Below are 57021 nucleotides of genomic sequence, written 5' to 3' on the forward strand. Positions count from 1 at the left end.
ACGGTGCATGTACCAGGCGAGCCGGCCCTTCACCTTGATCTTCATCTTGCCCATGACGATCATCGCGACGCCCTTGTGCACGCCGAGACCGGCGACCGCACCCTTGTTGGCGTGGCTGTAGTCCGCCTGCGGGAAGCCGCGCATCCCGGAGATCACGTTGTCGCCGAGGACCTTCGCCTGCCGCAGCGCGTGCTGGGCGTTGGGCGGGCACCAGGCGTTCGGGTTGCCGGCCTTGCGGCCGACGACGTCCGGGACCTGGGCGTTGTCGCCGGCGGCCCAGATGTAGTCGGTGCCCTGCACCTGGAGCTTCTCGCTGGTGTCCACGTGGCCGCGCGGGCCGAGCGGGAGACCGTAGCGGGCGAGCGCCGGGTTCGGCTTGACGCCGGCGGTCCACACGATGGTGTTGGAGTCGACCTCCAGACCGTTGTTGAGCACCACGTGGCCGTCCACGCAGGAGTCCATGCCGGCCTTGAGATAGATCTCGATGCCGCGGCTCTCCAGGTGCTCCTTGCCCCAGGCGCCCAGCTTCGGACCGACCTCGGGAAGGATCTTGTCGGCGACGTCCACGAGGACGAAGCGCATGTCCTCGCGCTTCACGTTCGTGTAGTACTTGGCGGCGTCCCGCGCCAGGTCCTCGACCTCACCGATGGTCTCCGCGCCGGCGAAGCCACCACCCACGAAGACGAAGGTCAGCGCCTTGCGGCGGACTTCCTCGTCGGTCGTGGAGTCGGCCTTGTCCAGCTGCTCCAGTACGTGGTTGCGCAGCCCGATGGCCTCCTCGATGCCCTTCATGCCGATGCCCTGCTCGGCGAGGCCGGGGATCGGGAAGGTGCGGGAGACCGCGCCGAGCGCGACGACCAGGTAGTCGAAGGGCAGCTCGTAGGCCTCGCCGACGAGCGGCGCGACCGTGGCGACCTTGCGGTCCTGGTCGATGGTCGTGACCCGACCGGTGAGCACCTCAGCCTTGGGCAGCACGCGTCGCAGCGGTACGACGACATGCCGAGGCGAAATGCTGCCGGCGGCGGCTTCGGGGAGGAAGGGCTGGTACGTCATGTACGAGCGGGGGTCGACAACCGTGACGGTCGCCTCCCCGTAGCGCATCTTCTTCAGAATGCGACGAGCTGCGTACAGGCCTACGTACCCACCGCCTACAACGAGGATCCTGGGACGCTCCGTGGTGCTCATGCCATCGAGTATCCACCTCCCCCCGAGGGGGTGCTCGTGAGCCCCTTCACAAGAAGTGGACGCCCTCGTGCTACACTCCGCCGCCCACGTGATCGAGATCGCACCCCTGAAGGGGAACCGGACCGGGTGTTTGGACGTTGTCCACCCCTTGTGAGCTGCCCATCCGTGGTTCGCGCCGGGAACGGCCGACCGCCCCGTTCATCTCGCCGCAACGCGCCCGGAACCGCCCGGTATAAGGGCGTCGGCGGCCCGCACTCCTGACAGAAGGCGCCGGACGGCGGCAGGAACACCCAGGAGTGCCGAATTCCTTGTGAAGAACTTCACGAAGTTTCTCGCGGGACCGGCTCCGCACCGGGTGATTCGCCGGGATCGCCCCCGCGGACCGCCCGGTGCGGACGGCGGTGGACAGCCGCGTACGGCAGCCCTCAGCCGGCCACCGACCAGGCGATCCCGTCCAGGATGTCGTGCTCGCTGACGACGACCTCCCGCGCCCCGGTGCGCTCCATGACGCCGAGCAGGATGAGGCAGCCCGCACCGATGACGTCCACCCGGCCGGGGTGCAGGACGGGGATCGCGGCGCGCTCGTCGTGGGTGGCGGCCAGCAGCCGGCCGGTGACCGCCTCGACCTGCTCGTAGGAGATCCGGGAGCGGTGGATCGCGGTGGAGTCGTACCTCTCCAGGCCGAGCGCGATCGCGGCGACCGTGGTGACGGAACCGGCCAGGCCGACCAGGGTGCGGGGCTCGCGGAGCGGGACCGTCTCCTCCGCCACGTCGAGGGCGGCCTCGACATCGGCGCGTATGGCGGCGACCTGCTCGGGCGTGGGCGGATCGCCGGCCGTCCCGTCGTCCCGCCCGAGGTGGCGCTCCGTCAGCCGGACGCAGCCGATGTCCACCGACCGCGCGGCGCGCACCTCGTCGTCGCCGACGACGAATTCGGTGGAGCCGCCGCCGATGTCCACGACCAGGCGGCTGTCGCCTCCCGGCAGTTCCTTGGTGGCGCCGGTGAAGGAGAAGGCCGCCTCCTGGTCACCGGTGATCACCTCCGGCTCCACGCCCAGGATGTCCACGACACCGCGCACGAAGTCGTCGCGGTTCTCGGCGTCGCGCGAGGCGGAGGTGGCCACGAAGCGGAGCCGCTCGGCGCCGTGCTCCTCGATGACGGCGGCGTACTCGCGGCAGGCGGCGAAGGTGCGCTCCAGCGCCTCCGGGGCCAGCCGGCCCGTCCGGTCGACGCCCTGGCCCAGCCGGACGATCGTCATCCGCCGGTCCAGGTCGGTCAGTTCGCCCGTCCGCGGGTCGGCGTCGGCGACCAGCAGCCGGATCGAGTTCGTACCGCAGTCGATGGCGGCGACCCTGGTCATGCCGTACCCCCGTCCGTGGCCCCGGCGGCGCACGGGGTGACGCAGGGGCCCTTGGCCCACCACTCGGGCAGCATCGCGAGCGCCTCGTCCCCCAGCGGGTTCACCCCGGGTCCGGCCGCCAGCGAGTGGCCGACCAGGACGTGCAGGCACTTGACCCGGTCCGGCATACCGCCGGCGCTGGGGAAGCCCTCCAGCACCTCGATGGCGTCGCGCCGGGCGAGGTAGTCCTCGTGCGCCGCGCGGTAGGCGACGGCCAGCTCCGGGTCGGTGGCCAGACGTTCCGTCATCTCCCGCATGACGCCGTTGGCCTCCAGCGTGCCGATGGCCGAGGCCGCGCGCGGGCAGGTGAGGTAGTACGTGGTCGGGAAGGGCGTGCCGTCGGGGAGCCGGGGGGCGGTCTCCACCACGTCCGGCTGTCCGCACGGGCAGCGGTGCGCGATGGCGCGCAGTCCGCGCGGGGGACGGCCGAGCTGTTCCTTGAAGGCCGCGACGTCCGCGTCGGTGGGCTCGGTGCGTTCGGTCTGCGGAGGGGGCGTGTCCATGCCTGCCTTGTTCTGAAAGTTCTGCGGTTGAGGTGGGCGAAGGGCCGCGGCCGCGCGCTACTTGTCCGGCCGGTCCGCGTTGTCCACGCCGTCCATGACGTTCGAGTACCAGGGCCGGTCGGCCGCGCCCCGGTCCTCGCGCCGCTCCTTGGCGGTCTCCGGGTCGATCACGGTGTAGCCCGTCTCACCCGGCATCAGATAGTGGAGATGCTCGCGGGCCAGCCGCTGGATGTAGGCGTCGTCCCTGAGCCGCGCCTTCTCGTCGCGCAGCTCCTCGACCCGGAGCTTCGCCTCACGGGCCACCCGCTCCTGGTCGGCGATCTCGTTGCGCTGCGACACGTACTGCCGCATCGGATACGCGAGCGCCACCACGAGCGTGCAGACCACGAGGGCGAGGAAGGCGGCGCGCCCGGTGAGCCGGGAGCGGCGGTCCTGCCTGCGGTTCTGCGAGCGGTAGACACGGGCGGCGGTCTGCTCACCGAGCAGCCGCAGCCTGGTAGCGGTGGAGAACCGGTCCCGGTTCCCGGCCATCGCTCGCCTCCCCTGTCACGTGCGTACGTCCCCGGACACGGTACGGGACCGTGGCCGGGGACGTACGCACGACGGGCGGTGGGCCACCGCCCTCGTACGGGTCGTTCCGTTCCCCGCGGGGAACGGCCGACTACTGCTCGTTCGCCGGGCGGAAACGCGGGAACGCGCTGCGGCCCGCGTACACCGCGGCGTCGTCGAGGATCTCCTCGATGCGCAGCAGCTGGTTGTACTTGGCGACGCGGTCCGAGCGGGCCGGGGCGCCGGTCTTGATCTGGCCGCAGTTCACGGCGACGGCGAGGTCGGCGATGGTGACGTCCTCGGTCTCGCCCGAGCGGTGGGACATCATGCACTTGAAGCCGTTGCGCTGGGCCAGCTCGACGGCGTCCAGGGTCTCGGTCAGCGAGCCGATCTGGTTGACCTTGACGAGCAGGGCGTTGGCGGAGCCCTCCTCGATGCCGCGCGCGAGGCGCTCCGGGTTGGTGACGAACAGGTCGTCGCCGACGATCTGGACCTTGGAGCCCAGCTTGTCGGTGATGACCTTCCAGCCGTCCCAGTCGTCCTCGAAGAGCGGGTCCTCGATGGAGACGAGCGGGTAGGCGTCGACCAGCTCCTCGTAGTACTCGGTCATCTCGGCGGCCGAGCGCGACTTGCCCTCGAACTCGTAGACGCCGTCCTTGTAGAACTCGGACGCGGCGACGTCGAGCGCGAGCGCGATGTCGCGGCCGGGGACGTAGCCGGCCTCCTTGACGGCTTCCAGGATGAGGTCGAGCGCGGCGCGGTTGGACTCCAGGTTCGGCGCGAAGCCGCCCTCGTCGCCGAGGCCGGTGGACAGGCCCTTCTGCTTCAGGACCTTCTTGAGGGTGTGGTAGACCTCGGCGCCCCAGCGCAGCGCCTCGGAGAAGGACTCCGCGCCGATCGGGGCGATCATGAACTCCTGGATGTCCACGTTGGAGTCGGCGTGCGAGCCGCCGTTCAGGATGTTCATCATCGGAACGGGCAGCAGGTGCGCGTTCGGGCCGCCGAGGTAGCGGAAGAGGGGGAGGTCCGAGGCTTCGGAGGCGGCGTGCGCGACGGCGAGCGAGACACCGAGGATGGCGTTCGCGCCGAGCGAGCCCTTGTTCTCGGTGGCGTCCAGGTCGATCATCGCCTGGTCGATCAGGCGCTGCTCGGTGGCGTCGTACCCGACCAGCTCCGGGCCGAGCTGCTCGATGACGGCGAGGACGGCCTTCTCGACGCCCTTGCCCAGGTAGCGGCTGGCGTCTCCGTCGCGGAGTTCGACGGCCTCGAACGCACCGGTGGAGGCACCGGAGGGGACAGCAGCACGACCGGTGCTGCCGTCGTCGAGGCCGACCTCGACCTCGACCGTGGGGTTGCCTCGGGAGTCGAGGATTTCCCGGGCTACGACGACGTCGATGGACGGCACGAGCATCTCCTTCTGGGATGTGACGCGTGGGTGCAGGGTCTCATTGGCCTTGCGCCATGAGCCTAACCGGCCCGGGATGATCGGTCGGCGCGAGGCCGCCCCCTATCACCCTCTACTGACCGGTAACACCGGAGAACCGGGGCCGCACGGCCGAAACCCCGGCCCGGCGCGTACGGGGGTGAACGCGCCGGACCGGGGAGATCGGGGGTGCGCCCGGGCCGCGCGGGGCGGCCCGGGAGGGGAGCGTCAGCTCAGGTGGAGCTGCTGGCCCGGGTAGATCACGTCGGCGTTCTCGACGATGTCCTTGTTGAGGTCGAAGACCTTCTTCCAGCCGCCCTCGACCTTCTGGGCGGTGGCGATCCTGGAGAGGGTGTCGCCGGACTTGACCTTGTACTCGCCGTCGCCCTTCTTGATCGTGGCGGGACGGCTCTGGCCGCGCGAGGCGGGCTGCGCCTCGGCGCGGCTCGACTTCGGCTGGGCCTGCTGCTGAGGAGCGGACTGCTGCTCGGGGGCGGACTGCTGCTTCGGGGCGGACTGGGTACCGGAGCCGGAGCCGGAGCCGGTGGAGCCGGAGCCGGTGGAGCCGGAGCCGGTGGAGCCGGAGCCGGTGTCAGCGGAGCCACCGCTGTACGAGGCGCCGGAGAGGTTCACGCCACAGCTCGGCCAGGCACCCTTGCCCTGGCCGGCCAGGACCTTCTCGGCGACGGCTATCTGCTGGGACTTGGACGCCTGGTCGGCGCGGGGGGCGTAGGCGGTGCCGCCGTACGCGGCCCAGGTGGAGCTGGTGAACTGCAGGCCGCCGTAGAAGCTGTTGCCGGTGTTGATGGCCCAGTTGCCGCCGGACTCGCACTGGGCGACCTGGTCCCACTCGGAGGCGGTCGCGGCGGACGCGGAGGTGGCGCCGATCAGCGGGGCGGCGACGGCGGCACCGGTGATGCCGGCGAGTGTGGCGTAGCGGACCGCCTTGGACGGACGACGGTGCTTGGCCTTGCTGGAAAACAGCAGCATGGAGCATCTCCTCACCGACGCCTGCGAGGTCAGCTGTCGGGTTCGGGCCAAGTGAGTTGCCCGGCCGCGTGCTCTCGCACGCGGCTTCACCCCAAGCCGTCCCCTGACCGTCTCTCGACGGCCGGGACCGGCGCGAACCTTTGGGTCCCCCGCTCCTGCCTTCGGCGCTTGACGCGACGACTACTCCCCCCGACCGACGGCAGGATTCGGCGTTTCCGGTCGACGAGGCCCGCGGTGCGAGCGGTTCAGACCGTAATCACAGGCCCACCGGTTGTTCAAAGAAGGACATCCGGGAGGAATCACCCTTCCACCCTCGGGGGGCCACCGTGTTTCCGCAGGTGGGAGCGGATCGGGTCAACCGGCGGAGCAAAAGACCCCAGTTGCGGCGAAGAGACCCTTGTCTCATTTGCGCAGAAGTGGACATAAGGCTGCGAACTGCCCCTCGATCGGGGCCGTTTTGGGTTCGTGGCCGCGCCTCTGGCCAGCACGGACCGGGGCGCCGATGACGTCAACGGCGCCCCGTCCGGTCAGACCCAGCCGCCGGCGACCTTCTGGGAGCCGATCACGACGGAGAGGGACTCGCCGCCCACGGTGACGGATTCCCCCTGACCGGTTTCCTCACCACCCGTCACACCGGCGAGGCCGGCGCCGGTACGGGTCGATCCGCCACCGCGCGAGGCGCGGTCGTTCGGCTCGCGCTCCTTGACCGAATGGCCCGATGTGCCGTCTTCGTCGGCGGCGGCGCCCCGGTGCTTGCCCTTGGCGGGCGCGGTGGTGCCGGAGTCTGAGGGGCTCTCGGAACCGGTGGCTCCGGGCGTCGGGGCGGAGGAGGAGGACCCCGAGGGCGTGGGCTCGCCGGTCGCCTTGTCCTCACCGCCGCCGTCCGGGGCGGTCGAGCCGCCGGGGGAGGCGGCGGAACCGTCCGCGCCGTCCGCGCCCTTGTCGTCCTGTCCCGAGCCGGTCACCCCGTCGAGCACACCGCCGACGACATCGGTGACGCCCTTGGTGAGGCCGGAGACCGTCGCACAGCTCGCCCACGCCTCGGTGCCCTGCGCTTCGAGCACCTTCTCGGCCACCGCTATCTGCTGGGAGCGGCTCGCCAGGTCGGGGCTGGCCGCGTACTCCGCGCCGCCGAAGCTGTCCCATGTCTCCTGGGTCAGCTGAAGCCCGCCGAGGTAGCCGTTGCCGAGATCGGCGCTCCAGTGGCCACCGCTCTCGCACTCGGCGACGCGGTCCCATGTGGAGGCGTCCGCCGCGCTGGCGCCGCTGGCGGCGAACAGCGGAATGGCGATCGCCGACCCGGTCACCCCCGCGGCGACGAGAAGGGCAGGGGCCTGGCGAGGCCGACGATGTTTCCCGGAGCGCATGCGATTGCCTTCCGTCCGACTGTCAGTTCGACCCGGCATGGAACCGCTGAGTCGTCGTGAACGTAGCGGTACTCGAACGCTTGTCACAAGTCGATGCAGCGGAGATCACGCGCACATCACATTCTTGATGACCCGTCAGTTATGCGCGCGGAATTGCCTCTTTCCCGGCCGCCGCGCTATCAGTCGGACAATGGCGTGAACTGCACCGGAAGTGTGCGCAATCCACGCATGATGAGCCCGCCGCGCCATCGCAAATCGGCAGGATCTTCCGCAAGCCGCACATCGGGAAGGCGGGTCAGAAGGGTCGCGAGCGCGGTCTGCCCCTCCACTCTCGCCAGCGGCGCCCCGAGGCAGTAGTGGATGCCGTGCCCGTACCCGAGGTGCTGATTGTCACGCCGGGCGAGATCCAGCACATCGGGATCGGCGAAGCGCTCCGGGTCCCGGTCGGCGGCGGCGAGCACCACCAGCACGGGGTCGCCTGCCTCGATCCGCTGACCGCCCAGGGTGAGCGGTTCGGTGGCGTAGCGCCAGGTCGCCAGCTCCACGGGGCCGTCGTACCGCAGCAGCTCCTCGACCCCGGTGGCCAGCAGCCCGGTCTCCCCCGCCGCCAGCGACTCCTGGAGGCGGGCGCGCTGCCCGGGATTCCGCATAAGCGTGTACATGCCATTGCCGATAAGATTGACCGTCGTCTCAAAACCGGCAAACAGGATGATGAAAGCCATCGCGGCGGCCTCGTTCTCCGTGAGGTGTTCGCCGTGGTCGCTCGCCCGGATCAGATCGGAAATCAGATCGTCGCCGGGATTCGCCCTTTTACGGTGGATCAGCTCGGCCAGATAACCGCGCATCCGCTTTACGGAACGCGCCACCCCGCCGCGCGGTCCACCGCCGTGGCGAATCATCATGCCGGCCCAGTCGCGAAAGTCGTCCTGGTCCTCCGACGGGACCCCGAGGAGATCGCAGATCGCGTAGATGGGGAGCGGAAAGGCGAAATCATGGATCAGGTCCGCCTCGCCCCGCGCGGCGAACCCGTCGATCAGTCGGTCCGTCAGTTCCTGTACGCGCGGGGCGAATACGGCGACCCGGCGGGGTGTGAACGCCTTCGACACCAGCCGGCGCAGCCGGGTGTGGTCGGGCGGGTCGATGTTCAGCAGATGCGTCATCAGCTCCGCCTTGCGCTCGCCCGGGATTCCCGTCTTCCCCTTGGCGTGGGCGGGCCCCGCGTGGTGCGCGGAGTTCTTGGAGAGCCGCGCGTCGGCGAGCGCCTGCCGGGCGTCCCCGTACCGCGTCACGAGCCATGCCTCGACCCCGCTGGGCAGCTCGGTCCTGCGCACCGGCGCGTGCTCGCGCAGCCAGGCGTACGCAGGGTAGGGATCGGTGGCGAACTCCCAGCTGAAGAGGGCGGGAGCGGGCTGGTCATCGGGCTGGTCCCCGGGCACGTCAAGCACCCTCAGACCGTAGACCCTCGGGCCGCGGGCCCTCCGCCCGCGCCCTCCCGCGCCCTCCCGGACCCGCCCGCGCCCCCGTCCCCTATTCCTGTTCCTTATTCCTCGCGGCGCGCTCCGCCGCGAGGATCGCGTCCCGGTACGTACGCGCGGCGGCGCGCAGCGCGGTCTCCGGATCGGCCCCCGCCGCCTCGGCGCGTACGGCCAGCGCGAGCAGTTCGTAGCCGATCCCCTCGCCCGCGGGCGGCGCGACGTCCAGCCCGGCCGTACGGACCCGGCTCGCGAGCTTGGCGGCGAGCGCCAGCCCCGGCTGCCCGAGCGGAACGCCGTCGGTGACCGAGTCGCGCCGCTTCTCGTCCGCCTTCTTACGGAGCCAGTGCGCCTTGACGTCCTCGGGGGTCTCGGCCGGCTCGTCCCCGAAGACATGGGGGTGGCGGTGGATCAGCTTCTCCACGATGGTGCCCGCGACATCGTCGACGGAGAACGGTTCGTCCGCGTCCTCCTCGGCGATCCTGGCGTGGAAGACGACCTGGAGGAGCACGTCGCCCAGCTCCTCGCGGAGTTCGGCGCGCTCCCCGTCCTCGATCGCCTCGACCAGCTCGTACGCCTCCTCGATGGCGTACTTGGCGAGCCCCCGGTGCGTCTGGACCGACGACCACGGGCACTGGGCCCTGATCCGGTCCATGACCTGGACGAGGTCGAGCAGCCTGGCCCCCGGCAGATCGTAGGAGCCGGGGAGCAGCTCCAGATCGGGCATCCTGACCCGGCCCGACCCGGCCAGCCTGGCCAGTCCGTCGGTGAGCCGCGCGTCGGTGCCCTCGCCCTCGGCGGCGGGCAGGACCACGACCGTACGGCCGCCGGCGCAGGCGTCGACCAGTTCCCCGGCGCCGGGTGCGGCGTGTTCGACGGCGATGCCGGCCTCGCGCAGATACGGCAGCTGCGGATGGCGGGCGTCGGCGCACAGCACCCGGTCCGCCTCGTGCAGCGTCTGCCAGGCGGGCCAGGACAGCAGTCCGGGCGCGACCCGGTGGCTGGCGGTCAGCAGGACGATACGGCCGGGGTCCCCGGGAGCTTCATCAGTCACCTCTCGAACCTACCGCCGGCGGGAAGCCCCTGGTCGCCGGGGCCACCGGGACCGCCGGCACCCGGTCCGGGGGCCGGCGGTCCGGGGGTCGGCGGTTCGGGGGTCGGCGGTCCCGGTGGCCCCGGCGGTCCGGGGCCCGGCACCGGGGCCGCGCGCCCGCCTCACGCGCCCGCCGGCTGCTCCTCCGTCGCCTCACGGGTGACCTGGGTGATCCAGGAGTGCTTGGCCTCCGTCAGCCTGACCTCCTTCTCGTCCCAGCTGCCGTAGCGCGGATTGACGTCGACCCCGAGCTTCTTCGACGTCGCGGCCAGCTCGTCGAGCGCGGTCTGCACACCCTGCGGCGTGGACGTGTCCGCGCCGAGGGCCCGCGCCAGCTTGTCGAACAGCACCTCGCGGCGGATCGCCGCGTCGATCTGGTCCGAGGTGAGCGCGCGCTGCTGGAGCTGGGTCTCGGCGAACTGCCGCTCCCCGCCGGAGCCGGCGACGGCCTGCTCCCGGACGGACTGGACCTCCTTGCGGCTGACCTTCACCCCGGCGTCGTCGGCGGACCGCTGGAGGATCCGGTCGAAGATCATGTTGTTCAGTTTGGCCTGGCCGAGCTGTCCGGTGTTCTTGATGAGCTGGTCGGCGTAGGGCGCGGACCGCTGCGCCGACCGTACGTCCTGTACCTCGGCCTGGAGCGCGGACATCTCGATCCGCTGTCCGCCCACGACCGCCGCCGCTCCGGGGTGGGAGTCGTTGCCGCAGGCGGTGAGCAGCGGGGCCGCGGCGAGAAGCGCGACGGAGAAGGAGATCGCGGTGCGACGACGGCGGTGCAAAGGGGGCCTCCCGGCGTGATTGTGCGGCGATGCACAAGACCTTGCGGTGATCGATGTTAGGCAGTCGGCGTGGCCTGGGCCACTGGTTCGACAACGATTCACCGGGAGATTGGGGTGCGCGGCGGCCGGCGGCCCCCGCCCGGAGCAGGACCGGACGGCCCGGAGCCGGGGCGTTCACCCGCAAGTCACCTGCCCGGAAGCCCTGTTCACCCGGCGGACGGCGCCCCGTTCACCGAGCGCCGCCTAGGGTCCTTCCGCATGACGCACGCGACACTGGCCCGGGTCCAGGACCCCGACCCGGGCCCCGGCCCCGGCTCCGGCGACCGCCGGGACCCGGCGGCGCTCCCGGCCGCCGCCGCCCCGAAGTCCGACCGGATGCGCGCCCTGGACGGGCTGCGCATCCTGGCGGCGCTCATGGTCTGCCTCTACCACTACGCGGGCAGGGGCGGGCAGATCACCGAGGTCTGGGGGCAGTCGCCCAAGGAGCTGTTCCCCGGCCTGTCGGCCCTGGCCGTGTACGGCTGCCTGGGCGTGCAGGTCTTCTTCGTCATCAGCGGCTTCGTCATCTGCATGAGCAGCTGGGGGCGTTCCCTCGGCGACTTCTTCCGCTCGCGCGTCTCGCGGCTCTATCCCGCGTACTGGGCGGCCATCGTCCTCGTCACCGCCGCGTGTGTGGTGCTCCCCTCGGTCAGCGAGCCGCTGCGGCTCCACGAGATCCTGGTGAACCTGACGATGCTCCAGCAGCCGGTGGGCGTGGACCGGGTGCTGGGGGTGTGCTGGACGCTGTGGGTCGAGGCGCGTTTCTATCTGCTCTTCGCGCTGTTCGTGGTGTGGAAAGGCGTCACCTACCGCCGGGTGGTGATCTTCTGCGTTCTGTGGACGGTGGCGACGGCGCTGTCCGCCGTGACCGACGCGCCGCTCGTGGACGAGATCGTGATGCGGGAGTACGCGCCGTTCTTCATCGGCGGGCTGGCGCTCCATCTGATCCACCGGTACGGGAGCGATCTGCTGCTCTGGGGCATCGTCGCGACCAGTTGGCTGCTCGGCCAGCACTTCGCGACCGTCTCCCTGTGGAGCCCGGGGGCCACCCAGGTCTTCCAGCCGCGTTCGCCGTACGTGATCCTGCTGATCGTCACCTTCGCCTTCGCGTCGGTCGCGGCGGTGGCGCTGGGGTGGCTGCGCTGGGCGAACTGGCGCTGGCTGACCTTCGCCGGCGCGCTCACGTACCCCTTCTACCTGGTCCACGAACACCTCGGGTGGTTCGCGATCAGCGTTCTCCACCGGCACTTCGGCGTTCCGGCGGGCGTGACGCTCGGGGCGGCGATCGTGGGCATGCTCGTGCTCGCCTGGCTGATCCACCGGCTGGTGGAGAAGCCGATCGGGCCGCGCCTCAAGCGGACGATGACGCTACAGGCGGGTCGGATGCGGGCGGCGTAGCTCCTGGCCGGGGTCGGGACCCCGGCCCTCCTCGGTGGGGCCGTGCTCCGGGCGGAGCAGGATGAGGCGGGAGACCACGAAGGTGATGGGGACGGCCAGCGCCGCCGTGATCAGCGGCGAGTAGCGGCTGCTGTAGTGCGCCACGTCCACCAGCAGATAGACCCCGGCCGTGGTGATCACGAAGTTCGCGGCGTTGGTGAGCGGGAAGAGCAGGAACTTCCGCCAGGTCGGCCGGGTCCGGTAGGTGAAGCGGCTGTTGAGGAAGAAGGAGCCCGTCATGCTCACCCCGAACGCCATGACGTGCGAGACGACGTACGGCAGCCGGTGCAGGAGCAGCAGATAGCAGCCGTAGTACGTGCCGGTGTTGACCACCCCGACCAACGCGAATCTGACCAGCTGGGTCCGGACCGTCATCTGCGTACGCGCTCTCCCTCGACTCCGGCGCCACGGGGATGACGGCGGCCACGAGGAGTGTGGCACAGCGAGGGGTGTCCGTCTTGTCCGCACCGCCCCCCGGCCGTTGTCCGCCCGCCCCCGGTCCTGCCCGCACCGCGCCCCGGCCGTTGTCCGCCCGCCCCCGGTCCTGCCCGCACCGCGCCCCGGCCTTCGCCGCGCCCCCGGTCCGCTCCGCCCGTCAGCCCCCGAACTGCTGCTGCCGGTCGAGCGCGCGCCGGATCTCGCCCGGCAGCGGGTGGTAGGGGCCGTAGACCCGCTCGGTGTCCCAGAGCAGATTCCGCAACTGCTCCCGCGCGCCCGTGTGGTCGCCGGTCGAGAGCAGCAGCTGGCCGATGCGCCGGCGGATCTCGAAGGCGCGCCCGGGGTCACCACCCGGCGACGGCCGCGCCTGCCCGGTCTCGTCATACGTCTCGTAGTACGGGAGGAGCGCGCGGTACTCCGCCAGCGCGGCGGACGCCTCGCCGAGCTGTTCCAGGCAGAGCGCGGCGTCGTGGCGGAACCCCAGCGCCTGCGGGTCGGCCGGCCCCGCCTCCGCGCTCCGGTCCTCGGCGAGCCGGCGCAGCTCGGGGAGCGCGCGGCGGTACTGGCCGTCGTCCAGCAGGGTCGACGCGTACTGCTTGCGCAGGATGCGGACCACCGGGGAGTGCTCGCCGTGCTCGGCGGCGGCGGCCGGGAGGATCGAACCGAGGATGTCCACGGCGCGGGTGATGCTGCCCTCCCCGAGCAGCCGCTTCACCTCGTCGACGGCCGCCGCGACATCGGGCCGCCGCGCCGGGGCCGGGGCGGGCGGCGCGGCGGTGGCGCGGTCGGGCCAGGGGGCGTGCGGGCGGGTGAAGGGGCGGCTGGGATCGAGCGGCCCCGCCGGAGGGCCGCCCGGCAGGGGGCCGGGGCGCGGCAGCATCGGGCTGAGCTGCTCGTACACCTCCTGCGCCCCGGCCGGGCGGTGCCGGGGGTCCTTGGCGAGCAGCCGCAGTACGAGCGCTTCGAGCCGCTCGGGCGTCTCGGGTCTGATCCGGCGGACCGGCAGGGGCGGTTCGTGGAGATGGCGGTGCAGCACCCCGAGCGCGGTGGAACCCGCGAACGGGACGTTGCCGCTGAGCAGTTCGTGGAGGAGCACGCCGAGGGCGTAGAGATCGGTGTACGGGCCGACGGCGCCGCCCATCGCCTGTTCGGGGGCCATGTAGGCGGGGCTGCCGATGGGCGAGCCGGTGTGGGTGAGGCGGGTGGTGTCCCGGTCGATGACGGAGGCGACGCCGAGGTCGAGGACCGTGACCCTGCCGTCGGGTCCGACCATCACATTGCGCGGTTTGAGGTCGCGGTGGACGATCGGCACGGCGTGCACGGCGGCGAGGACGGCGCACAGCTGAGCGGCTATCGAGACGGCCCACGGCCAGGGGTACGGGTCGTGCTCGGCAAGATGGTCGGCGAGGTCGGCGCCCTCCACGTACTGCATGACGAGGTAGAGGTCCTCGCCGTCACTGCCCGCGTCGTGGACGGTGACCAGCCCGGGGTGGTCGACCTGTGCGGTGACGCGGCACTCACGGACGAACCGGCGGCGCATCTCGTCGGCGCCGGTGGCGGCGGCCATCCGGTCGGGGCGCAGCAGCTTGACGGCGACCCGCCGGTCCAGGCGCTGGTCGTACGCCGTCCAGACCTGGCCCATGCCGCCTTGGCCGATGACGGTGGACAGCTCGTAACGGCCGCCGACGACACGTCCGTTCACCGGCCTTCCCGCTGGTTTCTCAGGATGTCGCTGAGGTCGTCGAGCTCGGCGCGGACCTGCTGGATGCGGGGCTGTTCGGCGCGCGGGCGGGGCTGGGGCGCCGGGGGCCGGACGGCGGGAGGCAGGACAGGGGGCGGGGGCTGGACGGCAGGGGGCTGAACGGCAGGGGACTGGACGGCAGGGGGCTGGGGGTACTGCGGCCGCGTCGGACCGACATGGCCGAACGGCGCGTGCGGCGGCGTGGGCGCGTAATACCCGCCCAGCGGCCCGCCGGGCGGCATCGGCACGCTCGGTGTGTTCGGCCCGCTCGGCGCGCCGAAATGATTGATCTCGGCGTACAGGTAGTAGCTGAGCACGGCGACGGCCGTCAGCAGCGACATGATCAGGCTGACGTTCGTGGCGACGGTGGGAGGGGCGTCGGGCTCCGGCGTGGGCTGCGACGTGAGCAGGGCGAAGCTCACGGCGAAGATCGCCAGCGTCCCCCCGAACAGCTTCCAGTGCAGCGGCCTGCGCGTGACCAGCGCGAGCCGCAGCATGGTGGCCCAGGCGAGGAAGCCGCAGCTGAGCAGGGGGAGCGCCGTGAAGATCACGCGCAGCGGGATCACCCACCCGCGGTCGCGCGGCGGGGGCGGCGGCGGCGGATAGCCGTAGCCGTGCATTGCTGCTCCTGAAGGGCCCGGGGACGAGGCTGAGGACAGTGCTGGAACGGGTGCGGTGAACGGGTGCGGTGAACGGGTTTCGCAGGGTTGAGCGTATACATCGACTACGACAACCCGCCCCTGGTTGTGCGGAACCGGTGTTCGATGGATCACCAGGGCGTCACACCGCTCTCACCCGGGCGGGACGCTGCCGTCCGTCAGGCCGTCGTACAGCCCCTGCACCAGCTGCTCGCCGAGCCGGCCCGCCAGCCGCAGCGCGTCCTCGAACACGGCCAGCGCGCGGAAGTGCTCCCCGTACCGCCGCTGGTCGGCGAGGGGCAGCCGGGGCAGCTGGAGCCGGCGCACGTCGAGCCGGGTCGCGGTGGAGGCGTAGCTGCTGGCCCGCCGGTTGTTGGCGGTGCCGCGCAGGAAGCCGGCCAGGAACCACGGGTCGAGGGCGGACGGGTCGGGCCGCAGCAGTTGGAGGTGGCGGCCGAGGGCCGCGCCGGCCGTGGTGGCGTCCGCTACCAGGACGGTCCTGCCGCCGCCGAGCACGGGGACGAGGACATCGCCCTCCTCGATCCGTACGGGCTCCTCCGCCTCGGTGCCGTGGGGGGCCTCCGGGAGCGTGCCCGAGGGGGCGCGGCCCGCCATGACGTCGTGTTCGGTGAGCACGGGTACGGGGGCGGTCGTCGCGAGGAGGCCGGCGGCGGTGCCGGCCGGGACCGTGCCCGTACCTCCGGTGCGCAGTACCAGCGCTCCGGCGCGGGCGAGTTCGCCGACCGAGGTGGCGAGTCCGCGGGCGGGGCCGGCCGGCTCCCCGGTCCGCGCCGGGGCCGGGGCGGGGGTGACGAGCGGGGTGAGTTCGCGGGTCCTGCGCAGTGTGTCGGCCAACCGCTCGCGCACACCCGCCAGTTCGGCCATGCCACCGCCCGCGGCCGGCGGCGGAAGATGGCGGGCGGGGGTCAGGTCCACGTCGTCGTCGAGGAGTTCGAGGACGGGCACGGTGCGACTGACCCCCGGCCGTTCCTCGGTCGTCCCCTGCTGGTCGAAGGGCTCCCAGGCGTCGAGGACCGCCGTGTGCACGGCCGTCCAGTCCAGCTTGTCGCGGCCGCCGCCGTCACCGGGCGAGAGACCGGCGGTGTCCACGAACAGCAGCTCGGGTGCGGTCCGCGCCTCACCGTCCGGCCTGCGCAGGACCCACAGGTGCAGCGGGATGCCGTACGGCGGCGCCGCTCCGGCGGGCAGCGCGACGACGGCGCGCAGGGCGCCCCTGCGCAGCAGATCGGCGCGGACACGGCGGCCCGAGCGGCGGGAAGCGGCGGCGGGCGGCATCAGGAGGACGGCGCTGCCGCCCGGGCGCAGCCGGGCCAGGGCGTGCTGGACCCAGGCCAGCTCGGACTCCGTCCTGGCCGGGAAGCCGTACTCCCAGCGCGGGTCGTAGGCGAGTTCGTCGTGCCCCCAGTTGCGCTCGTTGAACGGCGGGTGGCAGACCACCGCGTCGACGGCCAGCCGCGGGAAGGCGTCGGCCCGCAGTGAGTCGCCGACGCGTGCCCTGACCTCGGCGTCCGTGTGGAGGGCGAGACGCAGCCCGGTGAGCGCGGCCAGTTCGGGGGCGGATTCCTGGGCGTACACCACGGCCGGGTGCGGGACGGCGCGCAGAAGGGTGCCGGTCCCGCAGGCGGGGTCGAGGACGGTGGGGCCGGCGGCGGCGGACTCCTCCGTCGGCAGGGCGAGCGCCGTCATCAGTTCGGCGGCCTCGGGCGGGGTCGGCGTGTACTGGCGCGGGTTGACGTCGAGATAGCGGCCGAGGAGGAACTCGAACGCCTGGCGGGCGCCCACCTCGGCCGCCAGCTCGGCGGCGGAGCGCAGCAGGGGCAGGGAGGGAAGCAGTTCACGGGTGGTCGGGGTGTGAACGGCGCTTTCGGACCATTCGGAGCCGCCCGGCTCGGAGAACCCTGGCGTGAGGACGTCCTCCAGGGCGGCGGGGAGCAGTTGCGCGAGGCGCGTGTCGGAGGCGGCGGCCAGCTCCAGCCACTCCCTCGGTCGCTCCTGGGCGAGCAGCAGTACGCAGCCGGTACGGATCAGGGCGTCGGCGGCGCCGGACGGATCACCGGCGAGGTCGCGCCAGACCCGTTCCCGCAGCGGCACTTCGGCCAGTTTCCCCTGGTCACGCAGCCACCGCTCGACCTCGCCGAGCGCGAAGGACGGGCTCGTCTCGGTGCCTCCGACAGGCTTGGGGAAGTCGGCGTGCCGACGCCGCCAGTTACTGACGGCGGCCCGCCCCACGCCCGCGAGCCGGGCGATTCCGGCAGCCGTCACCTCCGCCGCGTTCTCCGGCATCTGACTGTCTCCTCCGATGTCGGGGCTGCCCTGTGCCGCCGAGCATACCGGCGCAGAACAGATCGTGGACCGACCCGATCATCGTGAATCGTGTTGACTCGGTTCACAGCATCTGCTGTGATTGACGCATCGCACCACGGAGTGGCGTCAACGCCCGCTCACAGCCGTCTGTTTCGTCCTCCGCTCGCTCGCGTCCGGTCGCCTGCCTTCAGTCGCCTGCCTCCACTCACCTGCGTCCGCTCACTCGCTCCGGCCGCAGGTCCGCTCCCATCCGAAGGGCACACCCATGTCGTACGAGACCCAGCAGTCCCCGCTTCCCCCGGTCGGCCCGCCGCAGCAGCCGGCCCGCAACGGGCTCGGGGTCGCCGCGCTGATCCTCGGGATCATCGGCGCGCTCTCGGGCCTGATCCCGCTCTTCTTCTGGCTCGCCGGGATACTCGGCGTGATCGGGCTGATCCTGGGTCTGTCGGGACGGGGCCGGGCGAAGCGCGGTCAGGCCACCAACAAGGGGGTCGCCACCGCGGGGGCCGTGCTCGCGCTGATCGCCCTCGGGCTCTCCGTATGGGGCATGGTGGTCACGTTCCGGGCCGTGGACGACGTGGTCAAGGACATCGACAAGGCCACCTCCTCCCACTCCGCCACCAAGGAGCCGGGCCAGGGCTCGGGTGCGAAGGGCGACGCCGAGGGCGAAGCGGACACCAAGGACGGCGGCGCCGGGGACAACGGCGGCGGCACCGGGGACGGTCCGCTCGGGGCCGGCGAAACGGCCTCCTACGACGGCAAGGTGAAGGTCACCGTGTCCGCGCCCAAGCCCTACTCCCCCAGCGAGTACGCGGCGGGGCACACCGAGGGCAACAAGGCGTACCAGGTGACCGTCGTGATCGAGAACACCGGCAAGGAGAAGTTCGACGCCACCCTGACGACCGTTCAGGCACGGGCCGGCGCGGACGGTGTCGACGCCGAGGAGATCTTCGACGACAACACCGGCACGGGCTTCGCCGGCAACGTCCTGCCCGGCAAGAAGGCCACCGTGTCGTTCGCCTTCGACACGCCCGCCGACGCCGGGACGCTGACGGTCGAGGTGAGCCCCGGCTTCACCTACGACGCGTCGCAGTGGGACCTGACGACCTGAGCGCGCACAGGGAGGGACGGGGAGGGGAGGCCGCCACAGGGGAGCGGCCTCCCCTCCCGCGTCAGCCGCCGCGCGTCAGCGGTCCCGTACCGGCCGGCCGATACGGGACCGGCGGCGCCGCATCGGCCGCCCGCGCGCGTCAGCCTCCGCACTTCTCCAGCATGGTGCTCTTGTCCTCGTCGGTCACGGGGAGTTCGTACTTCAGCGCCACCTGCGCGAACCGCGCCGAGTACGCGCAGTGGATGTCCTCGTTGGGCGGAAGCCAGTCGGCCGGACCCGAGTCGCTCTTGGAACCGTTGGTCGAGCCGTCCACCGGGATGAGGTTCAGCGGATCGTTCGCGATCTGCTTGCGCTTGGAGGCGGGCCAGCGTGAGGCGCCCATCTGCCAGTCGTACGAGAGCGGCATGACATGGTCGATCTGCACCTTGGCCGCCGCCTCCTTGCGCCACTCGATCTCCTTGCCCGTGTACGGGTCGTTCAAGGTCATCGATATGACGATGCAGTCGGAGCCGGAACGGTACTTCAGGTCCTTCCCGTCCCTGGCGAGCAGGTCGTTACGGGTGTCGCAGCCGTTGCCCGCGAGGGGCACGCCCTCGGCCGTGTCCATCCAGGCGTAGCCGAACTTCTTCCGGTCGTACCCCGACTTGGACCCGGCACGGGCCGTGTCGAGCGTCTCTATCAACTGCCGCGCGGCCTTCTTGTCGCCCTCGGCCGTTATGGGCGCCAGCCCGCGCTTCGTCCCCTCCGGGTTGGCCAGCGGCAGCACCCCGTACACACTGGCGCTGCGACTGCCGCCGCTCCCGCCGCCACCGGTGCCGTCGTCACCGCTCGCACTGGCGGCGGCCGATGGACCCGCCTCCGGGTCGAGCTGTCCGTCACACCCCGTCAGCAGGACGGCGGAGAGGGCAAGAGCCCCGCCGGTGAGGAACGTTCGCCATGTTCGATCTTCAAGTCTGAGCACATCCGCACCCTATGTGTCCCACCGGACGGGCCGGTGCCGGACCGTTCGGATCCGGTGCGGATATCCCTGCCCACGCGAAGCGCCCGGCAGACCTCCACCGGCGCCTCGCCCCGGACTTCCCCCCGACTCACCCCCGATCGGCCCCCTGTCGGCCCCCGTTCGCCACGGACCTCGCCCCGGACCTAGCCCCGAACCTCACGCCGGGCTCCGCCTCCGGACGGCCCGTAGGGTTCGGCTGCTCCCCGCCCGTTCCCGTCCGTGTTCGAGAGGAAACCGGTCGTGCGACCTGTCGCCACCGCGACCGCCACCACCCGCGTGGCCCTGTCCATGGAGACGATCGCCCGCAGGACCGCGCACTTCGGAGCGCCGTTCCCGGGCGGTCATCGGCGTCGTCCGGGTACGGACGCGACAGCGCGTGACCGGCAGACCCCGCACCCGGACCCCGGACCCGCGCCCAGACCCCGCACCCAGACCCCGCACGCGGACGCCGTACACGGGCCCGCGTGCCGAAGGGCCGCCGCTCAGCCCAGGATCGTCGTCAGGAACTCGCCCGTCCACGCCAGCAACTCCCGCCCCACCACCGGCTTCCCGCCGATCTTCCCCGCCGTCGGGCGCGGGACCAGGATCTGGTGGGCGCCCGGCTTGATCACCGTACGGGGGTGCAGTCGCTTCAGGCGCAGCTCCTGCGACTCCCGCAACTCCACCGGTGCGAAACGGATGTTGGGGCCCTGGAGGACGATCTCGCCCACCCCGCACGCCCGCGCCAGCATCCGCAGCCCCGCGACCAGCAGCAGGTTCTCCACCGGCTCCGGGAGCTTGCCGTAGCGGTCGGTCAGCTCCTCCCGTACGGCCGTGATGTCGGCCTCCGTGTTCGCCGAGGCGATCGCGCGGTACGCCTGGAGGCGCAGCCGCTCACCCGGCGCGTAGTCGTGCGGGACGTGCGCGTCGACCGGCAGCTCGATCTTGACTTCGAGGGGGGCCTCCTCTACCTCTCCCCCGTCGACGGCGGCGCGGTAGTCAGCGACCGCCTCGCCCACCATCCGTACGTACAGGTCGAAGCCGACGCCCGCGATGTGCCCGGACTGCTCGCCGCCCAGCAGATTGCCGGCGCCGCGGATCTCCAGGTCCTTCATCGCGACGTACATCCCGGCGCCCATCTCGGTGTGCTGCGCGATGGTCGCGAGCCGCTCGTGCGCCGTCTCGGTCAGCGGCTTCTCCGGCGGGTACAGGAAGTACGAGTACCCCCGGTCGCGGCCGCGCCCCACCCGGCCGCGCAGCTGATGGAGCTGCGAGAGGCCGAAGTTGTCGCCGCGCTCCACGATGAGGGTGTTGGCGTTGGAGATGTCGATGCCGGACTCCACGATCGTCGTGGAGACCAGCACGTCGAACTTCTTCTCCCAGAAGTCGACCACGACCTTCTCCAGGGCGCCCTCCGACATCTGGCCGTGCGCCGTCGCGATCCGCGCCTCCGGCACGATCTCACGCAGCTTGGCGGCGGCCCGGTCGATCGACTCGACCCGGTTGTGGATGTAGAAGACCTGGCCCTCGCGCAGCAGTTCACGCCGGATCGCCGCGCCGATCTGCTTCTGCTCGTACGGTCCGACGAAGGTCAGCACCGGGTGGCGCTCCTCCGGCGGGGTGGTGATCGTGGACATCTCACGGATGCCGGTGACGGCCATCTCCAGCGTGCGGGGGATGGGCGTCGCGGACATCGTCAGCACATCGACGTTGGCACGGAGCTTCTTCAGCTGCTCCTTGTGCTCCACGCCGAAACGCTGCTCCTCGTCCACGATGACCAGGCCCAGGTCCTTGAACTTCGTCTCGGACGAGAACAGCCGGTGGGTGCCGATGACGATGTCGACCGCGCCGTCCTTCAGCCCCTGGAGCGTCGCCTTGGCCTCCGCGTCCGACTGGAAGCGGGAGAGCGCCTTCACCGAGACGGGGAACTGCGCGTACCGCTCGGAGAACGTGCCGAAGTGCTGCTGTACGAGCAGGGTCGTGGGGACGAGGACGGCGACCTGCTTGCCGTCCTGGACCGCCTTGAACGCGGCCCGTACCGCGATCTCCGTCTTGCCGTAGCCGACGTCGCCGCAGATCAGCCGGTCCATCGGGACCGTCTTCTCCATGTCCTCCTTGACCTCGGCGATGGTGGAGAGCTGGTCGGGCGTCTCCACGTACGGGAAGGCGTCCTCCAGCTCGCGCTGCCAGGGGGTGTCGGGCCCGAAGGCGTGGCCGGGGGCCGCCATCCGCGCGGAGTAGAGCTTGATCAGGTCGGCGGCGATCTCCTTGACGGCCTTCTTGGCGCGCGCCTTCGTCTTCGTCCAGTCCGCGCCGCCGAGGCGGTGCAGGGTCGGGGCCTCGCCGCCGACGTACTTGGTGACCTGCTCCAGCTGGTCGGTGGGGATGTACAGGCGGTCGCCGGGCTGGCCGCGCTTGGCGGGGGCGTACTCGACGAGCAGATACTCACGGGTGGCGCCCTGGACCGTGCGCTGCACCATCTCCACGTACCGGCCCACGCCGTGCTGCTCGTGGACGATGTAGTCGCCGGGCTCCAGGGTGAGCGGGTCGATGGTCTTGCGGCGCTTGGCGGGAAGCCGGGCGCCTTCCTTGCCCGCCGCCTTCTGGCCGGACAGATCGGTCTCGGTGAGGACCGCCAGCTTCAGCCCCGGATCGACGAAGCCGTAGTCGATCGAACCGCAGGCCACGTGCACCAGCGACGGCGTGATCTCCGCCAGCCCGCCCGCCGTGCGCGCCCCGGGGGTGTCGAGCCGGGCCGGCACGCCCTCGCCGCCGAGCACCTCGACCGTGCGGGCCGCCGTCCCGTGTCCCTCGGTGACGAAGACGGTGCGCCAGCCGTCGGCGAGCCAGCCCTTGGTGTCGGCCAGCGCGCGGGCGGTGTCGCCCCGGTACGACTCGGGGGCGTGCATACCGAGGGTGATGGACTCCGGGGAGATCTCCTCGTCGACGGCGAACGGCGACACCGACCACCACATCATCCCCAGCTCGCGCGCCCGCTCCCGGACGTCCGCGATGGACCACAGCGACGCCGCGCCGACATCGATCGGCGCCTCGCCGCCGCCCGCGCTGGCCGCCCAGGACGCCTGGAGGAACTCCTGGCTGGTCGCCACGAGGTCCGAGGCCCGGGTCCGCACCCGCTCGGGGTCGCAGACCAGCGCCATCGCGCCGGCCGGCAATACGTCGAGCAGCAGCTCCATGTCGTCCACCAGGACCGGAGCGAGGGATTCCATGCCCTCGACGGCGATCCCCTCGGCGATCTTGCCGAGCAGCTCGCCCAGCTCCGGATGGTCCTCCGCGAGGGCCGCCGCCCGCTCCCGCACCTCGGGCGTGAGCAGCAGCTCGCGGCAGGGCGGCGCCCACAGGCCGTGCTCGGCGACCTCCAGGGAGCGCTGGTCGGCGACCTTGAAGTAACGGATCTCCTCGATGTCGTCGCCCCAGAACTCCACCCGCAGGGGGTGCTCCTCGGTGGGCGGGAAGACGTCCAGGATGCCGCCCCGCACGGCGAACTCGCCGCGCTTCTCGACCAGCTCCACGCGGGCGTAGGCGGCGGCGGCGAGCGCCTCGGTGACCTCGTTCAGATCGGCGCTCGCGCCACTGCGCAAGGAGACGGGCTCCAGGTCGCCCAGCCCCTTGACCTGCGGCTGGAGCACGGACCTCACGGGCGAGACGACCACGCTGACCGGCCCGGCGCTCGGATCGTCCATGGCCGGGTGCGCGAGCCGGCGCAGCACGGCGATCCGGCGGCCCACGGTGTCGGAGCGGGGCGAGAGCCGCTCGTGCGGCAGCGTCTCCCACGACGGGTACTCGACCACGGTGTCGGGGTCCAGCAGCGAGCGCAGCGCCGCCGCCAGATCCTCGGCCTCCCGCCCGGTCGCCGTCACGGCCAGCACGGGCCGCCCGGCCTCGCGCGCCAGGGCGGCGATCGCGAAGGGGCGCGCGGCAGCGGGTCCGACCAGGTCGACATGGGTGCGGTGACCGTCGGTGGCGGCCTTCACCGCTTCGGCGAGCGCCGGGTCACGTACCACGGCGTCCAGCAGACCGTGCAGGCTCATGAAGGGGATTTCCGTCCGGGTCCGAGGGCATGGGTAACGGCCCGGCATGTCGTACGGCTCATACCGCCGGGGTTCTCCAGCGTACTTCCGCCCACCGACAGGCGCGGCCGGAGCGGGAATGACGGCAGCGCCCTGGATCATTGCAACGTACGGGTACCCCCGACGACAGGAGCAAGCAGTCATGCCACTCACAGGCGAGTACGAGCCCAGCACCTTCCCGATGGCCCGCGACCAGGTCGAGCTGTACGAGGGCTCCGGCGGCACGGAGGGGACGACGATGCGCGGGCTGCCCGTCATCATCCTCACCACGCTGGGCGCGAAGAGCGGAAAGATCCGTAAGAGCCCGCTGATGCGGGTGGAGCACGACGGCGCCTACGCGGCGATCGCCTCCCTGGGCGGCGCCCCCAAGCACCCGGTCTGGTACCACAACGTCAAGGCCGATCCGCGCGTCGAGCTGCGGGACGGCACGGAGCGCTGGGACATGATCGCGCGCGAGGTGACGGGCGACGAGAAGGCCGCGTGGTGGGCGCGCGCGGTCGAGGCGTTCCCGGATTACGCGGAGTACCAGGAGAAGACCGAGCGCGAGATCCCGGTGTTCGTACTGGAGAAGTCCCCGACGGCGCACTGACGCCAACTGCCCGCACCGCGCGCCCCGGACCGGAGGACGGCCCGGGGCGCGCCGCTGTCCGTACGGGTGCGTGACACGGGTGCGGCCGGGATACGTGTGTACGGGCCGACGCGCTGCCCGATGCCCAGCCGCAACCGGCCGTGTACCGAAACCACCGCGCACCGAGACCGGCCGTGCACCGAAACCAGCCGTGCGCCGAGACCGACTGCGCACCGAGACCGGCCGTGCGCCGAGACCGCTGCGCACCGAAACCGACCCTGCCCGTACGGGGCTTGTACCCTCGAGCCAGCAGCGTTCCGGCTCTCATCCGCCGGGTCGCGGAAGACGTCCGAGAAAGGGGACCCGCGTGTCCGCCCTCACCTGGCAGAAGTCCTCGTTCAGTGGCCGAGCGGCCCACTGCATCAACGTCGCCGCGGCCGAAGACGGCAGCATCAAGCTCGTCGAGAGCGACTCCCCCGACGTCATCGTCACCACGAGCCCCGAGAAGCTCAAAGCCTTCATCCTCGGCATCAAGGCGGGCGAGTTCGACCACTTCGCCGAGGAGCCCGGCAGCCCCGACGCCTGATCCCCGCGCCTCCCACTGTCGGCGGCGGACCTTACGGCCCGGGGAGGGGCAGCTCCCGGTGGAAGACGGCCATCGCCCGGCCGGGGCCGTCGTAGTCGTCGACGATCTCCGTGTCGAAGCCGAGGCTGCGGTGGAAGGCACGTGAGCCGGTGTTCCCGATCGATGTGATCGCCTTCAGCCGCCGCGCACCGTGCCGTTCCGCCGCTTCGGCGAACGCCGCGTAAAGACGCCGCCCGAGACCGGTGCCGCGGGCGTCGTCGCGGGTGGCGATCAGATGCACGTACCCGGTGCCGTCCGGGGTGACGAACCCGAAGACGTATCCACGCAGCCCGTCCTCGGCGCGCGCGACCAGACAGGTGGAACCGAACTCCCGCACCATGGCCAGCAGATGCAGCTGCCGGAGGTCGCGTTCGCCCCAGTAACGGGGGTGATCGGTCAGGACCTGGTGGAAGTCGGCCACCGTGGCCGGTGCGATCGGGATCTCCATGGTGACGATCATGGCACCGTCACCGGCTCAGGGCCGCCCGGCCCCGGCCCCGCATCCGGCGGTGCCCGGCCGGCTGATGAGGTCCGGCCTCGCCTGCCCACTTTTCTTACGGGGGTACCGGGAGCGCGGAGGTCGAGGTCCGGTCCTTCACCCGGGCGATATACGCCCTGCCAATCGCGCTGTTCACACGGAAGAATGCGCTGAGTAACCGAGTTGACCGGTGCGGCAGGGAGTTACGCGATGAGCGGCAGGCACGGGGACGGCAAGGGCGGGTCCGACGGTGACCGGAAGCAGTCCCCCAGGGAAGGGGACGGCCAGTGGAACAAGCCGGTCAGCAACCCGCCGAAGACGGACGAGGACAAGTGAGCCGCCCATGAGCACCCCCGGACACCTCGCCGGGATCCTGGCCCGCGACGGGGCGATCCCCGCCGGGTGGGAGGACGCGATCGGCACCGTGGCGCGGGAGTTGTTCCTGCCGGACGTCGTGGAGGCCGGGGACGAGGTGGTCTCGCGGAGCGCGAGCCCGGAGCGCTGGCTGGCCGTCGTGTACGACGACGTGCCGCTGACCACACAGGTCAACGACGGCCGTGAACTGCCCGACGGTGCGTACCGGTTGCCGACCTCGTCCAGTTCGATGCCGAGCGTCATGCTGGAGATGCTGGGCCTGCTGGACGTGACGGCGGGGCACCGGGTACTGGAGTTGGGCTCGGGCACCGGCTACAACGCCGCGTTGCTCGCGCACCGGCTCGGGTCAGGGCGGGTGACCACGGTGGACATCGATCCGGTGCTGGTGGAGCGGGCGGCGGCGCGTCTGCGGGCCGCCGGTCTCACCCCTCGTGTCGAGTGCGGGGAGGGTGAGAAGGGGTGGCCCGGCGGGGCTCCGTACGACCGGGTGATCGCGACGTACACGGTCCCGGAGATCCCCTACGCGTGGCTGGAGCAGGCCCCGGCGGGGCGGATCGTCGCGCCGTGGGGCGGCTCGTTCTTCTCGCACAGTTTCGCCGTGCTCGATGTGAACGAGGGCGAGGCGCACGGGCGGTTCAGCGGCTACCCGGCCTTCATGCGGACACGCACCGGCCGCCCGCCGCGCGGCTATCTGTCGGAGTTCCTGCACCATACGGACGAGGACGCGCCCTCCCGCAGCACCCTGTCGCCCCTGGCGATCCCCGGGGACGCCGACGCGCTGTTCTTCGTCGGCCTGGCCGTGCCCGACGCCTGGCACCTGCTCGTGGCCGCCGACGACGGGAGCGGCGAGGCGACTTGGTGGCTGCTCGCGGACGACCGGAGGTCCTGGGCGGCGGCGGAGTACGTCCCGGGCGGTGGCCCTGACGGTACGTACGCGATCGGCCAGTTCGGCCCGCGCCGGTTGTGGGACGAGGCGGAACGCGCCCACCGGAGCTGGGAGGCTCGCGGCCGCCCGTCCCGCGACCGCGCCGGGCTGAGCGTCACCCGCACCGGTCAGCGGGTGTGGCTGGACGGACCGGCCGACGTCGTCGGTTGACTTCTCGGACGACCCGCCCCTCCCCGTGCGGCCTCGGCGAGCGCGTAGTCGTCCCGCCCGGCCCTCACGGGACGTCCCGCCGGCCCACCTCGCCTCTTGGCGGGGGTGGTGGATCACCGGCACCATCCTCACCGCGGACGGCGGACTGACCGGCCGCTGACAGCCGAGGACCGAAGACCCCGGCGCCGGCCGGCGCCGGGAGTCGCGTGGCGCCCCGGAGCCGGCCGGGGCGCCGGGAGTCAGCCGCGGCCCCTCACACCTTCCGGTGCCCTATGAGACGCGGCTTCGGCTCCAGCCCCTCCAGGCCGTGCCAGGCCAGGTTCACCAAGTGGGCCGCCACCTCCGACTTCTTCGGGCGGCGGGCGTCCACCCACCACTGCCCGGTCAGCGCCACCATGCCCACCAGCGCCTGCGCGTACAGCGGCGCCAGCTTCGGGTCGAAGCCCCGGGCCTTGAACTCCATGCCGAGGATGTCCTCGACCTGCGTGGCGATATCGCTGATCAGCGAGGCGAAGGTGCCCGTGGACTGGGCGACCGGGGAGTCGCGGACCAGGATGCGGAAGCCGTCCGTGTACGTCTCGATGTAGTCGAGCAGCGCGAACGCGGCCTGTTCGAGCAGCTCACGCGGGTGGCCCGCGGTCAGCGCGCCGGTGACCATGTCGAGGAGCTGACGCATCTCACGGTCCACCACGACCGCGTACAGCCCCTCCTTGCCACCGAAGTGCTCGTACACCACCGGCTTGGAGACCCCGGCCTTCGCCGCGATCTCCTCGACCGACGTCGCCTCGAAGCCCTTCTCGGCGAAGAGGGTGCGACCGATGTCGAGCAGCTGTTCGCGCCGTTCCGCGCCGGTCATCCTGACCCGGCGGGCCCGCCGGGTCGCCGATGTCCGGCTTTTCTCGGAACTGCCCTGCTTGCTCGTACTGCCCTCGATCGCCACGGTGCCCATCATGCCTTGGCGGGCGCGCTCTTGCGGCGGGAGTCAATACGGGAGGCATCGGGCCAGCGGACGTCGGACGCCCAGCCCGCCAGCTCGAACCAGCGGATCAGCCGGGCGCTGGAGTCGATCTGTCCCCGGAGCACCCCGTGCCGCGCGCTGGTGGGGTCCGCGTGGTGCAGGTTGTGCCAGGACTCCCCGCACGAGAGGACCGCCAGCCACCAGACATTGCCCGACCGGTCCCGCGACTTGAAGGGACGCTTGCCCACCGCGTGACAGATCGAGTTGATCGACCACGTCACGTGGTGGAGCAGCGCCACCCGTACCAGCGACCCCCAGAAGAACGCCGTGCACGCCCCCCACCAGGACATCGTCGCCAGGCCGCCCACCAGGGGCGGCAGCAGCAGCGACACCGTCGTCCACAGCGCGAACTGACGCGACACCGCGCGCAGCGCCGGGTCCTTGATCAGATCCGGCGCGTACTTCTGCTGCGATGTCTGCTCCTCGTCGAACAGCCAGCCGATGTGGGCCCACCACAGGCCCTTCATCAGGGCCGGCAGCGTCTCCCCGAACCGCCACGGGGAGTGCGGGTCCCCCTCGGCGTCCGAGAACCTGTGGTGCTTGCGGTGATCCGCCACCCAGCGCACCAGCGGGCCCTCCACGGCGAGCGAACCCGCCACGGCGAGCGCGATCCGCAACGGGCGCCTCGCCTTGAAGGAGCCGTGCGTGAAGTAGCGGTGGTAGCCGATCGTGACGCCGTGGCAGCCGATGTAGTACATCGCCACCATCAGCCCCAGGTCCAGCCAGCTCACGCCGCCCCAGGCCCAGGCCAGCGGCACCGCCGCCAGCAGCGCGACGAACGGCACGACGATGAACAGCATCAGCGCGAGCTGTTCGATGGTGCCCTTGCGTTCGCCGCCGAGCGTCGCGGCGGGTAGTCGGTCACCTCCGGAGGGTGAGGGTGCGGGAGAGTCGTCGATCACATCGGGGGATGTACTCATGTGGGCCCCTGCGGTAGGGAGAAACGAAACCGAGCAGAATCGAAAACGGGCAGAAGGTCAGATACGGGTGCGTAACCTACGGCAACGTAAGTATGGCAGCGCCGAACGCCGCGGCAAGAGGGCTGTGGATAACTCCGGAGGAGGGCCGCCTATCCTGGTGTCGTCGGACAGCGCGGTCCGCGAAGTCTCCAGAACCCTCCAGACGTGCCAAAACACTGCAAGGAGCCGCACCTGTGAGCAGTGCCGACCAGACCCCATCAGCCAACACGGAACTGCGTTCAGACATCCGCCGTCTCGGTGACCTGCTGGGCGAGACCCTCGTCCGCCAGGAAGGCCCCGAACTGCTCGAGCTGGTCGAGCGCGTCCGCGCGCTGACCCGCGAGGACGGCGAAGCCGCCGCCGAGCTGCTCGGCGACACGGACCTGGAGACCGCAGCCAAGCTGGTACGGGCCTTCTCCACCTACTTCCACCTCGCCAACGTCGCCGAACAGGTGCACCGCGGCCGTGAGATGCGCGAGCGGCGCGCCGCCGAAGGCGGCCTGCTCGCCCGCACCGCCGACCGGCTCAAGGACGCCGATCCCGAACACCTGCGCGAAACCGTCAAGAACCTCAACGTCCGGCCCGTCTTCACCGCGCACCCCACCGAAGCCGCCCGCCGCTCCGTGCTCAACAAGCTCCGCCGCATCGCCGAGCTGCTCGAAGCACCCGGCATCGCCTCCGACCGGCGCCGCCACGACCTGCGCCTCGCCGAATCCATCGACCTCATCTGGCAGACCGACGAACTGCGCGTCGTACGGCCCGAGCCCGCCGACGAGGCCCGCAACGCCATTTACTATCTGGACGAACTGCACATCGGCGCCGTCGGCGACGTCCTCGAAGACCTCACCGCCGAACTGGAACGCGTCGGCGTCGAGCTGCCCCCCGGCACCCGCCCCCTCAGCTTCGGCACCTGGATCGGCGGCGACCGCGACGGCAACCCCAACGTGACCCCCGAAGTCACCAGCCAGGTATTGATCCTCCAGCACGAGCACGGCATCACCGACGCCCTCGAACTCGTCGACCACCTGCGCGGCCAGCTCTCCAACTCCATCCGCTACGCGGGCGCCACCGAAGAACTCCTCGACTCGCTCAGGACCGACCTGGAGCGGCTCCCCGAGATCAGCCCCCGCTACAAGCGGCTGAACGCCGAGGAGCCCTACCGGCTCAAGGCCACCTGCATCCGGCAGAAGCTCGTCAACACCCGCGAGCGCCTCGCCCGCAACACCCCGCACGAGCCCGGCCGCGACTACCTCGGCACCGCCGAACTCCTCGACGACCTCACCCTCATCCAGACCTCCCTGCGCGAACACCGCGGCGGCCTCTTCGCCGACGGCCGCATGGACCGCACGATCCGCACCCTCGCCGCCTTCGGCCTCCAGCTCGCCACCATGGACGTACGGGAACACGCCGACGCCCACCACCACGCACTCGGCCAGCTGTTCGACCGGCTCGGCGAGGAATCCTGGCGCTACGCCGACATGCCGCGCGAATACCGGCAGAAGCTCCTCGCCAAGGAACTCCGCTCGCGCCGCCCCCTCGCCCCCACCCCCGCGCCCCTCGACGCGGCCGGCGAGAAGACCCTCGGCGTCTTCCACACCGTCCGCCAGGCATTCGAACGATTCGGCCCCGAGGTCATCGAGTCGTACATCATCTCCATGTGCCAGGGCGCCGACGACGTCTTCGCCGCCGCCGTCCTCGCCCGCGAGGCCGGCCTCCTCGACCTGCACGGCGGCTGGGCCAAGATCGGCATCGTCCCGCTGCTGGAGACCACCGACGAGTTGCGCGCCGCGGACATCATCCTCGACGAGATGCTCGCCGACCCCTCCTACCGCCGCCTCGTCTCCCTGCGCGGCGACGTCCAGGAGGTCATGCTCGGCTACTCCGACTCCTCCAAGTTCGGCGGCATCACCACCTCCCAGTGGGAGATCCACCGCGCCCAGCGCCGGCTCCGCGACGTCGCCCACCGGCACGGCGTACGCCTGCGCCTCTTCCACGGCCGCGGCGGCACCGTCGGCCGCGGCGGCGGCCCCTCCCACGACGCCATCCTCGCCCAGCCCTGGGGCACCCTGGAAGGCGAGATCAAGGTGACCGAACAGGGCGAGGTCATCTCCGACAAGTACCTCATCCCCTCCCTCGCCAGGGAGAACCTGGAACTCACCGTCGCGGCCACCCTCCAGGCATCCGCCCTGCACACCGCCCCCCGCCAGTCCGACGAGGCCCTCGCCCGCTGGGACTCCGCGATGGACACCGTCTCCGACGCCGCCCACCACGCCTACCGCGAACTGGTCGAGGACCCCGACCTGCCCGCGTACTTCTTCGCCGCCACCCCCGTCGACCAGCTCGCCGACCTCCACCTCGGCTCCCGCCCCTCCCGCCGCCCCGACTCGGGCGCCGGACTCGACGGACTGCGCGCCATCCCCTGGGTCTTCGGCTGGACCCAGTCACGGCAGATCGTGCCCGGCTGGTACGGCGTCGGCTCCGGCCTCAAGGCACTGCGCGAAGCCGGACCGGACACCGTGCTCGACGAGATGTACGAGCACTGGCACTTCTTCCGCAACTTCCTCTCCAACGTCGAGATGACCCTCGCCAAGACCGACCTGCGGATCGCCCGGCACTACGTGGACACCCTCGTACCCGACCACTTGAAGCACGTCTTCGGCGCCATCGAGGCCGAACACGCCCTCACCGTCCAGGAAGTACTGCGCATCACCGGCGGCGAGAAGCTCCTCGACTCCCACCAGGCACTCCAGCAGACCTTCGCCATCCGCGACGCCTACCTGGACCCGATCTCCTACCTCCAGGTCTCCCTGCTCGCCCGCCAGCGCGCGGCCGCCGCACGGGAAGAGGCACCGGACCCGCTGCTCTCACGGGCACTGCTGCTGACCGTCAACGGCGTCGCGGCCGGACTGCGCAACACCGGCTGACGACACCCCGCCCCGCACACATGTGATCGCCCCCGCACCGGGTCCGGTGCGGGGGCGATCACATGCGTAGGCCGTACGGAAACACCCGGGCGTACGGAAACACCCGGGCCGGCCCGGAACACGGACCCCGCAAAAAGACGAGACGGCGGACCGGCGGACCGGCCGACCCCGCTCAGAGCGCGAAGAACGCCCCCAGCAACAGCGCCCCGCCCGCCGCGGCCACCCCCCAGCCCAGCCGCGGCATCCCCATCCCGCCACCGACGACCAGCGCGGCCAGCAACAACGCCCCGCCCAACGGCACCCACGCGTACAGCAACCCCGCCGTACCCGCGCGCACCAATTCCTCCGACCCCGGCTTCACCACCACCGGAAACCGCCCGCCCGCCTTGACCGCGACCGACTCCTCGATCGTCATCCCGGCCCGCGCACGCTCCGGCCCCTCCGGCACGTACTCCCCCGTACAGGAACCGCCCGCACAACGAGCCACGGTCAGAGTGCCGTGCTCACGCCCCTTGGAGAGCATCACGTGCTGCGCCGCGTCCCAGGACGCCCAGACGCCCGCCACGAGCAGCAGCACCGCCACACCCGCCATCGCCGCCTCACGGCCGAACGACACCACACCGGCCGACGACAGCCGACCGCGCTTCGGCCGCTTCTTGGTCGGCCGCTTCCTCGTCCGCGTCATAGGCCCGGATCCTTGGCCATGGCCATGCGCCCGGTCAAACCACAGCCGGTGAATGCGCCGCTTGCGACGAGATGTCCCAACGGCACACCCCACAGCGGCCCCACGGCGCTCCCACGACGCTACGAGTTGTACGCGCTCTGCGCCCGCTCCAGCCCCTCCGTCACCAACGCCTCCACCGCGTCCGCCGCCCGGTCCACGAAGTACGCCAGCTCCTTGCGCTCCACCGACGAGAAGTCCTTCAGCACGAAATCCGCGACCTGCATCCGCCCCGGCGGCCGCCCGATCCCGAACCGCACCCGGTGGTACTCGGGGCCCATCGCCTTCGTCATCGACTTCAGACCGTTGTGGCCATTGTCCCCGCCGCCCAGCTTCAGCCGCAGCGTGCCGTAATCGATGTCCAGCTCGTCATGGACGGCCACGATGTTCGCCGTCGGCACCTTGTAGAAATCCCGCAGCCCCACCACCGGACCACCGGACAGATTCATGTACGACGTGGGCTTGGCCAGCACGACCCGGCGGCTCGCCGGCCCCGGCGCCCCCAGCCGGCCCTCGATGACCTGCGCCTGCGCCTTCTGCGCCCGCTTGTAGGAGCCGCCGATACGTTCCGCCAGCAGGTCGGCCACCATGAAGCCGACATTGTGCCGATTGGCCGCGTACCCGGGCCCGGGGTTCCCCAGACCCACGATCAGCCAGGGGGCGTGGGCATCCGTGGTCATGCGCGCTGCTTCTCCTCGCGTCCATCACTGGGCGTAGTCGGCCACCCGCGCCCGACGGCATGCGGTCGGTCGCACACCGTCGGGTCGCACACGGGCCGTCGGGTCACCTACGGCCGGACGGGGTGGCGGGCCGCGGCCCGCCACCCCGTCCGGGGCACAACGAGAGGATCAGCCCTCGGTGCTGTCGGCGCCCTCGGCGTCCGCGGCCGGCTCCTCGGCCTGCGCGGCCAGGACCTGGATGACGATCGCGTCCTCTTCGGTGACCAGCGTCGTGCCGGAGGGCAGCGGAACGTCCTTCGCGGCGATCGAGTCACCGGCGTCCAGACCCTCGACGGAGACCGTGACGGACTCCGGGATGTGGGTGGCCTCGGCCTCGACGGTCAGGGTGTTGAGAACGTTCTCCAGCAGGTTCGCGCCGGGGGCCAGCTCGCCCTCGGTGTGCACCGCGACCTCGACCGTGACCTTCTCGCCGCGCTTGACCGCGAGGAGGTCGACGTGCTCGATGTGACCCTTGATCGCGTTGCGCTGCACGGCCTTCGGGATGACCAGCTCGTCGCGGCCCTCGATGTCCAGCGTGATCAGCGCGTTCGCCGTCTTCAGCGCCATCATCAGGGGGTGGCCCGGCAGGGTCACGTGGACGGTGTCGGCGCCGTGGCCGTAGATGACACCGGGAACCTTGTTCTCCCGGCGGGCGCGGCGGGCGGCACCCTTGCCGAACTCGTTGCGGACCTCGGCACTGATCTTCACATCGGCCATGGTGGCACTCCTCGTAGATACGAACGGTGACGGACATACGGTGGTCACCCGGCCACAAACGGGCCTGCTACGAAGAGCGCGTCGATAACGGACGAGCCGGCACCTGAGTGCGGCCTCCCTCGCCGAGCAACCCGATGAGTCTACCCGGCGGGAAGGCCGCCCCAGAAATCGATCTACGACTACGCCTGCTCCTCGAACAGACTCGTCACCGAGCCGTCCTCGAAGACCTCACGGACCGCGCGCGCGATGGTCGGGGCGATCGACAGGACCGTGATCTTGTCCAGGTCGAGATTGCCCGGATCGGGCAGCGAATTCGTGAACACGAACTCACTGACCTTCGAGTTCTTCAGCCGATCGGCCGCCGGACCCGACAGCACACCGTGTGTCGCGGTCACTATGACGTCCTCGGCACCGTGCGCGAACAGCGCGTCGGCCGCCGCACAGATCGTGCCACCCGTGTCGATCATGTCGTCGACCAGCACACAGACCCGGCCCGCCACATTGCCGACGACCTCGTGGACCGTGACCTGATTGGCCACATCCTTGTCCCGGCGCTTGTGCACGATCGCCAGCGGAGCGCCCAGCCGGTCGCACCAGCGGTCCGCGACCCGCACCCGGCCCGCGTCCGGGGAGACGACCGTCAGCTTCGAACGGTCCACCTTCCCGGCCACGTAGTCCGCCAGGATCGGCAGCGCGAAGAGATGGTCCACAGGACCGTCGAAGAAGCCCTGGATCTGGTCCGTGTGCAGATCGACCGTCAGAATCCGGTCCGCACCCGCGGTCTTCATCAGATCCGCCACCAGCCGCGCCGAGATCGGCTCACGGCCACGGTGCTTCTTGTCCTGCCTCGCGTAGCCGTAGAACGGCACGATCACGGTGATGCTCCGGGCCGAGGCCCGCTTCAGCGCATCGATCATGATCAGCTGCTCCATGATCCACTTATTGATCGGAGCGGTGTGGCTCTGGATCAGGAAGCAGTCCGCGCCGCGCGCGGACTCCTGATAGCGCACATAGATCTCGCCGTTGGCGAAATCGAACGCCTTGGTCGGCACAATCCCGACACCGAGTTGTTGCGCGACCTCCTCGGCCAGCTCGGGGTGGGCGCGGCCGGAGAAGAACATCATCTTCTTCTCGCCGGTCGTCTTGATCCCGGTCACAGCACTGTCTCCTCAGACGTGTTGATGGCCGCTGAGCCCGCGCGTCCCTGCGAGCCAGCCGAATCGTGCAGATGCCAATCGAGCGGTCATACGGCCTTATACGGTTATCACGTTACGCCGACATAGACGCCGCTCTTTCCGGTCAGCCTTCACTCTCGGTGCTCCTCGACGCCGTCGCGGCGGCTGTCGCGGCCGCGCTGCCCGGCCGCTTCCGGGCCACCCAACCCTCGATATTCCTTTGCTGGCCGCGGGCGACGGCCAGCGAACCGGCCGGTACGTCCTTCGTGATGACCGACCCGGCGGCGGTGTACGCGCCGTCCCCGACCGTGACAGGCGCCACAAACATGTTGTCCGAACCGGTACGGCAATGCGAGCCGATCGTCGTGTGATGCTTCCGCTCACCGTCGTAGTTCACGAAGACGCTGGCCGCGCCGATGTTCGTGTACTCGCCGATGGTCGCGTCCCCCACGTACGACAGGTGCGGCACCTTCGTACCCTCGCCGATCGTCGCGTTCTTCATCTCGACGTACGCACCCGCCTTGGCCTTCACCCCGAGCCGCGTACCGGGCCGCAGATAGGCGTACGGGCCGACCGTCGCCCCCGCGCCCACCTCGGCGCCGTCCGCGACCGTGTTGTCCACCCGCGCGCCCGCGCCCACGACCGTGTCCTTCAGCCGCGTGTTCGGCCCCACCTCGGCGCCCTCCGCCAGCCGCGTGGCGCCGAGCAGCTGCGTACCCGGATGCACGACCGCGTCCTGCTCGAAGGTGACCGACACGTCGATGAGGACCGACGCCGGATCGACGACCGTCACACCGGCCAGCATCGCCCGCTCCAGCAGCCGCTGATTCAGCAGCCGCCGCGCCTCCGCGAGCTGGACCCGGTTGTTGATGCCCAGGATCTCCCGGTGGTCGGCGGCGACGGACGCCCCCACCCGGTGGCCGGCCTCGCGCAGGATGCCGAGCACATCGGTGAGGTACTCCTCGCCCTGGCTGTTGTCCGTACGCACCTTGCCCAGCGCGTCCGCCAGCAGCTGCCCGTCGAACGCGAACACACCCGAGTTGATCTCCCGGATCGCCCGCTGCGCGTCGGAGGCGTCCTTGTGCTCCACGATCGCGGTCACGGCACGGCTGGCACCGTCACGCACGATCCGCCCGTACCCCGTCGCGTCGGGCACCTCGGCGGTCAGCACGGTCACGGCGTTGCCGTCGGCCGCGTGGGTCGCGGCGAGCGCGTTGAGCGTGTCGCCGGAGAGCAGCGGGGTGTCCCCGCAGACGACGACCACGGTCCCGTCGGGCGTCCCCCCCAGCTCCTGGAGCGCCGTCCGGACCGCGTGCCCGGTGCCGAGCTGGGTGGCCTGGTAGGCGGTGCGCACGCCCTCGTACGCGGTGGTCAGATGCCCCTCGACCTCGGCACGGGCGTGGCCGACGACCACGACCAGCTGCCGCGGCTCCAGCTCGCGGGCGGCGGACACGACGTGCCCGACGAGCGAGCGCCCGCAGACCTCGTGCAGAACCTTGGGGGTTCTCGACTTCATGCGGGTTCCTTCACCCGCTGCGAGAACGACGACGGCTGCCGGGCGATTGGCGCTCACGGGGATGCCCTTCGGCTTCGGGTGCTGGACATCCGCAGGATACCGGGGGGTTTCGGGGCCTAAACGAGGACGGGTCCTGACCGGTGAGGTCAGGACCCGAACTTGCTGCTCCCGGAGAAGGAATCGAACCCTCATTCAATGGACCAAAACCATTTGTCCTACCTTTAGACGATCCGGGATAGCTTGTCGCCTATGTCCGATTTCGCGGTCCGAGCGAAGTCGCAGCCCCTACTATGCCGCACCACCAGCCCTTGATGCGACGGTATAGCTCGGCGCTTTGCAGCACGCGGACGCTCAGGCATCCGCGGTAACCGTCTCCGACGTTCTTCCGCACCGTCTTCGGGTTGTGCTTCTTCAGAACCGTCTTCTGGAGGGTCGCCGCGTCGACACCGACGAGGTCGGCCCAGAAACTTTCGGCGGCCGACACATTCGCCGTCTCGTGGATGTGCACCTGGAGCCGAAGCCGGTCGCGCTCGACCCCCAGCAGGTCCAACCAGGCGACGAAAGTCGTGATCATGCCCGGGTCGCTGTTGATGAAGCTCACCCGCTCCTGCGGGTTGTGGGGCTTGGCCTTGGCCCCCTCAGCCCAGTAGAGCCCTGCGCCGACCAGGAGAAGCTCGCGGTCGGTCATCGCGCCGACCTCAGCCGCAGCATCCATGATCGTCTGCTGCCGCTTCTCGTCCCGCGCCGCCAGCTCGTGGTCCCACCGCATCCGTGCCGCCAGCTTCGCCTGCTCCTTCGCCTCCCTCCGATCCGGCTTCGGCAGGTCCCGTACCCAGAGTGAGATCGAACTCTTCGAGCAGCCCAGCTCCAGCTGGATCCGGTCGTACGTGAGCCCCTGGAGGCGCAGCTCGCGGGCCTTTTCGCGGAGATCGTCCTTGGCGTTCGGGCGCTTTGTCCACTCCGGGACCGGGACACCCTCCAGGAGGCGGTTGAGGATGTCGTTGTTCTGGATGTGCAGCCGGTCGCGGATCTGGCGGCGGCTCAAGCCCTCCCGTCGCAGGGCGACCGCTCGTTCCCGTAAGCCCTCGAAGTCCGTGTATGTGCGGTGAAGTCGTGTCATACCGAGGATCGTCGTACGGAATATTTGCTTCCGGTTCGAATGCGCGGGCGATTCACCAGTTCGAGGGTTTACGGCGCGTTCGTGGCGTGTCCCCGGCGCGTTTCGTGGTGGTACCGGCGCGGGCAGGTCGTCCGGGGCGCCGGAAAACGCGATGCGTGCGCCCGTACGCTGGACGACATGACCACAACGGGGGCACACCAGGACGGTGCGGGCATGACCGCCCGTCGCTATGGGTGGTGGGGGCGGCGGCGGAGTGTCGTGCTGGATGTGGGGCTGGCGCTGCTGTCGGCCCTGGAGTGCGGGTTGCAGGGGGTCTATTTCGCGCAGAACGCGGCGCTGCCGGTGCCGCTCGGGGTGATCTTCGGGCTGCTGGCGGGTTCGGTGCTGGTGGTACGGCGGCGGTGGCCGGCCGCCGTGGTGCTGGTGTCGGTGGCGGTCACGCCGGCCGAGATGGGCTATGTGATGGCGCTGGTCGGTCTCTACACGCTGGCCGCCTCCGAGGCGCCGCGCCGGATCATAGGGTCGCTGGCCGGGATGTCGCTGGTGGGCCAGTTCATCGTGACGTTCGTACGGATGCGGCAGAACGTGACGGACACGGGGATCGACTCGTACCGCTGGTACGTCCCCGTCGTGGCGGTCCTGATGTCCGTCGGGGTGACCGCCCCGCCCGTGCTGCTGGGGCTGTACGTGGGAGCCAGGCGGCGGCTGATGGAGAGCCTGCGGGAGCGCGCCGACAGTCTGGAGCAGGAGCTGTCGCTGCTCGCGGACCGGGCCGAGCAGCGTGCGGAGTGGGCGCGTACGGAGGAGCGGACGCGGATCGCACGCGAGATGCACGACGTGGTGGCGCACCGGGTGAGTCTGATGGTGGTGCACGCGGCGGCGCTTCAGGCGGTGGCGCTGAAGGATCCCGCGAAGGCGGTGAAGAACGCCGCGCTCGTCGGGGACATGGGGCGGCAGGCGCTGACGGAGCTGCGCGAGATGCTCGGGGTGCTGCGGTCGGGCGAGATGGTGGCGGCGCGGCAGGCGGGGGGTCTCACGTCGGGGACGGTGTCCGAGGCGGTGCCGCTGGCCGCCGTGGGGCTGGCTGCCGCTGCGGCCGCTGCGGCGGCTGCCGAGGACGGTCCCGGTATGGCGGGCATCGAGGCTCTGGTGGGTGAGTCGCGGGACACCGGGATGGTGGTGGAGCTGTCGGTTCAGGGCGAGTCGCGTCCGTATCCGCCGGAGGTGGAGCAGACCGCCTACCGGGTGGTGCAGGAGGCGCTGACCAATGTCCTGAAGCACGCGGCGGGGGCGAAGGTGATGGTCCGGCTCGCGCATCGGGAGGCGGAGGTCGCCATGCAGGTGGAGAACGGCCCTTCCGACGGTGGCGCGCGGGACGCGGGGCTGCCGAGCGGCGGGAACGGTCTGGTGGGGATGCGGGAGCGGGTGACGGCGCTGGGCGGGGTGTTCGTCTCGGGTGAGACGGACTCGGGTGGTTTCCGGGTGTCGGCGGTGCTGCCGGACCGGCGTGCCGCCTGACGGGCGCCGTCGGCCGCGCCTGTGCCGCGCCGCGCTCCTGCCCTCCGCCCCGCCCCGTCACCACCCGCTCCGGGGGGCTCCCCCATCCGCTCCCAGGGTGCTCAGCCCGGTGTCAGCCGTGTCGGTTCGAGGCCGGTGAGCAGTGTCCCGAGTGCCCGGTCGATGTCCGGTCCCAGGTACCAGTCGCCGGTGTGGTCGATGCTGAAGACCCGGCCGGTGCTGTCGATCGCCAGCACGGCCTGGCCGTCGCCCTCTTCGCCGAGTGGGCTGATCTCCGTCTCCAGCGACCTGCCGAGGTCCGCGAGCGTGCGGGCGAGGTGGATGCCCGCCATGGGGTCGATCCGCAGGGCGGCGGGGGCTATCTGCCGGCCGGGGCCCGGCGCGGTGATGCGCAGGCCGCCGAATTCGGCCCAGGCTTCGACGGCGGCGGGGAAGACGTTGAGCCGGTGGCCGGCCGGGGTGGTGTGCGAGCGCAGGGCGTCGGCCCATTCCTCGGCCTGCTTCATGTCCCAGCGTCCGGGCCGCCAGCCCGCGTCGCGCAGCGCGGCGTCCACGGGGACGGGGAAGCGGGTGGTGTTGAGGTCGGGCATGTTCAGCCGTTCTCGGTGAGGTCGACGGTGCGTACGCCGAAGTGGGCGAGGAGCGCCGTGCAGGAACGGCAGGGCGGGGCGTAGGTGCCGTGCAGCGGGTCGCCGGCCTCGCGGATGCGGCGGGCGGTCAGTTTGGCGTGTTTGAGGGAGCGTCTCGCCTCGCCGTGGGTCAGGGGTTTTCGTCTGGCGCGTTTGGAGCGTGCGGCCTCGGCGGCGGTGAGGTGGCGGGAGAGCAGGATCGCTTCGGGGCAGCGTCCGGTGAATCGTTCCCGCTGTCCGCTGGTGAGTGTGGCGAGAAAGTCCTGTACGAGGGGGTGCAGGGTGGGCGGTTGGTCGCCTTTGCCTCCGGTGCAGGTGAGTGTCTCGCCGCGCACGGAGAGCGCTGCCGCGACGGCGGGCAGGATGCCGTCCCTGCGCTGCCGGAGCGTCGGTGGGTGGTGCGGCTCGGCGCTGCTCCAGCTGAGGCGTGGGTCGCCGGATGCGCTGGTCGGTGCGGTGTGCATGGTGCTGTCCCTCCCCGTGCCCGCGGCCGGCGGCCGCTGATGTCACGCCCCCATGTTGCTGTGACAGCCTGCCAAATGTGACGCACAGTGGGAAAGCTGGGGCGCGGAACGGCCGGTTTACGGGTGTTTCTCGGCGTGGCGTCGGCGCTGGGTCACGTGCGTGTGACTGGTGGTCACCGGGTGGACGCGGGTCGACTCGGGTGGACCGGGGCGAAGTGCCTGATCTCACTCGGGCCGGCCGCGCGCGCGGTGGCGGAGGGCGACGGGCGGGCCGTGTCGGGCCCGTCACGCTGTGAACATGGTTGACGGGCAGGGCAGTTCGCGGGTTCGCGGGTGGCGGGGAGAGGCGGCCGGGATCCTCGGTGCGACCCTGGTGCCCCTTGCCTCAGCGCATAGGCTGTGCCGAACCAGGGCTGTGGTGAACCAGCCGTAAGCAGCAGGGGGCAACCGCCATGACGACAGGTCGGCTCGGGCAGCAAGCCGCGCCACCGAACGCCGCCTACGCCGGGCAGGTCGTGCACTTCCCGGACCCGGTCCGGGCCTCCCGGCATCCCAGAGGTGTGCGGGTGGACGGGGACGGCCGTCCGGACTTCACGCCGTACGCCCGCGCGGCCGCCGAGATCGCCGAGCCCCCGGTGGGGTTCGGCGTGGACGAGTTGCGGCTCACGGATTATGTGTCGGCGAACGCGGCGCTGCACGCCGCGGGCCATGAGCTGTGGGGCACGGTCCCGGCCGTGGCCACGCCGCACGGCTGGACCTGGCACCATCTGCCGGGTTCGCGCCGGATGGTGCTGGTGCCGGTCGAGGTGAAGGCGCTGCTGAGACATCATGGTGGTCTGGCGACGGCGTCGGTGGATCACGGCAAGCGCGGCACGCGTCCGCTCCAGGAGACGCGGCCGGCGCACTTCGGGCTGCCGAAGGGTGCGGGGCCGGTCTCCGAGCAGCAGGTGCTGGGCGTGGAGGAGGATCTCGGCTATCGGCTGCCGGGGGCCTACCGCTCGTTCCTGAAGGCGGCGGGTGGCTGTGCCCCGGTGGGCGCGGCGCTCGATCCGGAGCTGGGGCTGCTGGTGGATCAGCCGTTCTTCACGGTGCGCGACGAGGCCGCGGTCAATGATCTGGTCTATGTGAACAAGTGCTTGCGGGACCATCTGACCAAGGATTATCTGGCGGTCGCTTTTGTGCAGGGCGGGATTCTCGCGGTGAAGGTGAAGGGCGAGCGGTCCGGTTCCGTCTGGTTCTGCGCGTACGACGATGCCCGTGACCAGGACGGTCTGAGCGTGCGAGAGCGGGTGGAGCGGCTGTTGCTGCCCTGCGGCGACGACTTCGACGCGTTTCTGCTGCGGTTGGCGGGCAGCCCGCCGGAGCTGGAGACCGTGGCGAACCTGATGGTGGACGGCGGCTTCGCGCGGGCCGTCCCGGTGGAGGGATGAGCGCGGTGGTGACCTTCGCGCAGGCGCAGGAGCGCGCGGAAGACTGGATCAACGGTGATCTGCCCGGTTATCAGCACCGCGAGGTGCGGGTGCGGGAGTTCGAGCTCGGTTTCGTGGTGTGGGCGGAGGACCGTGAGGGCGGTCCGACGTCGGACGGTGGCCGGCAGCGGTTGGTGATCGCCAGGGACAGTGGCGAGGCGACGTTGTGGCCGGGGTTGCCGGTGGGTGAGGTGATCCGGCGGTACGAGGAGGAGTACGGGGTTCCCGAGGCGGCGTCGGCCGCGCCGGAGGCGCCGCAGCGGCTGGATCTGAATCAGACGTCGTTCCTGCTGACGCCGCCGGAGTGGCTCCAGGAGGCGGCGGACAAGATCGGGATACCGGACGGGCGGGCGGCTCGGGCGGCTGAGGACGCTGGGTCGGCCGAGGTGGCGCGGGCGGCTGAGACCGCTGAGGTGGCCGGGGCGCCCGCGGCGTCCGGGGGTTCGGGCGCGTCCGGGGCCCCGGTGGCGCCCGTATCCGCACCCGCCCCTGCTCCCGCACTCTCGCCCTCGGGTTCCGATACGGATAAGGGCTCCGATACGGGTACGGGTTCCGATACGGGTACGGGTTCTACGGGTACGGGCGGGTCCCTCGGCGGTGCCCCCTCGCAGGGCGGCAACGCCTCGCAGGGCAGTTCCGCGTGGCCCGGGGCGTACGAGCCCACGGCCAACGACGGTGTGCCCGCCGCGACGCCGGGAGCGCCGACGGGGTCGACGCCGTGGGAGGGGATCGACACGAGCGGTTCGTCCGCGTTGCCGGAGGACGGTTCCGTGCCGTTGCCCGCGACGGTCTTCGCGCCGCCCCTCTCGGGCGCGGACGACGACGACACGCCGCCGCCCGTGGTGGCCGCCGAGGCACCGACCGCGCTGATGTCGGGGGGCAGCCAGCTGCCGGGCACGACGGTCGCCCCGGCGCTCGACCTGAAGGGCCCGAAGCCTCCGGGGGACGCGGCGGACACGGCGGACACGGCGGGCTCGTCGGGCTCGTCGGGTCCGGGGAAGCCGGGGAATTCGGCTGACGGCCCTTCCGGATCTTCAGGTGTCTCCGGCCCCGCCCCCGCCAAGGGCGCGAAGGGCGAGGCCGTCGTCCCGGCGGGCGACGGTGACATAGCCGACGCGGCGACCAGCAAGGCCACCGTGCCTCCGCGGGGCGGGCGGGGTGGCGGGTCCACGACTCCGCCGCCGCCCAGCCCGCCCGGTGTGCCGGGCGTACGCCCGCAGGGTGCGACGCCGCCGCCCGGTCCGCCGTCGTCCGGCCCCGGTGCTCCCGGCGACCCGGCGGGCGGTTACGTGCCGACCCGGTTGGCGCCGAGCATCGGTTCCAACCCGCCGCAGCCGCCGGGACCGCCGGGACCGCCCGGTGTACCCGGCGTACCGCAGCCTCCGGCGCCTCCCGGTCCGCCGCCGGCCCCCGGTACGCCTCCGGGCGGGGTGCACCACGCCGCGACGATGCTCGCTGGGCAGGGGCAGGGGCAGGGGCAGGCGCAGCCCGGTATGCCCGTGGCGTCGCAGCCGCCCGGCCGGCCCGGAGTGCCGCCGGCCGGCCCCGTACCCGGTGGGCCCCCGCAGGGGTACGGCTACCCGCCCGGGCCCTCCGGTGTGCCGACGGTCGGTCCCGGCTATCAGGCCGTTCTGCGCTACCGCGCGCCGGACGGTTCCGAGGCGCAGCTGATCCGCCGTTCCGCGCCCGGTACTCCGCACCCCGAGTGGCAGATCCTGCACGAGCTGCGCGCGCTGAACGTGCCGCCGCAGCAGGTGCTGGAGCTCCACACCGAGCTGGAGTCCTGCGAGCTGCCGGGTGGTTACTGCGCCCGCATGATCCGGGAGACCTGGCCGCAGGTGCGGATCACGAGTGTCGCCCCGTACGGTGAGGATCACGCGAGCCGGCAGCAGGGTATGCATCATCTGCTCACGCACCAGGGCGAGTTGCACCAGGTGGCGGACGGTCCCGCGCGGCCCGCGCCGGTGCGGGCGCCGCTGCCGCCGATGCCGCCCGCGCCGCCGATTCCGCCCGAGGGGGTCGCCCAGGAGCTGATGGGCGCCTTCGGGCCGCAGGGCATCTGCCGCTTCGACCAGCGCGCGGTGTCCCGGCAGGGGGTGCCGGAGATCGTGGCGCGCACGCTGGTGTGGGCGGGGCTGCCGGCCGACTTCGGGCCGTTCTTCTGGGCGCAGCCGCCGCAGCCGGTGGTGCCGACGCTGGCGGAGCTGGCGGCGCAGCGGCAGGTGCGGGCGGCGGCCGACGCGGGGTCGTATCTGGTGATGGGCAGCGACTTCGGTCGTGCGCTCTGTGTGCAGTACGGTACGGCGCACATCATGGCCGTACCGGTCGAGGCGGGTCCCGACGGCCGGTCGGTGTCGCCGCAGTTCGTGAATACGGGGCTGTCGGAGTTCACGCGTTCGCTGGCGCTGCTGGGGCGGATGTGGCGGTTGCGGTACGGGCTGAATCCGGAGCAGGCGGGCCGGTGGACGGTCGACTTCCAGGCACAGTTGGCGGCGCTGGATCCGGCGGCGCTGTCGTCGCCGGAGAACTGGTGGTCGGTTTTGCTGGAGCAGATGTGGGACGGATTGCTGTGACCGTTCGTTGAGTCGCAGGACCGAGGTGGGACCGGGGCGCCCCCGCTGATCGCGGGTCGGCGCCCCGGTCGTATCCGGTGTGACAGGTGTGGTGCGCGATAGGTGAGTTGCTGCGGTTTTGGTCGGACGGCTAAGCGGAGTGTCGCGTTATGACCGCTTCGCTTCGATCCCTGAGTATTACGGCGGATAACGTTGGGTGTGTCGGAGTGGGTGTCGGAGAGGGGCTTCAGGATGGGTGCTGCACCGTTGTCGGCTCATGGCTTCGTGTCCGTACGGGGTCGCGGCTACCGCCCCGAGCAGGTGGAACAGGAGTTCACGGCGCTGTCGCAGGATCGCGACGACGCCTGGGAACGCGTGGCGCGGCTGACCGTCCTGGCCAAGGAGATGGAGGCCGAGTCGGCCCGGCTGGCGGAGCAGGTGGCGGCGCTGGAGCCGCAGACCTACGAGACGCTCGGCGGGCGGGCGCAGCAGATCCTGGCTCTGGCGACGGCGGAGGACGAGTCGCTGCGGACCGAGGTGCGCGAGGAGGCGCAGGCGGTGGTCGACGCGGCGCAGGCTTCGGCGCGGCAGCTGCATGAGCTGGCCAGGGAACAGGCCGAAGCCGTACGGGCGGAGGCCGACGCGTACGCCGAGCAGGTGGTGCGGGCGGCGCGGGACACGGCCGACGAGGAGCGGGTGGCGGCACGCCGCGAGGTGAAGGAGCGGCGCTCGGAGGCGCTGGACGCGCTGAAGGAGGTGCGCAGGCGGACCCAGCGGGTGATCGACGACATGGAGCACAAGCAGGCGGAGCGCCTGGCGCGGACCGAGCGGGAGTTCGCTGAGCGCGGTGCGGAGATGACGGTCGAGCACGACGAGCTGAGCGCGTACGCCCAGGTGCGGCTGGTGGAGGCGCAGCGGCTGTTCTCGGAGGCGGGTGAGCGGGCGCGGCACCGCCAGGAGGACGCGCAGGACACGGCGGCGGAGCTGATGGCGCAGGCGCGGGTGCGTGCGGAGCGGGTGATGCGGGATACGGAGCGGGTGGTGCGTGAGCAGGAGGAGGCGCGCGAGGAGATGCGGGCGCACATGGCGCATGTGCGCAGCAGTCTGGCGGCGCTGACGGGCCGGGCGCCGGCCGAGGGGTAGCGCGGCGGGTGCGGGTGCTCGCGGCTTGCGCGGCGCCCGTGGTGCGGCGGGTGCGGGTGCGGGCCGGTGTCGGCCGGTGGGTGCTGGTGGGTGCTGGTGGGCCCCTGGGGAGGAGTTGTCTCCCCGGGGGCCCGTCGTGCTGTCCGGGGGGGTGCGCGCTCTGTCCTGACGCGGGACCTGCCGGGGTGCCGGGGTGCCGGGGTGCCGGGATGCCGATGGTCCGGCTTCGGCTCCGGGGAGAGCGGGCCGGCCCCCTAAGGGGGAGTCCTGACTTCCGCCCGGGGGCCGTTCGTCCCGTCGGAGGAGGAGAAGGCCGTCACCCTGTCTTTACCTTGTTCTTACGGGGGTACGGCGAGGTCCGAACGGGCCTCGCCGTGGAGACGGGGCGGGGTTCCCCCGTCTCCGAGGTGGGGGAAACCCCAGGCGAAGAGTGCGCCGGGCACCATCGTGCCGGGTCCCCCTCGGCCAGCAGACTCTGAGCGCGCCGCGTCGAACACGGCGGCGCGTCGGGCGATACGAGGAGACGTGGCGTGACAACGGCTGTGACCATTCCCAGGCACGGGGGTACTGGAGGGCGTACGGCCGTCGCGGCGCGAGCGCGCCAGGTGGTGAAGGCGTACGGTGCCGGGGAGACCCGGGTCGTGGCGCTCGACCATGTCGATGTGGACATCGAACGCGGGCGGTTCACCGCGATCATGGGGCCCTCCGGCTCGGGCAAGTCGACGTTGATGCACTGTCTGGCGGGGCTGGACACCGTGACGTCGGGCGAGATCCATCTCGACGAGACCGAGGTGACGGGGCTCAAGGACAAGCACCTCACGCGGCTGCGCCGGGACCGGATCGGTTTCATCTTCCAGGCGTTCAACCTGCTGCCGACGCTCAGCGCGATGGAGAACATCACGCTGCCCATGGACATCGCGGGCCGGCGGCCGGATGCCGCGTGGCTCCGGCAGGTCGTGGACACGGTGGGCCTCGCCGACCGGCTGGGGCACCGGCCGACCGAGCTGTCGGGCGGTCAGCAGCAGCGGGTGGCGGTCGCGCGGGCGCTGGCCGCCCGGCCCGAGATCATCTTCGGTGACGAGCCGACCGGGAATCTGGACTCCCGTTCCGGCGCCGAGGTGCTGGGCTTCCTGCGCAAGTCGGTGGACGAGCTGGGGCAGACCATCGTGATGGTCACGCACGATCCGGTGGCCGCCTCGTACGCGGACCGGGTGCTGTATCTCGCCGACGGGCGGATCGTGGACGAGATGCTCCGGCCGACCGCCGAGGCCGTACTGGACCGTATGAAGGACTTCGACGCGCGGGGGCGGACCTCGTGACCGTCTTCAGGAGCTCTCTGCGGAGTTTCTTCGCGCACAAGGGACGGATGGCGCTCTCCGCCGTCGCGGTTCTGCTGTCGGTGGCGTTCGTGACCGGGACCCTGGTGTTCACGGACACGATGAACACGACGTTCGACAAGCTGTTCGCGGCGGCGACCGCCGATGTCACGGTCACCCCGAAGGCGGCGGGCCCGGACGGGGACGGCATGGCGGGCGGGAGCGGTAAGCCGGCGTCGCTGCCCGCCTCGACGGTCCGGACGGTCGAGGGGGTGCGGGGGGTGGCGTCCGCCGAGGGTGTGGTCAGCAGCGAGGACGTCACCGTCGTCACGGCCGGCAACAAGAGCGTGGGCAGCACCAGCGGCGCTCCCACGATCGCGGGCAACTGGACGCGCGGTGACCTGCGTTCGATGAAGATCACCTCCGGTCACGCGCCGCGCGGCCCCGGCGAGGTGATGATCGACGCCGACGCCGCGCGGAAGCACGGTCTGCGGATCGGCGACGAGCTGCGGACCATCGCGGTCACGGGCGACATCACGGCGAAGGTCTCCGGCATCGCCACGTTCACCGTCACCAACCCCGGCGCGACCGTCCTGTTCTTCGACAGCGGCACGGCCCAGCGGGCGCTGCTCGGCGCGGCGGGCCGGTTCAGCCACATCGATGTCACGGCGGAGCCGGGCGTCGGCCACGCCCGGCTGAAGAAGGACGTGGGGGCGGCGCTCGGGGCCGGTTCGTACAAGGTCAGGACGCAGCAGGAGACCGCGGACGCGAGCCGCGCGAGCGTCGGCTCGTTCCTCGACGTGCTGAAGTACGCGATGCTCGGTTTCGCCGGGATCGCGTTTCTCGTCGGCATCTTCCTGATCGTCAACACGTTCTCGATGCTGGTCGCCCAGCGCACCCGTGAGATCGGGCTGATGCGGGCGCTCGGCTCCAGCAGGCGGCAGGTCAACCGCTCGGTGCTGCTGGAGGCGGTGCTGCTCGGGGTCGTCGGGTCGGTGGCGGGTGTCGCCGCCGGGGTCGGGATCGCCGTCGCGCTGATGAAGGTCATGTCGGCGGTCGGCATGGAGCTGTCCGTGGACGATCTGACGGTCAGGTGGACGACCCCGGCGATCGGGATCGTGCTGGGCGTCGTGGTCACCGTCCTCGCCGCGTATGTCCCCGCCCGGCGGGCCGGGAAGGTCTCCCCGATGGCCGCGCTGCGTGACGCGGGTACGCCGGCCGATGGGCGGTCCGGCTGGCTCAGGGCCGTCGCGGGGCTCGGGCTGACCGCGCTGGGGACGGTGTCGCTGCTGATGGCGGCGCGGGCCGACAAGGCGGGCGAGGGCTCCCTGTGGCTCTGCCTCGGTGTGGTCCTCACGCTCCTCGGCTTCGTGGTGATCGGCCCGCTGCTGGCCTCGGGTGTCGTACGGGCGCTCGGCGTCGTGGTCCTGCGGGTGTTCGGGCCGGTCGGCCGGATGGCCGAGCGCAACGCGCTGCGCAACCCGCGCCGTACGGGAGCCACCGGCGCTGCCCTGATGATCGGTCTCGCGCTGGTGGCGTGTCTGTCGGTGGTCGGCTCCTCGATGGTGGCCTCGGCCACCGACGAGCTGGACCGGTCGGTCGGCGCGGACTTCATCGTGGACCCCTCCGGCCCGCAGCCGATCGTGCCGCAGGCGCGGGCGGCGCTGGAGAAGGCACCTGACCTCACCCACATCACCCGCTACAAGTCGGTCGAGGCGAAGCTGACGGCGCCCGACGGTACGAGCGCCACGACAGGTCTGTCCGCCACCGACCCGACCTATCTTCAGGACCTGCGCCGCGAGACCGTCGCGGGTGACCTGTCGGCGGCGTACGGCAAGGACGCGATATCGGTCGGCGAGGGCTACGCCAAGAAGCACGGTGTCGAGGTGGGCTCCACGCTGACGGCCGCGTTCAAGGGCGGCCGGACGGCCGAGCTGAAGGTCGCGGCGATCACGTCGGACGACACGGCCGTCGACAAGGGCGCGCTGTACACGAACATCACGACGGTCGAGCGCTACCTTCCGGCCGACCGGATGCCCGGTGACCTGATGATCCTCGCGGCGGCGGTGGACGGCACGGAGCAGCGGGCGTACGAGGGCGTCAAGGCCGCGCTCGCCGCGTACCCGCAGTACACGGTGCGCGACCAGACCGACTACAAGCGGGATCTCCAGGACCAGATAGGCCAGTTGCTGAATATCGTCTACGGGCTGCTGGCTCTGGCGATCGTCGTCGCGGTGCTGGGCGTGGTGAACACGCTGGCCCTGTCGGTCGTGGAACGCACTCGGGAGATCGGTCTGCTGCGTGCCATCGGTCTCTCGCGCCGCCAGCTGCGGCGCATGATCCGGCTGGAGTCGGTGGTCATCGCTCTCTTCGGTGCCCTGCTCGGCCTGGGTCTGGGCATGGGCTGGGGTACGGCGGCCCAGAAGCTGCTGGCGCTGGAGGGGCTCGGGGTGCTGGAGATTCCCTGGCCGACGATCCTCGGCGTCTTCGTCGCCTCCGCCTTCGTCGGCCTCTTCGCGGCCCTGGTCCCGGCTTTCCGGGCGGGCCGGATGAACGTCCTGAAGGCGATCGCCACGGAATAGGACGATAGGGTTATCACCTCCGGCCTCGGTGGATGTCCTCCAACATCCACCGGGGCCGGAGTGCGTGTGCCGGTCCCGGTCCGTCTGTCACGGCCGCCACCCCCGCCGCCGGCGCGCTGGGCCCGCGGCGCGAACCGGACGCGCCGGAGCTGGACGGGGACGACGAGGACGACGACGGCGGGGGGTGGGCAGGGCGGAAGTCGGCCGACCGGGGCGGTGCTGAGCTCGCGGGCCCCCGCCCGGGTCAGCCGCTTCGCGGCCGTCGCGTGAGGCTGCCGGGGAGCGCGCGGGCTCGGTGTCGTCTCAGCGGAACGCGGCGACGTTGCGGGCGGCCCAGTCGGCGAAAGGGTGTGGGGCGCGGCCGAGGACCCGCTGGACGTCCGGGCTGACGCGCAGTTCGGCCGGGCTCGGGGAGCCGAGGATGTCCAAGGTGTCATCGGCGAGCTGCGCCGGCATGCTCCGGACCATGGCCGCCTTGGCCTCGTCGCGGGTGAGCTCGTGGAACCTCACCGGTGAGCCCAGAGCGGCGGCGATGGCCTCGGCCTGCCGGCGCGGGGTGACCACCCGCGGGCCGGTCAGCTCGTAGAGGCGGCCGATGTGCCGGTCGTCCACCAGGCAGGCCGCCGCGACAGCGGCGATGTCGGCGGGGTCGATGATCGGTACCCCGACGTCGCCGAAGGGCGCGGCGACGACCCGTTGCGTACGGACGGACTCGGCCCACCACAGAGCGTTGGAGGCGAAGCCGCCCGGCCGCAGGACGGTCCACTCCAGGCCGGACTCCCGCAGCGTGTCCTCCAGTACGCGCATCGCGATCCGCGTTTGGCCGGAGGGCCGGGTCACCACGCCCAGCGTGGAGAGCAGGACGACCCGGCGGACCCCGCCGGCCGCAGCTTCTTTGATGATCCGGGCAGGGTTGGCTCCTTGGGCGTGCAGGTCGCCGGACAGCAGCAGGAACAGCGCCTTCGCCCCGGCCAGCGCGGGCGTGAGGCTGGCTGGTTCGGCCAGGTCGGCCACCACGTGGCGGGCGCCGTGGGGGACCGCTGCCGCGTGCCGTGACACCGCCGTCACCTGCCGGCCCGCTTCGGTCAGTGCCCGCGTCAACGGTCGGCCGATGTTCCCGGTGGCTCCGGTCACCACGATCATCTTCAGCTCCTTGGTCAGATGTCCTGTGTGGCCCTCACGCTAGGAGCGGGGCTAACTTCTGGTAAGGGCATACCTTTGGGTAAGCTCATGACATGGGAGAAGGCATGCAGCGTGGAGGGGTCGAGGCGGAGGGGCGGTATGACGTGTTTCACACCGACTGCCCCGCGCGCGGTGTGGTCGACCACGTGACCAGCAGGTGGGGGGTCTGGGTGCTGATCTCCTTGCGGAGTGGGAGTCTTCGGTTCTACGAACTGCGCGAGAGCATCCGGGGCATCAGCGAGAAGATGCTCGCCCAGACGCTGCGGGCGCTGGTCCAGGACGGCCTGCTCTGGCGAGAGGTCGAGCCGACGACGCCGCCGCGGGTCACCTACGGGCTGACCGAGTTCGGCCGGGACGTCGGCGAGCCGCTGACGGAGATGTTCGACCGGATCACACGGCGACTGCCGCCGCAGAACATGGGATAGCGCACCGCCGGCGGGTGTACCTCCGCGGCGCGATGGACGACCGGTGTCCCCACCCGGCCCGGCCCTGTTCCCCGAAGCCGCCACGAGGTGACATAGCACCGCCGGCGGCTTGCGGCGCGAACTCCCCACCCTCACCAGGCCCCGCGACCCCCAACGGCCCGTGAGCACCGGCTTGGCGTCGAGAACGGATGAGCACGGACCGTCAGCGGGTCGGGTGCTCTCCGAACAATTACTTGGCTAGCCACATAATCGGTGCTACTTTTATGTGGCTGGCCACGGAAAGTGGTCGGCGCGGCATCCACCTGAGGAGACCACAGCCATGAAGGCCATTGTTTTCGACGCGTTCGGCGGCACCGAGGTTCTGCACGAGGCGGAGATCGACATTCCTCAGCCCGGCCCCGGCCAGGTCCGGGTACGGGTGCGGGCCGTCGGCGTCAACCCGGTGGACGGCAAGATCCGCTCCGGTGTCATGGAGGCCATCTTCCCCACCACGCTGCCCGCCGTGCCCGGCGGGGAGATCGCCGGTGTGGTCGACGCCGTCGGTGCGGATGTCGACCACCTGAAGGTGGGGGACGAGGTCCTGGGCTGGTCCGACACCGGCTCCTACGCCCAGTACGCCCTGGCCCCCGCGGCCGTCCTCGCGCCCAAGCCGGCCGGTCTGGACTGGACACACGCCGCCGCCCTGCCCGTGGCGAGCGACGGCGCCGAACGCGTGCTGGACCTGCTCGGCGTCACCTCCGGTGAGACGCTGCTGATCCACGGAGCGTCCGGCGCGCTCGGCACCATCGCCGTCCAGCTCGCCGTCGCACGCGGCGCCCGCGTCATCGGCACCGCCGGAGCCGCCAACCAGGAGTACGTCACCTCGCTCGGCGCGACCCCGCTGGTCTACGGGGACCACCTGGTCCAGCGGGTCCGCGAAGTCGCCCCCGAAGGGGTGGACGCCGTCTTCGACGCCGCGGGCAAGGGCGCGCTGGAGGACTCCATCACCCTGCGCGGCGGCACCGACCGGATCGTCACCACCGCCGACTTCCGCGCCGGCGAACTCGGCATCGTCTTCGCCGAGGGCCCGCAGCGCCGCTCCGCCGCCCGGCTGGCCGAGCTGGCCCGACAGGCCGCCGACGGCACACTGGTGACCGCGCTCAGCGCCACCTACCCGCTGGCGGAAGCCGCCAAGGCGCAGCAGGCCAGCGACGCCGGCCACAACCGAGGCAAACTCGTCCTCACCGTCAGCTGACGGATCGTCCCCACTCTTGTAATGAGGAAGCAGCGATGTCCGACACCACCTCATCGGAGCTGCCGAACACGGCACGCGACGGGCGATTGAGCTACGCCGTCTTCCAGCTCGCCCGCGTCCACCGCGGCCACGCCGCCGCCATGCTGCGCGCCCTGAACCTGCACCCGGGGCAGGAGCTGCTGCTGATGCAGCTCTACGACCGCGACGGCCAGACGCAGGCAGAACTGCTGGAGCGGGCCGGTCTCGACCACTCCACCGTCTCCAAATCACTGCGCCGCATGCAGGAGGCCGGACTGCTCACCCGGGAGCCCGCTCCGCACGACCGGCGGGTCATGGTGGTCAGCCTCACCGATGCCGGCCGGGCCCTCCAGGAGCCCATCGCCGACATGTGGCGGACCCTGGAGCGGATTTCGGTCCGCGATCTGACCCCTGATCAGGTCGAGATGTTCACCGCGTGTGCGCACACCATCGAGAAGTCGATCAGGGACCTCAGCCGGTAGGCACCCGGCATCAGGTGGTCAGGCACGGCCGGGCGGCGCCCCCGCCGGGCCGGCCGCCTCCGGCGCCACAGGAGCCGCGGCCCCCGCCGTTCCGGCCGGTGGGCACGAACCGCCCGCGGAGCGGCCGGCTCCGCCTCTCCTCCATCCTCTGTGAAAGCAGGCAGCTTCCCATGACGAACGCTTTCGCCCCGATCGATCTGGCCGGCCATTCGCTGGCCAACCGCATCGTGATGGCGCCGATGACCCGCGGCCGGGCCTACGGACCGGGAGCCACCGCGACCGATCTGATGGCGACCTACTACAGCCAGCGCGCGAGTGCGGGCCTCATCGTCACCGAAGGGATCCAGCCCTCCGCGGTCGGCCAGGGATACCCCGACACCCCGGGCCTGCACTCGGCGGAGCAGGTGGCCGCCTGGCGCCAGGTCACCGACTCCGTCCACCTCGACGGCGGCGTGATCTTCGCGCAGCTGATGCACACCGGCCGCGTCGGCCACCCCAGCCTGCTGCCCGACGGCCTGACCCCCGTCGCCCCTTCGCCCGTCGCCGCCGAGGGCCGGGTCTTCACCCACCAGGGGCCGATGGACTTCGTCACCCCCCGGGAGCTGGACGCCGACGCCATCGCCCGCACCATCGCCGACTTCACCGACGCGGCACGCAACGCGATCGCCGCCGGCTTCGACGGCGTGGAGATCCACGGCGCCAACGGCTATCTGATCCACCAGTTCCTCGCGCCCAACGCCAACCGGCGCACCGACGGCTGGGGCGGCGACGTCACCGGCCGGGTCCGCTTCGGCCTGGAAGTGGCCGCCGCCGTCGCGGAAGCGATCGGCGGCCACCGCACCGGCTTCCGTATCTCCCCCGGCAACCCCTACAACGACATCGCCGAGACGGACGCGGCGGACGTGGCGAGCACCTACACCACCCTGGTCGGCCGGCTCGGCGAGCTGAACCTCGCCTATCTGCACATGATCGAAGGCGCCGACCGAATACTGACCACGCGCCTGCGCGAGATCTGGCCCGGCACCTTCGTCCTCAACCCGTTCACGCACCCCGAGCCCACCGGCCCGGACGCCCTCGGCCTCGTCCAGGACGGCACCGCGGACATGATCGCCTACGGCGCGCTGTTCCTCGCCAACCCCGACCTCCCCGCCCGGCTGGCCGCCCGGGGCCCCTACAACACCCCCGACCACTCCACCTTCTACGGCGGCGACCACCGCGGCTACACCGACTACCCGCGGCTGTGAGACGGGCCGCCCCCCTCCCGGTCCCGGCCCGGCCGCCCTCCTCCGGGCCGGTCAGGCGGCGGCAGGCTTGCGGGCCACCGCGAAGATCCGGCGGAACGGGAAGACCGTGCCGTGCGGGCCGGGCGGGTAGGCGGTGCGCAGCAGGTCCCGGTAGCGGGTGGTGAACTCCGCCGCCTCGGCCGGATCGTCGGCGAGCGCCGTCAGGACAGGCCGCAGGGCGGTGCCCTTGACCCAGTCGAGCACCGGGTCCTCGCCGTGCAGGATCTGGAGGTACGTGGTTTCCCAGGCGTCCACCTCGCAGCCGAGGCCGGCCAGGCGCGTGAAGTACTCCGCCGGCTCCAGGACGGCGCCGGCCCGGCGGGTGCGGGCCAGTCGCTCGCGCCAGCGCGGGTGGTCGCAGAGGTCGGCGAGGAGGGTGTGGCTGATGGCGCTGAAGTTGCCGGGGACCTGGAAGGCGAAGGTGCCGCCGGGGGTGAGGGCGTCGATCCAGCGGGAGAAGGAGCCGGGGTGGCCCGGGACCCATTGGAGGGCGGCGTTGGAGACGATCAGGTCATACGGCTCGTCGGGTGTCCAGTCCGTGGCGTCGGCCGCCCGGAAGTCCAGCGTTCCGCCGCCCGGCGTGGGGCCCTCGTAGTCCTTCCGGGCCCGGTCCAGCATCTCGGGCGAGTTGTCGAAACCGGTGATCCGGGCGGTGGGCCAGCGGTCGGCGAGGAGGACGGTGACATTGCCGGGCCCGCAGCCGAGGTCCGCGATCCTGGGCGCGCCGGCCGGCGCCGGCGGTTCGGGCACCCGGGCCAGCAGGTCGAGGAACGGGCGGCCGCGGTGGCCGGAGTGCCGGAGGTACTGGCCCGGGTCCCAGGTCGCCGCCCGGTGCCCCGCAGGCGCCGGGGACCCCGGAGGCAACAGGCGCGCGGACGGCTCCACGGGCGCGGGCGGTTCCTCGGGCGCGGACGGCTTTTCAGGCGTTTCGGGCATGACGGAGTCCCCTGCTGGTCGGCGCCGCCGGGCGGTCGGCCCGACGGTTCCCACCCTGCACCCCATATATCTTGACGTCAAGAGACTTCATGTCGACAGACCCTCTACACTGATCGTCATGGAGGATGAGGTCGATCGACTGGTCGCAGCTTGGCGCCGCGAGCGCCCCGACCTCGACGTGGAACCACTTGAGGTGCTCAGCCGGGTGAGCCGGCTCGCCCGCCACCTCGACCGGGCGCGCCGGATCGCGTTCGCGGAGCACGGTCTGGAGCCGTGGGAGTTCGACGTACTGACCTCGCTGCGGCGCGCGGGCGTGCCGTACCAGCTCTCGCCCGGGCAGCTGCTGACCCAGACCCTGGTCACCTCGGGCACGATGACGAACCGTATCGACCGGCTGGCCAAGAAAAGCCTGGTCGAGCGGTTGCCCGATCCGAGCGACCGGCGCGGGGTGCTGGTCAGGCTCACCGTCGAGGGGCAGGACCGCGCGGATCAGGCGCTCGCCGGGCTGCTGGCCCAGGAGCGCGCAATCCTCGCCGAGCTGAGCGGGGCCCAGCGGGGCGAACTGGCCGGGCTGCTGCGCCAGTTGACCGCCCCGTTCGACAACGTCCCCGGCTGACACCTGCCGCCGAGAAGGGCCCCGCGCGCCCGGCCGCGCGCGGGCGGGCGGCTCAGCCCGTCGAGGTGATCGCCCGGGGTGCCAGATCCACCGGGCCCACACCGGCCCTGCGGGCCAGCGCGACCGCCGCCAGCGTGGAGTGGACGCCCAGCTTGCCCAGCACGTTCTGCATGTGCGTGCGGACGGTGTGCGGCGAGAGGAAGAGGCGCTCGGCGACCGCCTTGCGCCCGAGGCCCGCCACCATGCAGCGCAGCACCTCGCGCTCGCGCGGCGTCAGCGACTCGACGAGCCGCTCGCTCTCCGTACGGTGCTTGCGCGCCGCCGTCAGCTCCCGCAGGACGCCCGTGAGCAGGGCGGCCGGCAGATGGGTCTCGTCCCGCAGGACGCCGCGCATCACGGCCAGCAGCCGTTGCAGCGAGCAGTCCTTGGCGACCCAGCCGGACGCTCCGGCCTGGAGCGCCAGCGCCGCGCGGCTCGGGTCGTCCTTCTCGGCGAGTACGACCGTACGGACGGACGGCTGCCCGGCCCGCACCCCGGCGACCAGCGAGATGCCGTCGACGGGCGCCACCTCGCCGTTGTCCGGCACGGCACGCGGGGCCGGCACGTGGAACGCTCCCCCCGCGCCCGGCGTGCCCCGCTCGCCGCCCCCGATGCCGGTCGCGCCGAGATCGGCGTCGACCAGCATCACATCGAACCTGCGCCCCTCCGCCGCCCCCCGTTCGAGGCAGCGCAGCGCCGCAGGGCCGCTGCCTGCGGCGGCGACATCGATGTCGGGCTCGGACGCGAGCGCGGCCGCGAGCGACTCGGCGAAGATGCGGTGGTCGTCCACCACAAGGACCCGGATACGTATCAATGGACACCCCCTGAAAGCGGGGAGCGGACCGGCACAGGCGCGGCGCCCGGCGTGCGGGTCACGGTCAACGGCACGGCCGCCGCCGCGCGTTGACAGATACCCCACCCCGGGCGTCGTACCCGCTTGTCTCCACCCCTGATCAGCACCGGCCCCCACCGGTGCTGTGCATCAGCGTACGGGCGTGGGCCCCGGGCGGAAGGGAATTCGCAGAACTCACAGGCCGGGCTGTGCACGGTGGGACGGATGTTTCCCAAGGAGGCAGAAGTCGACAGAGTCCAACGGGCCGAACGCCGGAAACGGTCACCGTCGAGACCCGGTGACCGCCGGGCGCCGGGCCGGGCCACGGCCCCGCCCGGTCCCGCGCCCCCGCCCGTCACGACACCCGGTGCGCCCCCCGCGACGGGATCGCCGGGAAGACGCGCGGCGCCGTGTAGCCCGCCGCCGCGAACGCCTCCGTGACCGACTTCGCCACGGCGTCCGCGTCCGCCTCCTCCACCAGCACGATCGCCGAGCCGCCGAAGCCGCCGCCCGTCATCCGGGCGCCCAGTGCTCCGGCGCCCTTCGCCGTCTCGACCACGAGGTCCAGCTCGGCGCAGGAGACCTCGAAGTCGTCGCGGAGCGAGGCGTGCCCCTCGTTCAGCAGCGGGCCGACGGCGCGGACGTCGCCCGCGTCGAGGAGGGCGATGACCTGTTCGACGCGGTGGTCCTCGGTGACGACATGGCGGGTGTAGCGCCGTATCGTCTCGTT

The 57021-nt window shown here is 71.6% G+C and carries 49 protein-coding genes, 1 tRNA gene and 1 riboswitch (2 of these 51 cut by a window edge); of the genes, 18 read left to right on the forward strand and 32 right to left on the reverse strand.

The window, feature by feature from the left end; all coding sequences use genetic code 11:
- The 10 genes from ACFY6S_RS15040 to ACFY6S_RS15085 all read right to left on the reverse strand — a co-directional run.
- A protein-coding gene (locus ACFY6S_RS15040; protein ID WP_388816128.1) for an NAD(P)/FAD-dependent oxidoreductase crosses the window boundary here: on the reverse strand, positions 1-1185 show its 5' portion. 195 nt of this gene lie to the left of the window's left edge; 1185 of the gene's 1380 nt are visible here — the first part of the coding sequence; its start codon is at positions 1183-1185; the stop codon falls past the left edge of the window.
- Between the two features lie 425 nt (positions 1186-1610).
- Positions 1611-2546 carry an exopolyphosphatase gene (locus tag ACFY6S_RS15045; protein ID WP_388816131.1) on the reverse strand — a complete coding sequence of 312 codons (936 nt, stop codon included), beginning with the start codon at positions 2544-2546 and terminating at the stop codon, positions 1611-1613.
- Positions 2543-3088, reverse strand: coding sequence for a DUF501 domain-containing protein (locus ACFY6S_RS15050; protein WP_388816134.1), 546 nt, complete (start codon positions 3086-3088; stop codon positions 2543-2545). The genes ACFY6S_RS15045 and ACFY6S_RS15050 overlap by 4 nt, the downstream gene beginning before the upstream one ends.
- 57 nt (positions 3089-3145) lie before the next feature.
- On the reverse strand, positions 3146-3619 hold the full coding sequence (locus ACFY6S_RS15055) for a septum formation initiator family protein (protein ID WP_388816136.1): 474 nt from the start codon (positions 3617-3619) through the stop codon (positions 3146-3148).
- A gap of 130 nt (positions 3620-3749) precedes the next feature.
- Positions 3750-5048 (reverse strand): phosphopyruvate hydratase, encoded by a 1299-nt coding sequence (gene eno / locus ACFY6S_RS15060; protein WP_388816139.1) that lies wholly within the window; start codon positions 5046-5048, stop codon positions 3750-3752.
- Positions 5049-5288: 240 nt separating this feature from the next.
- Positions 5289-6047 (reverse strand): transglycosylase family protein, encoded by a 759-nt coding sequence (locus ACFY6S_RS15065; RefSeq protein WP_388817963.1) that lies wholly within the window; start codon positions 6045-6047, stop codon positions 5289-5291.
- A gap of 6 nt (positions 6048-6053) precedes the next feature.
- Positions 6054-6227: riboswitch (cyclic di-AMP (ydaO/yuaA leader) on the reverse strand.
- 350 nt (positions 6228-6577) lie between these two features.
- A complete protein-coding gene (locus tag ACFY6S_RS15070; RefSeq protein ID WP_388816141.1) occupies positions 6578-7357 on the reverse strand; it encodes a transglycosylase family protein in 780 nt (259 codons plus the stop codon).
- A 239-nt stretch (positions 7358-7596) separates the two neighbouring features.
- A complete protein-coding gene (locus ACFY6S_RS15075; RefSeq protein WP_388816144.1) occupies positions 7597-8862 on the reverse strand; it encodes a cytochrome P450 in 1266 nt (421 codons plus the stop codon).
- An 82-nt stretch (positions 8863-8944) separates the two neighbouring features.
- Positions 8945-9943, reverse strand: a complete 999-nt coding sequence (locus ACFY6S_RS15080) for a nucleoside triphosphate pyrophosphohydrolase (RefSeq protein ID WP_388816146.1) — start codon at positions 9941-9943, stop codon at positions 8945-8947.
- A gap of 161 nt (positions 9944-10104) precedes the next feature.
- Positions 10105-10761: a SurA N-terminal domain-containing protein gene (locus tag ACFY6S_RS15085; RefSeq protein WP_388816149.1), complete on the reverse strand. Its 657-nt coding sequence runs from the start codon at positions 10759-10761 to the stop codon at positions 10105-10107.
- 258 nt (positions 10762-11019) lie between these two features.
- On the opposite strand from ACFY6S_RS15085, the gene ACFY6S_RS15090 reads away from it, so the two are divergent.
- Complete coding sequence (locus ACFY6S_RS15090; RefSeq protein ID WP_388816152.1) at positions 11020-12198, forward strand: acyltransferase family protein; 1179 nt, start codon at positions 11020-11022, stop codon at positions 12196-12198.
- Here the strand turns inward: ACFY6S_RS15090 and ACFY6S_RS15095 are convergent.
- From ACFY6S_RS15095 to ACFY6S_RS15110, 4 genes are all read right to left on the reverse strand, one after another.
- On the reverse strand, positions 12169-12612 hold the full coding sequence (locus ACFY6S_RS15095) for a GtrA family protein (protein WP_388816155.1): 444 nt from the start codon (positions 12610-12612) through the stop codon (positions 12169-12171). The two genes, ACFY6S_RS15090 and ACFY6S_RS15095, sit on opposite strands and share 30 nt — an antisense overlap.
- Positions 12613-12832: 220 nt before the next feature.
- Entirely contained in the window at positions 12833-14377 is a 1545-nt protein-coding gene (locus tag ACFY6S_RS15100) for a protein kinase (protein ID WP_388816158.1), read from the reverse strand.
- Entirely contained in the window at positions 14374-15036 is a 663-nt protein-coding gene (locus ACFY6S_RS15105; protein WP_388816160.1) for a hypothetical protein, read from the reverse strand. The genes ACFY6S_RS15100 and ACFY6S_RS15105 overlap by 4 nt, the downstream gene beginning before the upstream one ends.
- Positions 15037-15207: 171 nt before the next feature.
- Positions 15208-17358 (reverse strand): N-6 DNA methylase, encoded by a 2151-nt coding sequence (locus ACFY6S_RS15110; RefSeq protein ID WP_388816163.1) that lies wholly within the window; start codon positions 17356-17358, stop codon positions 15208-15210.
- Between the two features lie 286 nt (positions 17359-17644).
- Here ACFY6S_RS15110 and ACFY6S_RS15115 point away from each other — a divergent pair, with 286 nt between their 5' ends.
- Positions 17645-18490 (forward strand): DUF4190 domain-containing protein, encoded by an 846-nt coding sequence (locus ACFY6S_RS15115; RefSeq protein WP_388816166.1) that lies wholly within the window; start codon positions 17645-17647, stop codon positions 18488-18490.
- A 139-nt stretch (positions 18491-18629) separates the two neighbouring features.
- Here ACFY6S_RS15115 and ACFY6S_RS15120 read toward each other — a convergent pair whose 3' ends face one another.
- Both ACFY6S_RS15120 and mfd read right to left on the reverse strand, forming a co-directional pair.
- On the reverse strand, positions 18630-19451 hold the full coding sequence (locus tag ACFY6S_RS15120; protein WP_388816169.1) for an HNH endonuclease family protein: 822 nt from the start codon (positions 19449-19451) through the stop codon (positions 18630-18632).
- A 521-nt stretch (positions 19452-19972) separates the two neighbouring features.
- Positions 19973-23521, reverse strand: a complete 3549-nt coding sequence (gene mfd / locus ACFY6S_RS15125) for a transcription-repair coupling factor (protein ID WP_388816172.1) — start codon at positions 23519-23521, stop codon at positions 19973-19975.
- A 181-nt stretch (positions 23522-23702) separates the two neighbouring features.
- Between mfd and ACFY6S_RS15130 the strand changes: the two genes are divergently transcribed.
- Together ACFY6S_RS15130 and ACFY6S_RS15135 are read left to right on the forward strand one after the other, a co-directional pair.
- Positions 23703-24149 carry a nitroreductase family deazaflavin-dependent oxidoreductase gene (locus tag ACFY6S_RS15130; RefSeq protein ID WP_388816175.1) on the forward strand — a complete coding sequence of 149 codons (447 nt, stop codon included), beginning with the start codon at positions 23703-23705 and terminating at the stop codon, positions 24147-24149.
- A gap of 346 nt (positions 24150-24495) precedes the next feature.
- Positions 24496-24714, forward strand: a complete 219-nt coding sequence (locus ACFY6S_RS15135) for a DUF397 domain-containing protein (protein ID WP_388816178.1) — start codon at positions 24496-24498, stop codon at positions 24712-24714.
- Between the two features lie 31 nt (positions 24715-24745).
- On the opposite strand, the gene ACFY6S_RS15140 is transcribed toward ACFY6S_RS15135, so the two are convergent.
- Positions 24746-25213 carry a GNAT family N-acetyltransferase gene (locus ACFY6S_RS15140; protein WP_388816181.1) on the reverse strand — a complete coding sequence of 156 codons (468 nt, stop codon included), beginning with the start codon at positions 25211-25213 and terminating at the stop codon, positions 24746-24748.
- Between the two features lie 228 nt (positions 25214-25441).
- On the opposite strand from ACFY6S_RS15140, the gene ACFY6S_RS15145 reads away from it, so the two are divergent.
- Both ACFY6S_RS15145 and ACFY6S_RS15150 read left to right on the forward strand, forming a co-directional pair.
- Positions 25442-25567, forward strand: coding sequence for a hypothetical protein (locus ACFY6S_RS15145; RefSeq protein WP_388816185.1), 126 nt, complete (start codon positions 25442-25444; stop codon positions 25565-25567).
- 7 nt (positions 25568-25574) lie between these two features.
- Entirely contained in the window at positions 25575-26702 is a 1128-nt protein-coding gene (locus ACFY6S_RS15150) for a methyltransferase domain-containing protein (protein ID WP_388816188.1), read from the forward strand.
- A 253-nt stretch (positions 26703-26955) separates the two neighbouring features.
- Here ACFY6S_RS15150 and ACFY6S_RS15155 read toward each other — a convergent pair whose 3' ends face one another.
- Positions 26956-27651, reverse strand: a complete 696-nt coding sequence (locus tag ACFY6S_RS15155) for a TetR/AcrR family transcriptional regulator (protein WP_388817966.1) — start codon at positions 27649-27651, stop codon at positions 26956-26958.
- Positions 27651-28640, reverse strand: coding sequence for an acyl-CoA desaturase (locus tag ACFY6S_RS15160; RefSeq protein WP_388816191.1), 990 nt, complete (start codon positions 28638-28640; stop codon positions 27651-27653). The genes ACFY6S_RS15155 and ACFY6S_RS15160 overlap by 1 nt, the downstream gene beginning before the upstream one ends.
- A 233-nt stretch (positions 28641-28873) precedes the next feature.
- On the opposite strand from ACFY6S_RS15160, the gene ppc reads away from it, so the two are divergent.
- The gene (gene ppc / locus ACFY6S_RS15165) at positions 28874-31603 is read left to right on the forward strand and encodes a phosphoenolpyruvate carboxylase (RefSeq protein ID WP_388816194.1); all 2730 of its coding nucleotides are present in this window, start codon (positions 28874-28876) and stop codon (positions 31601-31603) included.
- 172 nt (positions 31604-31775) lie between these two features.
- Here ppc and ACFY6S_RS15170 read toward each other — a convergent pair whose 3' ends face one another.
- From ACFY6S_RS15170 to ACFY6S_RS15200, 7 genes are all read right to left on the reverse strand, one after another.
- Positions 31776-32288: a hypothetical protein gene (locus tag ACFY6S_RS15170; protein ID WP_388816197.1), complete on the reverse strand. Its 513-nt coding sequence runs from the start codon at positions 32286-32288 to the stop codon at positions 31776-31778.
- Positions 32289-32407: 119 nt separating this feature from the next.
- Complete coding sequence (gene pth, locus ACFY6S_RS15175) at positions 32408-33004, reverse strand: aminoacyl-tRNA hydrolase (protein WP_388816200.1); 597 nt, start codon at positions 33002-33004, stop codon at positions 32408-32410.
- 168 nt (positions 33005-33172) lie between these two features.
- Positions 33173-33760: a 50S ribosomal protein L25/general stress protein Ctc gene (locus ACFY6S_RS15180; protein WP_388816202.1), complete on the reverse strand. Its 588-nt coding sequence runs from the start codon at positions 33758-33760 to the stop codon at positions 33173-33175.
- A 179-nt stretch (positions 33761-33939) separates the two neighbouring features.
- Positions 33940-34917: a ribose-phosphate diphosphokinase gene (locus ACFY6S_RS15185; RefSeq protein ID WP_388816205.1), complete on the reverse strand. Its 978-nt coding sequence runs from the start codon at positions 34915-34917 to the stop codon at positions 33940-33942.
- 142 nt (positions 34918-35059) lie between these two features.
- On the reverse strand, positions 35060-36508 hold the full coding sequence (gene glmU, locus ACFY6S_RS15190) for a bifunctional UDP-N-acetylglucosamine diphosphorylase/glucosamine-1-phosphate N-acetyltransferase GlmU (protein WP_388816208.1): 1449 nt from the start codon (positions 36506-36508) through the stop codon (positions 35060-35062).
- Positions 36509-36616: 108 nt separating this feature from the next.
- A tRNA-Gln gene (locus tag ACFY6S_RS15195) sits at positions 36617-36687 on the reverse strand.
- A gap of 11 nt (positions 36688-36698) precedes the next feature.
- Positions 36699-37571 (reverse strand): hypothetical protein, encoded by an 873-nt coding sequence (locus tag ACFY6S_RS15200; protein WP_388816212.1) that lies wholly within the window; start codon positions 37569-37571, stop codon positions 36699-36701.
- A 177-nt stretch (positions 37572-37748) separates the two neighbouring features.
- On the opposite strand from ACFY6S_RS15200, the gene ACFY6S_RS15205 reads away from it, so the two are divergent.
- Complete coding sequence (locus tag ACFY6S_RS15205; RefSeq protein WP_388816215.1) at positions 37749-39089, forward strand: sensor histidine kinase; 1341 nt, start codon at positions 37749-37751, stop codon at positions 39087-39089.
- A gap of 101 nt (positions 39090-39190) precedes the next feature.
- On the opposite strand, the gene ACFY6S_RS15210 is transcribed toward ACFY6S_RS15205, so the two are convergent.
- Positions 39191-39679, reverse strand: coding sequence for an SUKH-3 domain-containing protein (locus ACFY6S_RS15210; protein ID WP_388816218.1), 489 nt, complete (start codon positions 39677-39679; stop codon positions 39191-39193).
- A gap of 2 nt (positions 39680-39681) precedes the next feature.
- A complete protein-coding gene (locus ACFY6S_RS15215; RefSeq protein ID WP_388816221.1) occupies positions 39682-40182 on the reverse strand; it encodes a YwqJ-related putative deaminase in 501 nt (166 codons plus the stop codon).
- A gap of 452 nt (positions 40183-40634) precedes the next feature.
- Between ACFY6S_RS15215 and ACFY6S_RS15220 the strand changes: the two genes are divergently transcribed.
- From ACFY6S_RS15220 to ACFY6S_RS15240, 5 genes are all read left to right on the forward strand, one after another.
- Positions 40635-41612, forward strand: coding sequence for an SMI1/KNR4 family protein (locus tag ACFY6S_RS15220; RefSeq protein WP_388816223.1), 978 nt, complete (start codon positions 40635-40637; stop codon positions 41610-41612).
- Positions 41609-44224, forward strand: coding sequence for an SUKH-4 family immunity protein (locus ACFY6S_RS15225; protein ID WP_388816226.1), 2616 nt, complete (start codon positions 41609-41611; stop codon positions 44222-44224). Before ACFY6S_RS15220 ends, ACFY6S_RS15225 begins: the two co-directional genes overlap by 4 nt.
- A gap of 231 nt (positions 44225-44455) precedes the next feature.
- A complete protein-coding gene (locus tag ACFY6S_RS15230) occupies positions 44456-45346 on the forward strand; it encodes a cellulose-binding protein (protein WP_389462372.1) in 891 nt (296 codons plus the stop codon).
- A gap of 530 nt (positions 45347-45876) precedes the next feature.
- Entirely contained in the window at positions 45877-46665 is a 789-nt protein-coding gene (locus ACFY6S_RS15235) for an ABC transporter ATP-binding protein (RefSeq protein WP_388816232.1), read from the forward strand.
- Positions 46662-49244, forward strand: a complete 2583-nt coding sequence (locus ACFY6S_RS15240) for an ABC transporter permease (protein ID WP_388816235.1) — start codon at positions 46662-46664, stop codon at positions 49242-49244. The genes ACFY6S_RS15235 and ACFY6S_RS15240 overlap by 4 nt, the downstream gene beginning before the upstream one ends.
- A gap of 303 nt (positions 49245-49547) precedes the next feature.
- Here ACFY6S_RS15240 and ACFY6S_RS15245 read toward each other — a convergent pair whose 3' ends face one another.
- The gene (locus tag ACFY6S_RS15245; protein WP_388816238.1) at positions 49548-50387 is read right to left on the reverse strand and encodes an SDR family oxidoreductase; all 840 of its coding nucleotides are present in this window, start codon (positions 50385-50387) and stop codon (positions 49548-49550) included.
- A 92-nt stretch (positions 50388-50479) separates the two neighbouring features.
- On the opposite strand from ACFY6S_RS15245, the gene ACFY6S_RS15250 reads away from it, so the two are divergent.
- From ACFY6S_RS15250 to ACFY6S_RS15265, 4 genes are all read left to right on the forward strand, one after another.
- Positions 50480-50851 carry a winged helix-turn-helix transcriptional regulator gene (locus ACFY6S_RS15250; RefSeq protein ID WP_388816241.1) on the forward strand — a complete coding sequence of 124 codons (372 nt, stop codon included), beginning with the start codon at positions 50480-50482 and terminating at the stop codon, positions 50849-50851.
- Between the two features lie 319 nt (positions 50852-51170).
- Positions 51171-52085, forward strand: coding sequence for an NADP-dependent oxidoreductase (locus tag ACFY6S_RS15255; protein WP_388816243.1), 915 nt, complete (start codon positions 51171-51173; stop codon positions 52083-52085).
- 35 nt (positions 52086-52120) lie between these two features.
- Positions 52121-52585, forward strand: a complete 465-nt coding sequence (locus ACFY6S_RS15260; protein WP_388816246.1) for a MarR family winged helix-turn-helix transcriptional regulator — start codon at positions 52121-52123, stop codon at positions 52583-52585.
- 170 nt (positions 52586-52755) lie between these two features.
- Positions 52756-53829 carry an alkene reductase gene (locus ACFY6S_RS15265; protein WP_388816250.1) on the forward strand — a complete coding sequence of 358 codons (1074 nt, stop codon included), beginning with the start codon at positions 52756-52758 and terminating at the stop codon, positions 53827-53829.
- Positions 53830-53880: 51 nt separating this feature from the next.
- On the opposite strand, the gene ACFY6S_RS15270 is transcribed toward ACFY6S_RS15265, so the two are convergent.
- Positions 53881-54804 carry a trans-aconitate 2-methyltransferase gene (locus ACFY6S_RS15270; protein ID WP_388816253.1) on the reverse strand — a complete coding sequence of 308 codons (924 nt, stop codon included), beginning with the start codon at positions 54802-54804 and terminating at the stop codon, positions 53881-53883.
- Between the two features lie 118 nt (positions 54805-54922).
- Between ACFY6S_RS15270 and ACFY6S_RS15275 the strand changes: the two genes are divergently transcribed.
- Positions 54923-55420, forward strand: coding sequence for a MarR family winged helix-turn-helix transcriptional regulator (locus tag ACFY6S_RS15275; protein WP_388816256.1), 498 nt, complete (start codon positions 54923-54925; stop codon positions 55418-55420).
- A 52-nt stretch (positions 55421-55472) separates the two neighbouring features.
- Here ACFY6S_RS15275 and ACFY6S_RS15280 read toward each other — a convergent pair whose 3' ends face one another.
- On the reverse strand, positions 55473-56273 hold the full coding sequence (locus ACFY6S_RS15280) for a LuxR C-terminal-related transcriptional regulator (RefSeq protein ID WP_388816258.1): 801 nt from the start codon (positions 56271-56273) through the stop codon (positions 55473-55475).
- 373 nt (positions 56274-56646) lie between these two features.
- Positions 56647-57021 carry the 3' end of a galactokinase gene (gene galK / locus ACFY6S_RS15285; RefSeq protein WP_388816261.1) on the reverse strand. The gene runs 825 nt beyond the window's last position, so only the last 375 of its 1200 coding nucleotides appear in the window; its start codon lies off the right edge, out of view; its stop codon occupies positions 56647-56649.

The organism is Streptomyces sp. NPDC012835 (assembly GCF_042900885.1).
In the GTDB taxonomy this organism is placed as follows: Bacteria; Actinomycetota; Actinomycetes; order Streptomycetales; family Streptomycetaceae; genus Streptomyces.

Excerpts from the sequence above, each read along its gene's own strand:
- ACFY6S_RS15250 (WP_388816241.1), top strand. The coding sequence starts at position 50,480 with ATGGGAGAAGGCATGCAGCGTGGAGGGGTCGAGGCGGAGGGGCGGTAT.
- ACFY6S_RS15130 (WP_388816175.1), top strand. The coding sequence starts at position 23,703 with ATGCCACTCACAGGCGAGTACGAGCCCAGCACCTTCCCGATGGCCCGC.
- ACFY6S_RS15205 (WP_388816215.1), top strand. The coding sequence starts at position 37,749 with ATGACCACAACGGGGGCACACCAGGACGGTGCGGGCATGACCGCCCGT.
- ACFY6S_RS15145 (WP_388816185.1), top strand. The coding sequence starts at position 25,442 with ATGAGCGGCAGGCACGGGGACGGCAAGGGCGGGTCCGACGGTGACCGG.
- ACFY6S_RS15245 (WP_388816238.1), bottom strand. The coding sequence starts at position 50,387 with ATGATCGTGGTGACCGGAGCCACCGGGAACATCGGCCGACCGTTGACG.
- eno (WP_388816139.1), bottom strand. The coding sequence starts at position 5,048 with ATGCTCGTGCCGTCCATCGACGTCGTCGTAGCCCGGGAAATCCTCGAC.
- ACFY6S_RS15275 (WP_388816256.1), top strand. The coding sequence starts at position 54,923 with ATGGAGGATGAGGTCGATCGACTGGTCGCAGCTTGGCGCCGCGAGCGC.
- pth (WP_388816200.1), bottom strand. The coding sequence starts at position 33,004 with ATGACCACGGATGCCCACGCCCCCTGGCTGATCGTGGGTCTGGGGAAC.
- ACFY6S_RS15210 (WP_388816218.1), bottom strand. The coding sequence starts at position 39,679 with ATGCCCGACCTCAACACCACCCGCTTCCCCGTCCCCGTGGACGCCGCG.
- ACFY6S_RS15050 (WP_388816134.1), bottom strand. The coding sequence starts at position 3,088 with ATGGACACGCCCCCTCCGCAGACCGAACGCACCGAGCCCACCGACGCG.
- ACFY6S_RS15220 (WP_388816223.1), top strand. The coding sequence starts at position 40,635 with ATGACGACAGGTCGGCTCGGGCAGCAAGCCGCGCCACCGAACGCCGCC.
- ACFY6S_RS15270 (WP_388816253.1), bottom strand. The coding sequence starts at position 54,804 with ATGCCCGAAACGCCTGAAAAGCCGTCCGCGCCCGAGGAACCGCCCGCG.
- ACFY6S_RS15110 (WP_388816163.1), bottom strand. The coding sequence starts at position 17,358 with ATGCCGGAGAACGCGGCGGAGGTGACGGCTGCCGGAATCGCCCGGCTC.
- ACFY6S_RS15230 (WP_389462372.1), top strand. The coding sequence starts at position 44,456 with ATGGGTGCTGCACCGTTGTCGGCTCATGGCTTCGTGTCCGTACGGGGT.
- ACFY6S_RS15140 (WP_388816181.1), bottom strand. The coding sequence starts at position 25,213 with ATGATCGTCACCATGGAGATCCCGATCGCACCGGCCACGGTGGCCGAC.
- ACFY6S_RS15215 (WP_388816221.1), bottom strand. The coding sequence starts at position 40,182 with ATGCACACCGCACCGACCAGCGCATCCGGCGACCCACGCCTCAGCTGG.
- ACFY6S_RS15160 (WP_388816191.1), bottom strand. The coding sequence starts at position 28,640 with ATGAGTACATCCCCCGATGTGATCGACGACTCTCCCGCACCCTCACCC.
- ACFY6S_RS15095 (WP_388816155.1), bottom strand. The coding sequence starts at position 12,612 with ATGACGGTCCGGACCCAGCTGGTCAGATTCGCGTTGGTCGGGGTGGTC.
- ACFY6S_RS15045 (WP_388816131.1), bottom strand. The coding sequence starts at position 2,546 with ATGACCAGGGTCGCCGCCATCGACTGCGGTACGAACTCGATCCGGCTG.
- mfd (WP_388816172.1), bottom strand. The coding sequence starts at position 23,521 with ATGAGCCTGCACGGTCTGCTGGACGCCGTGGTACGTGACCCGGCGCTC.
- ACFY6S_RS15260 (WP_388816246.1), top strand. The coding sequence starts at position 52,121 with ATGTCCGACACCACCTCATCGGAGCTGCCGAACACGGCACGCGACGGG.
- ACFY6S_RS15265 (WP_388816250.1), top strand. The coding sequence starts at position 52,756 with ATGACGAACGCTTTCGCCCCGATCGATCTGGCCGGCCATTCGCTGGCC.
- ACFY6S_RS15225 (WP_388816226.1), top strand. The coding sequence starts at position 41,609 with ATGAGCGCGGTGGTGACCTTCGCGCAGGCGCAGGAGCGCGCGGAAGAC.
- ACFY6S_RS15090 (WP_388816152.1), top strand. The coding sequence starts at position 11,020 with ATGACGCACGCGACACTGGCCCGGGTCCAGGACCCCGACCCGGGCCCC.
- ACFY6S_RS15055 (WP_388816136.1), bottom strand. The coding sequence starts at position 3,619 with ATGGCCGGGAACCGGGACCGGTTCTCCACCGCTACCAGGCTGCGGCTG.
- ACFY6S_RS15115 (WP_388816166.1), top strand. The coding sequence starts at position 17,645 with ATGTCGTACGAGACCCAGCAGTCCCCGCTTCCCCCGGTCGGCCCGCCG.
- ACFY6S_RS15180 (WP_388816202.1), bottom strand. The coding sequence starts at position 33,760 with ATGGCCGATGTGAAGATCAGTGCCGAGGTCCGCAACGAGTTCGGCAAG.
- ACFY6S_RS15170 (WP_388816197.1), bottom strand. The coding sequence starts at position 32,288 with ATGACGCGGACGAGGAAGCGGCCGACCAAGAAGCGGCCGAAGCGCGGT.
- ACFY6S_RS15155 (WP_388817966.1), bottom strand. The coding sequence starts at position 27,651 with ATGGGCACCGTGGCGATCGAGGGCAGTACGAGCAAGCAGGGCAGTTCC.
- ACFY6S_RS15255 (WP_388816243.1), top strand. The coding sequence starts at position 51,171 with ATGAAGGCCATTGTTTTCGACGCGTTCGGCGGCACCGAGGTTCTGCAC.
- ACFY6S_RS15150 (WP_388816188.1), top strand. The coding sequence starts at position 25,575 with ATGAGCACCCCCGGACACCTCGCCGGGATCCTGGCCCGCGACGGGGCG.
- ACFY6S_RS15200 (WP_388816212.1), bottom strand. The coding sequence starts at position 37,571 with ATGACACGACTTCACCGCACATACACGGACTTCGAGGGCTTACGGGAA.
- ACFY6S_RS15105 (WP_388816160.1), bottom strand. The coding sequence starts at position 15,036 with ATGCACGGCTACGGCTATCCGCCGCCGCCGCCCCCGCCGCGCGACCGC.